This is a genomic window from Pseudarthrobacter phenanthrenivorans, from assembly GCF_000813845.1.
In the GTDB taxonomy this organism is placed as follows: domain Bacteria; phylum Actinomycetota; class Actinomycetes; order Actinomycetales; family Micrococcaceae; genus Arthrobacter; species Arthrobacter phenanthrenivorans_B.
Genome location: NZ_JWTB01000020.1, coordinates 1 through 56,746 on the forward strand (window position 1 = coordinate 1; position 56,746 = coordinate 56,746).

Consider the following 56,746-nt stretch of genomic DNA (forward strand, 5'->3'; position numbering starts at 1 on the left):
ACCGGACCTTGGCCCGGAACCGGGAGGGCACGAGCTCGCCGGGTGCGGCGCCGCGGGCCGGGGTGGGCGCGGCAGGGTCGAAGAAGTGCGCCACCAACCCTGCGGCCCCGGCCGGGGTGAGGCCTTCGGTTTCGTCCGCCACAATGCGGGCGTGCTGCCAGGACATCTCACCGGCGGCCAGGGCGTCCAGGACCGGCGGCAGGGAGCAGACCCGGCGGGACTGCTCCACCAAACCACCTGCCGCGGCGGAGCTGATGGTCAGGACCCCGGCGATCTCCTCCACGGCCGACATCGCCGCAAAGGTGCGCTCCTGCACCGGCGGGTCCGGGGCCAGCATCGCCTGCTGGAACTCAACAGCGTCGGCAACATCGCGCGCTTTCACCGCGGCGAGCCGGCCCTCCAGCCGCTTCACCACCTCCAGCCGTTCCAGCCGGAGCTCATACCGCCGCTGCAACACATCCAGATCACTGCCAGCATCAGCGCCGGAAGCCAAAGCAGCATCCTCCCGGTCCAGCGCGCGAAGAGCGGCAACAGAGGCAGAAACACCCTCCGTCACAACCCCAACACCGCTGCCGACTCCCATACCCACATCATCCAACGAGGGTCCGACATTGAGCACTGAAACCAGGGTGCAGGGCCGCCATGGGCCCGGAAGCCCGGCACTGTCAGGCCACCATTTCTGTGTCCGGCGCCGGCGCAGGCACCCTTGAAGCCTTGGCGCGCAGGGCAAACATCAAAACGGCGCCGAGCAGCGCCGGCGCCGCAAACGCCATCGCGGCAACCGGCACCCCGCCACCAAAGCCAACCAGCAGCGCACCGTAGGAAGGCCCGGCGATGGCACCCAGCCTGCCGACGGCAAGGGCCCAGCCAAGGCCGGTGGCCCGGGTGGCCGCCGGGTAGAACTGGGCGATGTAGTCGTTGATCATGTTCTGCGTTCCCAGCCCGCCAAAGCCGGCGACGGCGGCCAGGACAGTCATGAGCGCGGCCGGCGGATTGAAGGCCATCAGCAGCAGGGCCGCCGCGGCGCTGACGAATCCGGTAACTACCAGCGGCCTCGGGCCCACCTTCTGGCTGGCGACGGATGCCAACACGGTGCCGACGACGGCCCCCACGGAGTAGGCGAGCAGGAAAGACACAGAGGATCCGACGCCGAAGCCTGCCGTGCGCATGATCTGCGGCAACCAGGTGCTCACACCAAAGATGGTCAGCAGGCTCAGGACGGTGACCGCCCAGAGCAACACGGTGGTGCGGGTTGTCCCGTTGGCGAACAGTGCGCGGGTGGGGGAGGTGCGGAGGGCCGACGCCGGGGCATCGGTGGTGCGGGGCAGGCCGTAGGCGTCCTCGATCCTGTCCGCCTCGGCAGTGCGGCGCTGCGTCCGAAGGAACGACGGCGACTCCGGCAGCAGGACCCAGGCGAAGGGAGTGATGAGGAGCCCAGCGGCACCAATGGCGTAGACCGGACGGAAGCCGCTGGATTCCAGCAATGTCAGTGAACTCAGGGATGCGATCACCGTTCCGACGGCGGGTCCCGTGAGGACTGCGCCCAGCACCAGGGACTTCCGGCCGGGTGGGGCGAACTCGTTGGTGAGTGCCACCGCCGTCGGAAGCAGTCCGCCCACGCCGAAGCAGGCGATAAAGCGGAACGCTGCGAACAGCTCCCACGTCGGGGCCACGGAGCAGGCCAGCATGGCAAGCGAAAACAGTGCCAGCGCGCTGACGAAAATCCTGCGCCGGCCAAGCCGGTCCGTCAGCGTACCGACGATCAGGGAGCCGAGCAGCATCCCCACCAGGGCGATTGAACCCACGGCGCCGGCTGCGGCAGGTGTGGCGTTATACGGTGGGCGTCCTATCAGTCCGGGCAGCGTGGCGCCGTAGACGTAAAGGTCATAGCCATCGGCGAGGAGACCCAGCCAGCACAGCACGAAGATAGCGGCCAGGGACTTCCTTGGGGCATTGGAGTTCATCGTTGATTCCAATCGGATAGTGGCGCCGGTTGGCTCCGGCTGTTGTCCAACAGCCTGCCCGCCGCCAAACCGCGCAGAAATCGTGCTTTTCACTGAGTGAAACTGCAGTTTGTGGTGCAGAGCACAGAAGCCAGGCTGGAAGGAAGGGAACCGAAGGGAGATGCGGTGGCGGGAGCAGGACGTGCTGCCAGGGAAGGCCGGGACCTTGTGGGCCAGCCGGTGGTGGTGCGGGCCCTCAGCCTGCTGGCACAGTTCACCGAACAGCGCCGCGCCCTGAACCTGTCTGAGCTGTCCCGCCTGGCCGGCCTCGCTCCCGCCACCGCCTTAAGGCTGGTCCGGCACTTGACGGAGTGGGGCGCGCTGGAACGCCTTGAGGACGGCCGTTATGTGGTGGGGGTGCGCCTGTGGGAGATTGCCTCGCTCTCGCCCCGGGGCCATGGGGTGCGTCAGATCGCTCTGCCTTACCTGGAGGACCTGTACGAAGTGACGCGGCACCATGTCCTGCTCTCCGTTCTCGAAGGACGGGACGCGGTCCTGATCGACAGGCTCTCCTCCCGGACGGCGACTGAGGTGGCCTACCGTGTGGGAGGCCGAATGCCCCTGCGGACCACCGCCGTCGGCCAGGTCCTTCTTGCCAACGCCGGACCGGAGCTGCTGCAGGAACTGCTGGAGGATCCCGCGGTGCCCGAATTAGGGCTGGGCACCCTTGCCGCCGGGCGGCTCCGCGCTGTCCTTGCGGAGGTAAAGCAGTCCGGCGTCGCCGTCGTTCGAAGAAAGCATCCCTCCCGCACGGTCTCGGTGGCGGCGCCCATCCACGGGGCGGACGGCGGTGTGGCGGCCGCGTTGTCCATCGTGGTGCCCGATGCTGAGACGCCTGCGCACGAATTGGTCCCGCTCGTCCGGGCAGCCGCCCGGGCTATCTCCCGGAGCCTTGGCCACCAGATGAAAGCCAGCGGGGCCTGGCGGCATCCACAAGTGCAGGATGTTCGACGCCGGGGCGGGTGAACAGCGTCTCTGCCGCAAAGATTCCGATCGGGTATTTTCGTCACCTGCCCTCACCCTTTACAGTGGAAACACTAAGCATGCTGTCTATTTTGGGAGGGTGAACCTGATGCGGAAAGTATCTGCGCTTGGAGTGGTGACTGCGGCAATGCTGGCACTGGCCGGCTGCTCGGGAGGCGGCAGCGGTACTGCCAGTCCGTCAGGAACGACGTCGGCCTCGGCCTCCGCCAGCCCGTCGGCGAGTGCGAAGGTGTATTCGGAGGATGAGCTCCGCAATCTCATTTCAGGCATGAAGGACGCCGACGGCAATGAACTGAAGCTCTACTCGAAGGAGCAGGTTGACCAGGGCGGGAACATCGCCAACCTGCTGATGAGCACCGCAACCATTGATCCCAAGGACTGCAAGGACATCGCCACTGCCGGTTTGCTGGACAAGGTGGAAAGCGGTGACGTTGCCGTGGCGCTGTCCGAGGGCAACCAGCCCCGCACCTTGTCCGCCCAGTCCGGCAGCGAAGGCCCTGACGCCGTCAAGACGCTCAATGACATCAGCGGCAAGATGGACCAGTGTGCCAAGTTCTCGGTCTCCGCGCTGGGGCAGAAGTACGAAGTATCCAGCCAGGAACTCCAGGCGGACACGGACGCGGACAAGACCTTCGCCACCGTCAGCACCCGCAGCGGTGACAACCAGCAGGAGCTGATGCAGGTTTCGGCCGCGCAGGGACGTCTCCTGGTGGTTGCCACCAAGAGCGGAACCGATCTGGGGGACAAGGACAAGAAGGAGCTTGAGGACCTGATCAACGACGTGCTGAAGAAGGCTGAAAGCGGCTCGACGTCCAGCGCTTCAGCAACCAGATCATCCGGCTCGTCGGGCATGTCCTCTCCGAGCAGTTCGGCGTCGTCAACCGCGTCGCCAACCGCATCGTCCACCTCTTCGGCGACGATGTCCTCGGGCAGCGGCGCCTCGTCGTCGGCCTCGCCGAGCGCCTCGCGCTGAGGGCGCCTGCCCTGCCGGCACCCTGGCATGGAAGCGAAAGGGGTGGGCCGGGACTGTTCAGTCCCGGCCCACCCCTTGGCGTGTGCGCGCAGCAGGCTGCCTACTTGGCCTTGCTGCCCAGCCCGGCCCGGGCGGCGTTGTCGGCGGGAAGTTCTGCAACTACCTCCCGGGTGGGGGCGCCGCTGAACTTGGGAGAGGGGTCCTGGCCCTCGGAAAGCCGCTTCAATTCCTGGCCTTCGAAATCCTCCTCTTTGCCGAGCAGGATCGCGGAGTCGTGGTTGGTGATCTCACCGTTGAAGGCGCGCAGCATGACACTGCGGTCGAACTGTCCCTCCCATTTGGAGACGATGAACGTGGCCACGCAGTTGCCCAGCAGGTTGACCACCACGCGCATCGAGTCCATGAGCCGGTCTGCGCCCAGGAGGAGCGCGACGCCGGCCACCGGGAAGATGCCGAGCGCTGCGGCGGTTGCCGAGAGGGCAAGGAAGGATGAACCGGGCACGCCGGCCATGCCCTTGGATGTCAGCAGGAGCACCCCGAGGGCGGCCAGTTGCTGGCCAAGGTCAAGGTTGTGGCCAAAGGCCTGGGCCAGGAAGAGCAGGGAGATGGACAGGTAGATTGCCGCGCCGTCCAGGTTGAAGGAGTAGCCCGTGGGGACCACCAGCCCAGTGGTGGCGCGCGAGCAGCCCGCGTTGGTCAGCTTGGTCATGATCCGGGGCATCACTGCCTCGGTTGACGCCGTACCCAGCGCCAGGAGGAATTCTTCCCGGGTGTACTTCAGGAACTGCCAGAGCGGCACCCGGGCAAATCCCCAGGCCACGACAAAGAGCAGGCCGATGAAGACCAGCGCCGCGCCGTAGCAGGCGGCAATCAGGACCGCGTAGGTGCCCAGCGTGTCCAGCCCGTACTGGCCGATGATGAACGCCATGGCTCCGAACGCGCCGATGGGTGCGACCTTCATAATCCAGGCCATGATCTTGAAGATCAGTTCGAGGACGGTTTCCATGACGTTGATGACCGGCATGCACTTTTCGCGCCCGATAACCACAATCGCGGCACCGAAGAAGACCGAGAAGAAGAGGACCTGCAGGAGGCTGTTGCTGGCGAACGCCCCGATGACGCTGGCGGGAATGATGTCGAGGATGAAGGATGCGGCGTCCTTGGGGGCCGCCGAACCGGTCTTCGCGTCCAGGTCTGCCTGGGAGAGTGTTGCCGGGTCGATGTTCAGGCCGGCGCCCGGCTGGACGATGTTTCCGACGATCAATCCGAAGACCAGGGCGAACAGTGTTGCTGCCGTGAAGTAGAGCAGGGCCTTGACCCCAACCCTTCCAACCGCTTTGACGTCGCCAACGGCCGAAATTCCGGTAACGATCACCAGGAAGATCAGCGGCGCGATGATCATCTTGATGAGTTTGATGAAGCCATCTCCGAGCGGCCTCAGTTGTGCTCCGAGGTCCGGCCAGAAATGCCCGATGAGGACACCTGCCACGACGGCGATCAGAATCTGGAAGAAGAGCGACTTGTACAGCGGCTTCCTCTTCGCGGGCACCGAACTCGCCTTCAGTGCCTCAGGGTTTGGGATCTTCATTGACCTTTGCCTATCAATTGGGAACAGCCCGTTTGCGGGGCTGTTTCCAAAGTAATCCTCGTCACAGTTATTCCGCAAGAGGAAAACCAAATTCCGCAATGTGGAAGCCTAGCTGCGCTTTGTGACTGGCGTGGACGCCAGGGACACCAGCTGCTCCAGCACCTGGTCCGGCGCTGCGGAGGCGTCCACCTTGACGAATTCCACGTATTCCGTCAGGTTCCGGTATCCGGAGGCAAAGGCTTCAAGGTCTTCGAGGCTTTCCGAATCAGTCCCGCGGGCAACAATCCTGCGGTGTGCCACGTCCGGCTCGATGTCCAGGTGGCAGATGGCAGCAGGTGCCGGCAGGCGGGACAACAACCAGGGGAGGAACCGCCCGCGGGGAAGGCCTTTCGCGAGCCGCAGGGCCAGCTGGCAATGCAGGTGCCGGTCCATGACCACCACCCCGTCGAAACGGCAGGCGCGCAGGTGCGAGACGAGCACGTTGCCAACCCGAAGTACGGTTTCGACGGCGTCAGCCACCTTGGGAGGAAGCTGCACTCCCAGCCGGGCCGCCAGCACTGACATGACCCGACGGCCTGCATGGTTGTTGAGCAACAGGGCCCTGCCGCCACGGGCCCTCACGTCGGCAACCAAAGCGCGGGCCGCCGTCGACTTCCCTGATCCGTCGATACCAGTCAGGACAATGATCATCCGGCCTCCTCCCGCTGATCCGTGTCCGTTTTAACGCAGGGCAGGGGCCTAACGTCCCCCGTCCAGGCGGCGGCCGGGCGCCCACAGCAGGGCGGCCCGCCAGCAGATGCTGACGGGCCGCCCCGGGGGAAACGTTGGGTTACATGATGCCGGTGGGTACCAGCAGTGCCCAGGCCAGGGCCGGAGCCACCAGCACGACGCCGCCGGCATAGAACATCAGTTGCTTGTAGACGCGCTGCCGGTCGTCTTCGCGAGCATTGGCCACTACCAGTGCGCCGTCCGTGGAGAACGGGGAAACGTCGACGACGGTGGCCGCGATGGCCAGCGCCGCTACCGTTCCGGAGGCGCTGAGGGAGCTGGTGGCCAGCAGGGGTCCGGCCATCGGGATGAAGGCGGTCAGCAACGCGGTGGAGGAGGCGAATGCGGACCCGATGCCGATCACGTAGCAGAGGACGAGGGCGATCAGCAGCGGCGCACCCAGGGCCAGGGCCTGCTCGGCCAGGGTGTCGATGACGCCTACGTGCTGCAGCAGGGAAACGTAAGTGATCATGCCGGCAACCAGCAGGACAGTGGACCAGGAAATACCGCCGATGAAGGTCTTGTGTTCCTTGATGTTGACGAACGCGAGCAGGAGGCCGGCAGACAGTGCCACGAACCCGATGGGCATGTGGAAGCCGAGGGTGCACACCAGCATCACCGCGATCAGGGCCAGGGTCAGGACCTGCTGGCCGTGGGGGCGTCCGGTGGAGGTGTCAACATCAACGTGCTGGCCGGAAGCGCCGTCACGCAGCTTGCCGATCAGGGCGAACAGGACGATGGTCAGCACCGAGAGGATGAGGTTCAGGGCGAAGCTGGCGATGAACAGGCCGCCTTGGGAGATGAGGAAATCGTTCTTCAGTGCGATGTCATGCACCAGCACGCCGGCAACGGACAGGGGGGAGAACCCGCCGGCGTGGGCGTCGTTGATGATGAACGCGCCCATGACGACCGGATGGATGCGCGATTCGTAGGCGAATCCGATGGCTGCGGGAGCGAGCAGTGCGATGGCGGCGGGCGAGAAGGTTCCGAGCGAGGTCAGTGCGGCGGCGATCAGGAAGAACACCCACGGCAGCAGCAGCGTCTTGCCGCGGACCATCCGGACACAGCCCTTGACGATGATGTCGATGGTGCCGTTCCGCTGCGCCATGCTGAAGAAGTAGGTGACACCGATGATGGTCAGGACGATGCTGGCCGGGAACTCGTCGAGGATCTGCTTGTCCGACATCCCCAGCATGAAGTAGCCGACGCCGAAGGACGCCACCAGCCCCATCACGCCGATGTTCAGCGGCCACTTGGTGGCGACGACGAACATCACCACCAGTATTACCAGCGGGATGATCTGGACAGCAGTCATGGAGGGCTCCGGGTTCGGGGCGGCCGCCGGGTTGAGCATGCCGCCGAGAACGAGGGCAAGCGCCCCCAGGATGGCCACGCCGGCCACCGTCCACAGCAGGATACGACGCCGGGAGGAAGAGCGTGCTGGTCGCCCCTCCGGCGTTTCCACTGCGGGCGCTGCAGTGCGCTCCCCGTCAGTGCCAGGCGAGTCTTTGGTCAGGACAGTCTTGGCCATGGTGGCCTCCTTAGAGGGTAGCGCCCGCGAGGGAGGCAGCGGCGGCGCTGCCGGAAACCCCGGGGAGATGGATGATGGTGGTGGCGATGGTGCGGGCAGTGCGGTCGACGCCGACGAGCAGGCTTCCGTCCAGTTCCTCGGTCCATGTCTCGATCACCCCGGCCGGGGTGCGCAGGTGCAGCGTGGCGCCACGGGGTGCGCCGGTGATGGCATGCAGGACGGTTCCCGGCGTCCGTGCCGCCAGGGTCAGGGCGATGCTTCCCGTGATGGCCAGGGCGGGGTGCGGCTTGCCCATGGAGAGCATCATGACGTTGACATCGCACGCGGGGTCCGTTCCGGCAGGAGCCCCGACGACGGCGAGCTTGGGTATCGCCCGCGCCGCACCGGCTGCGGTGGACGCCAGGCCCATCCGCACCGCCGCCTGGCGGCGGACCTGTTCCAGGACGTCGAGCTGCTGTTCCACGCCGGACGTCCAGCTGTCGAACCGCGCCGGATCGAGGCCCAGTTCCCCGGCCCGGACCATGACTACCGGGGCTCCGGCGTCCACCATCGAAACAGTCCAGTTCTTTCCTCCGGCGCTGATGGTGTCCACTGCTGCACCGGTGGGCAGGAGCGCTCCGGTGGTCTTGCCCGCAGGGTCGTGGAAACCCAGGCCCACCAGGTGTCCGGGGAAGGGAACGCCGGGCATGTTTGCAGCCGGGACCTCCGGCAGCGAACCGTCCGGAGTGGCAACCCGCTGCACGATGATCTGGCCTGTGTTGGTGTTCCGGGTGACGACGCGCGTCATGTCGCCGTCGGGGACCACCCAGCCTTTCTCGATGGCATAAAGACCAACTACTGCCGAGCAGTTGCCGCAGTTGCTGCCCCAGTCGACGGCCGCTTCTTCGATGCCCACCTGTGCGAAGGTGAACTCGATGTCCACCCCGTCCCCGGCCGGCCGGTGCAGGATCACGGCCTTACTGGTGGTGGAAGTGGCCCCGCCCACGCCGTCGATCTGCCGGGAATCGGGACTGCCGAACAGCCGCGGCAGCAGCTCGTCCAGGCCGGCGCCGCCTTCCTGAAGGTGTTCGGCCTCGAATACCCAGCACTTGCTGGTGCCCCCGCGCATCCATTCCGCTTCAAACCTCATTGTTGTCCCACATCTCCTTGTGCCTGGTTTCCGGTCGGCGCCTGTTTCGAGAATGAGCCAGGTCACAAATTAAGACAATGTTCAATAATTGAAGAGGCATGTAGCATTGCTTCAATCACTGCCCTAGAGCGGAGAGGTGGACGCCCGAATCCGGCGTTGAGCCGCCTGTAAGCCCGCCTGGTACCGCGAACCGCCGCAAATCTTCAGGCAATGAACCACATCGAGGGAAGGATGAAGAGTTGCTTCACGATGATGAGGAGTATTTGTTCGATATCCGGCGGCTTGCGCTGCTGCTGGAGGTGGTGGAGCAGGGATCCATTACCGCGGCGGCCGAGTTGAAGATGTACAGCCCCTCGGCCGTCTCGCAGCAACTCAGGAAACTGGAACAGGAAGTGGGCCAGCCGCTGCTGAACCGCCGTTCCCGGGGCGTGGTGCCCACGGAGGCCGGACAAATGCTTGCGGGCCACGCGCGCAAGATCGTGCGGCAAATGCACGCCGCGCAGTCGGACCTGAACCAGCTGGCGGGACTCAACCGTGGCTCGCTGACGGTGGGGACCTTTCCCACCCTGGCAGGGTCATTCCTGCCCATCGTGATCCGTGCCTTCAAGAAGCGGTACCCGTCGATAGGCCTGTCCCTGCGCAGCGCCCGCTTCGACGAACTCGTGGCGGACCTCGAATCAGGGGTTACCGGCTTGTGCCTGCTGTGGGACTACCCCTGGAATCCGTTCCACGATGATGCCATCCGCGTCACGGAGGTATTCCGTGAGAGCACTGTGGTCCTGGTGGCCCGCGGGCACCGGCTGGAAGGCCGGAAGCAGGTCAGCATGGAGGACCTCCGGAACGAATCATGGATCGTGCGGGCGGAGGCCCATCCTGTGGTGGAGGTGTTGCAGAGGTCCGCCCACGACGCCGGGTTTGAACCGGCCATTGCGTTCCAGGCCAACGACTACCAGGAAGCGCAGGCCATGGTCAGCGTGGGCATGGGAGTGGCGATGGTTCCCAAGACGGCAGTGGCACTCCAGCATCCTGACGTGCGGGTACTCAGCCTCGGTGAGGCAGCGCCGCTTCGCCGGGTATTACTGGCACAGCGCCAGGACAAGGTCTACGCTCCGGCCGAGGTGGCCTTCCACTCAACCCTGCTGGAAATAGCGCGGGAACGGGCCGGCGACTATCTCTAGACCGTAGGCTGGAAGCCGGCGGGGTCCTATTCCGGCCGCGCACAGCAGTTCCCAGGTGAAAGGCAGGACTATGACCGTTTCCAGTGACGACCCCCAGAACGCAGCAGACCTCCGGGGGCCCGGCGACCCCGATGAGGCCGCGGACCAGGCCGCCAAGGCGCCCCAGTCCGGCCAGCACCCGGAACAGCACGGCGCAGCAAATATCCGTGAGGAACAGCAGGCCCATGCCGCCGGGATGGTGCCGGCCTCGTACGTGGGAGGCGAAGACGGTGCCCCGGAGCACAAGCCGGAAGAGGCGCTGGGGGAGCCCGGTACCTGGGACGACGAAGTCTGAGCATGATCACACGGGACGACGTCGACCAGGCGGCACGCAGGACCGCAGGGCTGATCCGCCGGACCCCGGTTTTGGCGGCAGATGCCAATGGCGTCCAGGGCGAAGTGTGGTTCAAATGCGAATTCATGCAGCACACCGGCACGTTCAAGGCCAGGGGTGCCCTTAACCGCATCATGGCCAGCAAGGAGCGCGGGGAACTCCGCGCCGATGTGGGGGTGGTGGTGGCATCAGGTGGAAACGCCGGGCTGGCCAACGCCTATGCTGCCGCCCAGCTGGGGGTGCCGGCCACGGTCTTCGTTCCTGAGGCCGCCCCCGCCGTCAAGGTCGCCAAGCTGAAGGCCATCGGGGCCACGGTGGTCCAGGGCGGAGCCGAGTACGCCGCGGCCTACCAGGCCGCCGTGGCCCGCGCGGAAGAAACCGGCGCGGTCTACTGCCACGCCTATGACCAGCCGGAAATCGCCGCCGGGGCAGGAACAGTTGGAACAGAGCTGCTCGAACAGGTGCCGGACGTAGACACCATCCTGGTGGCCGTGGGCGGTGGCGGGCTGATGGCCGGAGTGGCCGCCGCCGTCGAAGGCTCCGCCAAAGTCGTGGCAGTGGAACCGGCAACCGCGCCCACCCTGCATGCCGCTTTGGCGGCGGGGGAACCGGTGGACGTCGCCGTTTCCGGCGTCGCGGCGGACTCCCTGGGTGCCCGCCGCATAGGCGACATCGGATTCTCGGTGGCGCTCCGCTGCGGCGTCGAAAGCGTCCTGGTGACGGACGAACAGATCGTAGCCGCGCGCTCCGCGCTGTGGAACGACTACCGGATCGTGGTGGAGCACGGCGCTGCGGCCGCCTACGCTGCCCTGGCCTCGGGTGCGTACGTGCCCCGGGAGGATGAACGCGTCGCCGTCATTCTGTGCGGCGCCAACACCGACCCGGCCACGCTCTAGGCCAAAAGGAGGGCCGGCCGCCTGTCCCGCAGGCGGCCGGCCGATTCGCAGGGTTGTTTAGCCGCCGGCCTGGCCGCAGAACTTGCTGTAGGTGCTGCCGGCTTCCTGGTAACCGGACTGCAGGTCAGCGAGCTTGTCCTTGTCCGGGTTTTCCTTGGCCTGCTCGTCCGTGTAGGCGAGGATCGAAGCGAGAGCGGGCTTGAGGTCGTTCGAGGCCACCGCGTGGATGGGCCGGATCTGGTTGGCGAGGTTGTTCATGCCCGTCTTGCCGGCGTTGTTGGCGGGGTTCGACACAACGGCCTGGATCCGCTCGCAGGTTTCGGCGGTGGACAGTTGGTGCGTGGCGGAGCAGGCCGTGGCGGAAGCTACGAGGCCGGCGGCAAACAGGGCTGTGGCGAATTTCTTCATGGGTCCCTCGGTAGTGGTCAGAGGTTTCGATTGTAAGCAGATTGGGTACCCCCTTGCCTTCGCAAGCGTCCCACCTGCGCTTAAACTGGCAGCACCAATCGTGCGGAGCTTCCGCAGATGGCCCCGCGCGCAGCAACCAGACTAAGGAACCAGCATGCGCCAAACAGTGTGCCGCCGTGCCGCGGCAGGGCTTGCGGCCTCTTTCTCCCTGCTTCTCCCCACGGCCCTTCCGGCCGGAGCCGCGCCGCCTTCAGGGGAGATAGTGCTCGACGGCGCCACCTCCGCCGAGGGCATCGCGGCAGGGGAGGGCAAGACGTTCTATGCAGGTGAACTCACCACGGGCGATATTTTCCGCGGCGACATCCGGAAGGACACTGCGACCCGCTTCATCGACGCACCGGCCGGCCGTGCCGCCGCCGGAATGAAGGCCGATACCTGCCATCACCTGCTGTTTGTGGCGGGAGCCGCCACCGGCAAGGCGTTCGTCTACAACACCGACACCGGGGAACCGGTGGCCGACGTCGACCTTGCCGGAGGATTCATCAATGACGTCACCCTCACCAGTGACGGGGCCTGGTTCACCAACTCGGCCGCCGCGGAACTCTACTTCCTGCCGGTAGGCGAACACGGCGAACTGGGCAAGGTGAAGACCCTCAAGCTCCACGGTCCGGCCGCCGACCTTAAGGAAGGGTTCAACCTCAACGGGATTGCCGCGTCCGCTGACGGCAAGGTCCTCATTGTGGCCCACTCCGTCAACGGTGCCCTGTACACCGTGAATCCAAAGAACGGCAAGAGCGCAGAAATCAGGGGCGCCAAGGTTCCGTTTGTGGACGGCATCCTGGTGCGGGGCGACAACGTCTGGGCGGTCCAGAACCAGCTGAACCAAATAACGCGCCTTGATCTTTCCGCCGACCTGTCCTCCGCCGTGGTCAGGAACACCATCAGGAGTGACGACTTCAATATCCCCACTACCGTGGCGCTGTTCGGGGAGGACACCCTCGCAGCGGTCAATGCACAGTTCAACCAGCCGCCCAGCCCGTACGAAGTGGTGCTGGTACCGGCCTGGAAATAGGGCGGACACCAAACCGGCCGGCAGGGTTTCCTGCCGGCCGGCTTCCTGCGGCTGGCCAGGTTGGGAGTGGCAGGCCGGCTGGATGGTCCCGCCTGGATGGTCCGGCTAGATGGTCCGCGGCGCCTTGGCCAGGTTGTCCTTCAGTTCGGCGGCCGTTTGCCGGGCCACGTAGGCCGGGCGGTCCCGCTCCACGCGCCAGCTCTCCGAGAGCGGCCCCACGTTGACGGTGTCAAAACCGAATTCGTCGTACAGGCGGGTGACCAGTTCGGCGGCTTCCGGGTAGTCGCTGGCGGTGGCCAGCGCGCGGCGGTCCTGGGTGCCGGCGGGAGTCCCGTCCGTGGTGATGTCCTTCGCCATGATGTGGTTGAAGCCCTTGGCCACCTTGGACTGGGGGAGGTGTTCCTGCAGCAGGCCCGAAGTGGTGGCCTGCCCCTGGTCCAGGGCGGGAACCCGGCCGTCCCGTTCCCAGTAGTAGTTGTTGGTGTCGATCACAATCTTGCCGGCCAGCGGCTCCACCGGGATGTCCTTGTAGTTCTTCAGCGGAACGGTAACCACGGCGAAGTCACCGGCCGCTGCCGCTTCGGCTGCCGTGGCTGCCCGCGCCTTGGGGCCCAGCTCCGCCACCAGGTCCTGGAGGGTTTCCGGTCCCCGCGAGTTGCTGATGACCACGTCGTAGCCCAGCTCCACGGCCTTCCGTGCAACCTGGCTTCCAATATGTCCTGCACCGATGATTCCGATTGTTGTCATATGGGCGGCAACAGCAGCCGGTGCCAGGATATTTCGGATCCGCCAAAAGGCGGCTTCAGTCCTGTTCGCTGCGGGGGTTTTGTTGGCCGGGGGAACGCCGTGCTGCGCGGTCCACGATTTCCTGGGCAATCGCGTAGACCTTCTTGTTGAGTGCCTGGCTCTGTTGACTGATCAGTTCATAGGCCTCATCAGCCGTTGCTCCCGTGCGGCCCATCAGGATGCCCTTGGCCTGTTCGATGATGGCGCGGTTGCGGGCAGATGCGGCTACGGCTTCCGTTGCCAGCTGGTGGCGGTCCGTATGGATGGACTGGGTCAGGTCCACCACCACCCCCCATACCCCGACGGGCTCGCCTCCTTCGTAGATGAAGTCGGCGGAATACATCAGCTTGTGCTGCCGGTCCTTCCGGTCGCGGATGGACACGTACACAGATGACGGGCCGCCGGACTCGGAGACGCGGTCCCAGAAGGCCAGTACCGCTGCCCGGTCGGCTGGTTCGATGTGGGCAAGGGCCATGTCCATGGACGGGACCACATCGCCGCGCTCGTACCCGTAGATGCGGTACAGGTCGTCCGACCAGCGGAAGACGCCGTCCGCGAAGAAGTACTCAACCAGGCCGGTGGGGCAGTTGAGGTAGAAATCGTTGACAGTCTCCGCCGAGGGTGGGGCGGAGGAGGTGCTGTGGGAAACCGCGATGCTGTTTGGGGTCGCAGTGCTGTTGGAGGTCATGGGCGGGCCGTTCGACGTGCTGTGTCCGGACCGCCCCCTGGCCCGGTTTCAAAGGAACAGAATATAACAACGTCCGGCTTCTCGTGCCGGTTCCCCAAGCGGAATACGGTTACGCCCCCAGGTACCGGCCGGGCCGGTGGTTCAGCGCCAGCACGAGGTTCAGGAGGGTGGCGCCGGCCGCGGACAGCAAGACCAGCAGTGGCGGAACGAGGGCCAGTGAGGAGAGCACGATGGCCACGTCCAGCACCATCTGCACGTACCCGGCGCGCCATCCCAGTTTTTCCTGCAGCAGCAGGGCCATGATGTTGAAGCCGCCCAGGCTCGATTGGTGCCGGAACAGGATCAGGAGCCCGACGCCGGCGAGCAGGTTTCCGCCGAGCACGCCGTAGACGGGGTCAATGTCCAGCGTTCCCAGCGCTGCAGGATGAAGGCTCGCCATCAGCGAGACCAAGGCAATCGCGGCTCCGGTGCGAAGCGCGAAATTCCAGCCCTTCTTCCACACGGCCAAGGCGAAAAACGGCAGATTCACGGCAAAGAAGATGACGCCGAACGGCAGTGCCACCGAATAGCTGACCAGCAGCGCCAGCCCGGCCGTGCCGCCCGTGACGGCCCCGCTCGACTTGAGCAGGAACAGCCCCAGCGAGGCCGCGAAGGTACCGGTCAGAATGCCCAGGACGTCCTCAAGCACGGAATGACGGACGGCCGACGGCGGCACGGAACCTCCCGCCGTCGGCTCCCCCACGTGCCCTCCCGGGGAAGCGGGCGCCGTCGCAACGGAAGCGTCCACGGCGGTTCTCACTTGGCCGCCTGCGGAGCTTCAGCGTCCGTAACATCCGCGTCCGGGAGGAAACGCCCGCGGTCGGCCAGGACGGCAAGGACGCGGTCGTTGGTCCGCGCATCGGCCAGGGTGATGCGGACTCCGTCCAGCGCATAACCGCGGGCCAGGATATCGGCGCCGGCCAGGGCCTCAAGCAGCTGGGTGCGAAGCGCGTCGGAGGCCCGGATCCAGTAGAAGTTGGCCTGGCTGTCAGGAACGGTCCAGCCGCAGCGGCGGAGGGCCTCGATCACGCGGGTCCGCTCGCGGGCCACCTCCCCGGTGCGCTCGAGGATTTCGTCCCCCGCGGCGAGCGAGGCTACCGCGGCCGCCTGCGCCATCCTGTTGACGCCAAAGGGAACGGCAGTGCGTCGCAGGCCCTCGGCGATATTGGGGCGGGCGATGGCGTAACCGATGCGCAGGCCGGCCAGTCCGTACGCTTTGGAGAAGGTCCGCAGGATGCAGAGGTTGGGGTGGCGGCGGTAGACATCGAGCGAATCAATGCCGGCGCCGCGCTGGAATTCGATGTAGGCCTCGTCCAGGACCACCAGCACCCGCCGTGGAACCGCCCCGAGGAATCGTTCCAGGGCCTCCCGGGTGATCGACACCCCGGTGGGGTTGTTCGGCGAGCAGAGGATCACCACGCTGGTGCGTTCGGTGATGGCAGCGGCCATGGCGTCCAGGTCGTGGTGCTCGTTGGGGAGCAGCGGCACGGGGACCGGGACGGCGCCGGCCACCGCCACCAGGATGGGGTAGGCCTCGAAGGACCGCCATGCGTACACCACTTCGTCGCCGTGGCCGCAGACGGCGGAAATGATCTGCTGCAGCACGCCGGAGCTCCCGGGGCCGGCGGCAACTTCGTCGGGGCTGACGCCGAAGTGGCGGGCGATGGCGTCCCGTGCCTCCACCGCGCCCATGCTGGGGTACCGGTGGATCCGGTCCGCTTCGGCTGATATCGCCTTGACCACGGAGGGCAGTGGGGCGAAGTGGCTTTCGTTCGAAGCCAGCGCGGCTGTCAGCCCAGACGCTGCGCTCTTGCCGGCCACGTAGGCGGGGAGTTGGGCGACGGCGGCGCGGACCTCGGGCGCCGCAGTTTCGGAAAAGGTGCTGGTCATGGACAGCATCGTGCGGCAGGACAGGACACCTGCGCAACAGAGCAGATTTTGATAGGACAGATCCCGGCGCCAGGACCTTTCATAGTGGCAAAATGCTCAGTATGCACCTCATTGATGCCCTCGACGCAGAGATCCTCCTCACACTCGACCGGGACCCGCAGGCCACCGTCCTGTCCCTCTCCCGCGCGCTGGGAGTGGCGCGCAATACCGTGCATGCCCGGCTCCGCCGGTTGGCGGGGGACGGGAGCCTGGCCCCGTTCAGCCAGCGGGTCCGGACCGAAGCTCTGGGCCTGCCGCTCATCGCCTTCATCTCCATCTCCATCAGCCAGTCCGCCAGCGACCAAGCCGTTGCCGCGCTGCATGACATCCCGGAAATCATCGAGATGCATGCCACCACCGGTGATGCCGACCTGCTCGCGAAGGTGGCCGCGAGGGACCCGGCCGACCTGCACCGGGTCACCAACGCAATGCTGGCGATTGACGGCGTCGTGCGTACCAGCACAGCCATGTCACTGGTGGAAGTGATGCCCACGCGCACCCTGCCGCTGCTCCGGGCGGCGGCTCAGAAGTAGGATTCGGGCCTACGAGAACGGCCCGAGAAGCACCATCCGCAAACGCAACAGAACAATTTCTCCCAATCACTTTCGGTCAAACCCTTGACCGGATTTGTCAGGCGCTGATAAACCTAAAGGGCAGAAAGCGCTTTCCTCCCCGCTCGCATCCCCTCCGAAATCACTCGCGGAACGATGCTGTGCGCGGAATGAAACGTTCCAAACTGTCGTGCGGCAGATCAGGCTGCCGCCGCATCAAAGGAGATGTTCTCTTGGCAAACCCCTCAATGTGTTCCCCCAAACGCCGGACGGGCAGGGCGTGGAAGACCGCACCCGCCGCCACCCTCACCGCGGCCGCGCTCGCCTTGACGGGAGTGCCGCTGGCGCTGGCTGATCCCGGCCCAGCCGCACCCGCAGGTCCGGCGGCACCAACAGGTCAAGGCCCCGCCCGCCAGGTGGAGAACCTGGACCGTGCCCCGGTAGCTGTCCTGACCGACCAGGGTGTCACGCTGGGCTGGCGGATGCTCGGCCTGGACAAGGACAGCGTAGGCTTCCACGTCATCCGCGATGGAGTCCAGATCACCGACGAGCCCATCCGCAACACCACCACCTACGTGGACGCGGCCGGAACGGCGGATTCGAAATACGTCATCAAGACCGTCGGCAACGGCAATGGACAGGACAAGCTCACCGCGGAGTTCACTCCGCTGGCCCAGAACTACCTGCCCATCAAGCTGGACAAGCCGGCCGACGGCGTCAGCAAGGACGGCAAGCCCTACACCTACAGCGCCAACGACTCCAGCGTGGCAGACCTGGACGGTGACGGCACGTACGAGATCATCCAGCTCTGGAACCCCTCCAACGCCCAGGACAACTCCAAGTCGGGCTACACCGGCAACGTCTACGTCGACGCCTACAGGATGGACGGCACCAAACTGTGGCGCATCGACCTGGGCCGCAACATCCGGGCAGGCGCCCACTACACGCAGATGCTTGCCTACGATTTCGATGGTGACGGCAAGGCGGAAGTTGCCTTCAAGACCGCTGACGGCACCACGGATGCCGCCGGTACCGTCATTGGCGACCCCGCCGCGGATTACCGCAACAGCGCCGGCTATGTGCTGGCCGGACCGGAGTTCCTCACTGTCTTCAACGGCGCCAGCGGGACCATCATGGACACCGTCCCCTACGATCCGCCCCGCGGCACGGTGTCCGCCTGGGGAGACAGCTATGGCAACCGGGTGGACCGCTTCCTGGCGGGTGTGGCCTACCTGGACGGGGAGCACCCCTCCATGATGTTCAGCCGCGGCTACTACACCCGCACCGTCCTGGTCACCTATGACCTGGTGAACGGCAAGCTGGCCAAGAGGTGGAAGTTCGATTCCGACGTTGCGGGCGCCGAATACAAGGGGCAGGGCAACCACAACCTGTCCGTGGCGGACGTGGACCAGGACGGCAAGGACGAGTTTGTCTTCGGTTCCATGACCATCGACGACGACGGCACCCCGCTGTACAACACCAAGCTGGGCCACGGCGATGCCATCCACACTGGCGACCTTGACCCCTCCCGCCCGGGGCTGGAGACGTTTGCCGTCCATGAGAGCATGTCTGCCAGCGGCAACCGTGGTGCCACGTTCCGGGATTCCGCCACCGGCGAGGTGTTGTGGAGCATCCCTGCCACCAAGGACACCGGCCGCGGCGCCACGGGGGACATCGACCCCCGCTTCCCGGGTTCGGAAAGCTGGGCCGTGGGCGGCGACGCGGCCTGGAACTCACCGGTCGGCTTCCTCATGTCCGCCAAGGGGGAGCGGATTTCGGACAAGATCCCGGCGGCGAACTTCATGGCGTGGTGGGACGGTGACCTGCTGCGCGAAATTGTCGACCACGACTTCAATGCCGAGGCCGGCATGGGGGTGCCCACCATCTCCAAGTGGAACTGGGAAACCGAATCCACCGACCGCTTGCTGACCGCCACCGGCGCCCGCACCAACAACCACACCAAGGGCAATCCGTCCCTGCAGGCGGACCTGCTGGGTGACTGGCGTGAGGAACTGGTGTTCCCGTCCACGGACAGCACCGAACTCCGGATCTACACCACCACCTCACCCACTGAGGTCCGGCTGCGCACGCTGATGCACGATCCCATGTACCGGACGGCAGTGGCCCGTGAAACCGTGGGCTACAACCAGCCTCCGCACCCCAGCTTCTTCATCGGCGAGGGGATGCAGACGCCTGCCATGCCGGCTGTCTTCTACGCAGGCAAGACTAAGTAGGAGGCAGACAGCAAAGTGCCGCCCGCCTTGGGGGAAGGCGGGCGGCACTTTGCTTGGGTGCAGGGTGGGTCAGTGGCCGCCGAGGTTGCCGCCGACGGGCGGCAGCCCGCCGTCGTCGCGGCGGTCGTCCGCACGCCGTTCACCGGCGCTCAGGTTTTCACCCTCAAGGGTGTCGTCCGACTCGCCCGTGGTGTCCACCAGGCCGTTGGTCTGGTCGAACGGGTGCCCGATCCTGCCGTCATCCAGGTCCGCAACGGAACCGGAGGACCCGGCGCTCGACGTCGTGCCCGACGTCGTTCCCGCTGCATGGATTCCAGTCCCAGCCTCCGCCGAGCCGGCGGTGGAACCCGTGGTGAGGGGCTCCGCAGGAACAACCGGCTCCGCCGGGACCGCGTGGGCCGTGTCGATGACCGTTGCGTCCTTGTCTTTGTTGGCGCCGGCAGCCATCGCCGCCGCGGCGCCCGCGGCGGCTGCAATGCCGACGCCGGCCGCAACCTTGCCGGAGACGCCGGCCTTGCCGGAGTCGCCGCGGGAAGCGCCCGCATGCTCAACGCCGGGGGTACCCACGGCAGCGCCCGTGTTGACGGAACCCCGCCATGCGCCGCTGGCATAGCCTTCGTCCTCGATGAATTCCTTGAACCGCTGCAGGTCGGCCTCGGCCTGCCGGTCCACCACGTTCAGTTTGTCCCCCACCTTCTCGACGATGCCCTCGGGCTCGTATTCCAGGGTCAGCCGGATGGAGGTCTGGCCGCCTCCAACGTCCTCGAACTCAACCGCCCCGGCATTCGTGGCCCCCTCGGTGGCCGCCCAGGCAACCTTACGGTCAGGGACCTGTTCAAGGATCCGGGCCTCCCACTGGCGGCGGACCCCGCCGATTTCAGCCACCCACTCCAGCCGGTCGTCGCTGAGCTGCGTTACGCTCTTGACGCCGCCCATGAAGTGCGGAAACTCCTCGAACTGGGTCCACTGGTTATAAGCGGTGCTCACCGGTACGTTCACCAGAATGCGTTTTTCCACCTTCGTGCTCATAACGTCTCCTTCGCTTTGCTACCGGACGCTGATGACTCGGTAATAATCATCAGCATGCTTACCAATGTACCTTCTGGTCCGGCAGGTTTCCAGAGTTGGGTGGGGCGGGAGTCCTAGGGGAGGTGCCGGCCGACCAGGGCCAGGTTTTGGATCACCGCAAGCCCGAACTGCGCGGTGTCGTTGGTGGAGACCGTGGGCGCTTCATCCACCGCGAGCAGCACAAACGGCGGTTCGATCCTTCGGAGCGTGAATGCTGACTCGTGGTTCAGGTGTTCGCCGCCTTCGGCGAAGCTCTCCCACGCCCGGGCGGCGAGGTCCTGGTCGCCCAGCCGCGCAGCCGCGTACGCGGTGAGCCTGCTGTGGGCCTGGGTGAGGTAGATGCCCTCCAGCGGCTGGCCCACAGCCTCCACCTGCTCCTCCTTGGTGGCAAGGAACAGGCGGCAGTACTGCAGCCAGGCCCGCTCGAACCCGGGGTCGTCAACCAGATCCACCAGTTCGCTGCAGATCTCCACCAGCCCGAACACGGCGCTGAGGTGCGACACCGAGATCTGCTCCCGGCCGGTGTCGAACCGGCCCCTGTCCAGGTCATACAGCGCCTCGCCGGTGAGGAAGCCGTACTTGAGGGCGCCGATGTCCGCCATGGTGCCCAGCAGCCGGTCCCGGGACCGCGGATTGCCGGTGCGTTCCCAGTCAGTGAGCCAGGTGGCGGCGAGCGACCCCCAGTCCGTGCCCAGGCCCACGCCCAGGGCCCCGCGGTCCGGCCGGTACGTGGCGGCGTCCGGGCGGACCTTGCGGACCGGGTCCAGGCCCAGGAAGTTCTGGTCGCTGTCCACCAGCTCTGTGAGCAGGTCACCGGTGCGCTCGTCCGCCGTCAGGTAGTAGTAGAAGCGGCGGTAGGCCGGGGTGCTGATCCGCAGCTGCTTCGCGCTGCAGCCCCAGTGCTGCACGTTGTGCCGGGAGCCCAGGCCCTTCCAGGGCCCCAAGTGGTACACGTCCACCTCGCCCGTGTGCCGGGTCATGGCCTCGGCGAAGCGGAAGATGTCCGCGCGGCCGGAACGCAGGTAGGAGTACCAGAGCCACAGGTCCGGGGAGAGCTCGGAGTTGTCCCACGCGTAGCCGCCCACGTCGTAGCGCCACACGTGCCGGTCGAAATCGTACGTATGCATGACGTCGCCGTAGTTCCAGAATCCATACCATCGGCGCTGCTCCACCTGGCCGGCGTAGAAGTCGAACAGGAAGTCCAGCCGGTCCTCCAGCCGTGCCCGTTCCGGAGTGCTGCGGTCCACGGGGGCCCAGTCACCGAAAACACCCACGGAATGCAGGTAGTCCGGGGTAGCCTGCAGCAAGGCCGGGGTGGAGGCCGAGGCTGCATCGGCGGCGAGGCTTTCCGTGGACGGCGTGGCGTCATAGGCGAACAGGGTCAGCTCATGGGTGCGGGCAATTCCGGTGGGATTGCCGAATCCGGGTTCATAGTCCTCGTACGTGATCTCCAGTCCCTCAAGCTGCTCCTCGAAGGTGTCCTGGCCCAGGCCGTCATGGTAGAACCGCAGATCCATCGGCTGGGCCTCGGGGGAGTACAGCCATGCCGTAAGGGATGCTTCGGCGCCGGCGGCGCCGCGGATGTCCAGCTGCCCCGGATGGGACTGCCAGAAGTCCTTGATTCCCACACCCAGGCCACCCCGCGGACCGCTCAGTGAGCAGAAGCCGGCCGACCGCGTGCCGCCGGAAATGCCCACCCAGCCGTGGCCGGGGGCTGTCCGCTTCCGCAGGTCAAAGCCGTCGGCGCTGAGCTGGGTGAGGGTGTAGTCACCCCATGAGGGGATGAGGTGCAGGCGCTCCGAGACCTCCGGATTCCACGTTTCGGGGGCTGGCGTGGCGCGCCCGGCCACCTGGGCTTCCCGCACCTCAGTACCCGGGTCCCGGCGGAGTCCGGTGAGCCCGCGGACTGCTTCGGTGAGGAAGCCGCCGTCGGCTCCGGCGATCCGGATATGGCGGTTGTGCAGTTCATCCTCCAACGGCACCGTGAAGCGGACGCCCAGTCCGGCCAGGAAGTCCCGTTCAGCGTCCCCGTCCCAGACGAATGTGTGCACCATGCGCACGCTGCGGGCATTGGCGTAGAAGTAGAACCGCACCACAAACGGCAGCCAGCCCTGCTGGCCGCTTCCGGGAGCGTCCGGCCGGTGCGTGCCTTCCAGCCGCACCACCGCCCGGACGGGACCGGACTGTTCCACAACGACGGCGGTCACCTCGCCGGTGTAGGCGTCCCGGCCCACGCTTCCTGCACCTTCGGGAAGGCCGTCCTGCAGCAGGCTGACCAGCCGGGCGTCGCGCGCCACCTCCCGTCCGTTCCGGGAGAGGCTGCTGAACAGGGTGGCCCCGGCGCGGTTAAGCACCATCGTCAGGGCGCCGGTATCGATGGTGAGGGTGTCGTCACCGTCGTCGACCGTGACCAAGGCGGCGCCCGACGGCGGCTGGCCGGCAACGGTGGCTGCGTCGCCGTCGGTTGTCACATGGTAGGCGTCCGACGGCTGGTCTGTTGCGGGCAGGGCGATGCCCGCCCACTTCAGGGAGCCGTCCGGCCAGGTGGCCAGGGGCCAGGCCTGGCTGGCGACGCGGGTGCCGGCAGCGTCCTGCACGCCCAGGGCGTCCGCGCCGGACACGGTGCCGCGCGGGAAGGGCATGCCCCAGGTGGTTCCGCTGCTGATTTCAGCTGGGACCTGGCCATCGATCCACCTGATGGGGGTGTTGTCCGTCATGTCATCCAATTCCACTGGTGATGGGGCGCTTCGAAGGTGCGCAGAGGTGCGGGAAAGCGCTTTCTTGATCGAATTACAACGTAGTAGACCGCTGGCGGGCGTGCAAGGGGTAATTCGAGGGCAGGCTATTCGCCGGCCGTACCGCCTGTGCCACTGCCTGGTTGTGGACCCGGCCGTCGTCGGCCGTTGCCTGGATGTCAGGACTTCCGGGCGCTCTGGCCGCCGCCGTGCTTCTGTGCTGGACTGGTGGGGCAGTGGGCACCACCCGCCGTTCCCAGCGCCCGCCGCAGGGCGCGGCGCCATTCCAGCCACAGTCAGCCGGCCGGCCGCGGCCGGCCGTTGGGAAGGATTACTCATGGCACAGTACAAGATCGGATATTTCGTAGGCAGCCTGGCCAGCGGGTCCATCAACCGGGTCCTGGCCAACGCCCTGATCAAACTCGCCCCGGAGGAACTGGAATTCGCCGAGATCCCCATCAAAGACCTCCCGCTCTACAGCTACGACTACGACGCCGACTTCCCGCCGGAGGGCCGTGCGCTCAAGGAAGCCATCGAGACCGCGGACGGGATCCTGTTCGTATCCCCCGAGTACAACCGCTCCATCCCCGGCGCCCTCAAGAACGCCATCGACTGGGGCTCCCGCCCCTGGGGCACCAACTCGTTTGCCCGCAAGCCCACGGGAATCATCGGCGCCTCCCCGGGCAGCATTGGGACGGCGGTGATGCAGTCCTCCATGCGGGCTGTCCTGAGCTTCCTGGACGCGCCGCAGCTCAACGCCCCCGAGGCCTACGTCAAGTACGACCCCGCCGTTTTCGGTGACGACGGCGAGGTCAAGGATGAGTCCACCGCCAAATTCCTGCGCCACTACATGGACGAGTATGCGGCGTTCGTCGCCAGGGTCCTGGCCGCCAACGCGCCCGGGCACATCGGCGACCTGGAGCCGGACAGCGCCAAGCTCTCCCGCTGATTTTCCGGTCCCCGGCCGGCATGCGGATGCCCGCCGTCCCAGCAACGGCGGGCATCCGGGTCTTTGGTCCGCAGCCCAATCCAGCGGCGCCCACTCCAGCGGCAGCCCAGTCCAGCGGGAGGGTCAGTCCAGCGGCAGGGTTACTGTCACGCTGGTGCCGCTGCCGGGAGTGGAGCTGATGTCCACGGCACCGCCGGCTTCCTGCACTGCCACCGCCATCAGGCGCAGCCCGTACCCGTGGTGGCGCCCGCAGGTGGCGAGGCTGCTGTCAAAGCCTGTGCCGTCGTCGGCCACCACAAGGCGGATGCCGTGGTCAACGGCTGCCAGCTGGATGTTCAACGAGGACGCGGAGGAGAACTTGAACGCGTTGCTCAAGGCCTCGCGGGCGGACTGGTAGAGGAGGGACGCGCAGTCCGCCGGGATCTCGATGCCCCAGTGCGGAGTATCCCAGTGGACCGCGGTCCCGCGCTGGCGCAGGGGAGCCGTCAACCGGTCGATGCATCCGGCCAGCCCCAACGTGTGGAAGTCCAGCGGCTGTTTGTCCGTCAGCACTCCCCCCACGGTTGTGACTTCGTTGTCCAACGCTGCTTTGCTTCCCATGACTTCCTGCTCCCCACAAGCTGGTTTTGTCTTATGGCTTCAGCGTGGACCTGGAAGTTCTAGGGATCGCAAGGTTTGACTCAAGATCCCATCAATTCCCAGCGCGCTGCCTGACGCGGGCCGTACGCCTGGCCGACCCGGACCCGGCCCGGCAGGGACCGGCTTTGTTTCAGCTCCAGCGGACGGGGGACGGAAGACATATGCCTACCTGGTTAATGTCACTTGTCTGGGGCACCGGCGCCGGTGCCGCCCTGGTCCTGGGCGCCGCCGTGTCGTGGCGCTGGTCCATTCCGTCCAAAGTCGTCTCCACGATCATGGCCTTCGGCGCGGGCGTGCTGATCTCGGCCCTTGCCTTTGAGCTGGTGGACGAGGCCGTCAAGGGCGGCGGCCTGTGGCCCACCGCCGCGGGGTTCCTGGCCGGCGCCGTGGTGTATGTGGGTGCCAACATGCTCCTGGCCCGGGCCGGAGCCAAGCACCGCAAGCGGTCGGGGGACCAGCAGCCCTCCGAAAAGGACGATCCGGGCAGCGGCACGGCCATCGCCGTCGGCGCCTTGCTGGACGGTGTGCCGGAGTCCGTGGTGCTGGGCGTCGGCCTGCTGGCCGGGGGAGCGGTAAGTCCCGCCATGCTGGCGGCGGTCTTTATTTCCAACGTGCCGGAGGGGCTGTCCGGAACGGCCGGCATGAAGAAGGCAGGCCGGAGCAGGGGCTACGTGTTTGGGCTGTGGGGCGGCATTGCGGTCCTCAGCGGGCTGGCGGCACTGCTGGGATACGTGGCGCTGGAAAATGCGCCCGAGGAGCTGGTGGCCTTCATCACCGCCGTCGCCGCCGGCGGCATCCTGGCGATGCTGGCGGACACCATGATCCCCGAGGCTTTCGAGGAGCACCACAACCTGACGGGGCTCACCGCTTCCGTGGGTTTCCTGACGGCATTCACCGTGCACCATCTGGGGTGACGGAGCCGGTGAACACCGGCAGCACGGACACGGCGTCAAAGACGACGGACCGTATCCGCAGCATGTAGCGTGCAGGGAGATCAATAGCCTGAGGGGGCAGCGCTTTGAATTTCACCTATTACGGGCAGCGACCGCCGGAACCGTTGACGTTGTTCTGGAAGCTCGTCATCACGCTGGCCGCAATCGTCGGCGTTTCCACCTGCACCATCCTCGGGCTCCTTTACGTGCACCTCTTCGTCGGGACCCCCGGGACTGTGGGAGTGCTGGAGCGGCAGTTGACCAAGCAGGATGCCATCCCCGCCATCCAGGATGAGGAAGGCGACGCGAAAATCGGCGAAGCCCGCTTCCTGGCCTCGTACGAGGACATCTCCTACTACGCCACCCCCGGCATGGAGCCCGGGGTGGCCTGTCTGGTGGGAAAGGCGCCATGGGACGACTACTGGTCCTACTGGGAAGCGTGCAGCGAGATCCGCGATGGCCGGGACGTCCTGGTGGAAGTGCAGGATCCCGACACCAGGGACATCCTTTTTGTTCCCGACCAGTTCGACCACGGCCCGCTGGAACGGGACGGCTGGGTCACCCTGCACCGCAACCTGCTGATCCAGCCCCTGTCTGAAGCCCCGCAACCTGCCGATCCCCCGCAATCTGGAGAACGCCTGACCAGCAACGCCCTTCATCTGAAGGCACCGGTACCGGCAACGGCGGAGTAGGCCCGGCACGCTCCAGGCGGACCACTGCAGCCGCCTCAAGGGGACCGCTCCCGGCCCTTGCTAAGGTGGACGCCACTGCGCCCCGCGCCCGGGATACCTTCTGCCACTGCGGATATTCGGGCCTGCGGGCCACCCCGCCTCTTGCGAATGGAGCTTCCTTGTCCTTGATTGTCGGTGCCTACCCTGCCCAGCCTGCCGAACGTCAGGAGCAGTTCCATCACGGCCTTGCCGGCATACCCTCCATCCGGGGACTGGAACTCCCGTATGGTCCGTACGGCGGTACCGGATGGCCGGCCGGGGCAGCCGATGGATGGTCGGCCATGGTCACGGCCATCCCGGGCACCATGCAGCGGCTGGACACCAACGGCACGTTCGGGCTGGCGTCCGCCGATCCTCAAGGCCGCCGGGAAGCCCTGGAATTCGTGGCCGGCGTGCGGGCTTATGCGCATCAGCTCCGGGACGAGGGACATGAGGTGGAGGCGGTGGAACTGCATTCCGCCCCGACCCGCAGCGCCTCGGCCCACTGGTTCCAGGAATCACTCAAGGAAGTCCTCGAGTGGGACTGGGGAACGGCCCGCATACTCATCGAGCACTGCGACGCCCCACGCCCCGGCAGCACCCCGGAAAAAGGTTTCCTGGCCTTCGCGGAGGAAGTGGACACCGCCGTCGCACTCCGCGGCCAGGGCTGGGAGCAGGTAGGCGTCAGCGTGAACTGGGGACGCTCCGTCATTGAGTCGGGCAACCCGGATACGGCGGTGCAGCATCTGGCGCTGGGGCGGGAGGCAGGGGTTCTTGCGGGCCTGATGTTCTCCGGCTGCTCGCCGGAGGAAACCGGATTCGGCTACCCCTGGATCGACGCGCACCTTCCGGCCGTGGAGGTTGACGGAGCGCCTCCGAGTTCCCTCCTGAACGGCCGGGAGATCGAGCGCTGCCTGGAGGCCGCGGGGCCCGTTCCCATCCTGGGCTTCAAGGTGGGGCTTGGGCCGCAGGAGATCACGCCGGCCGAACGCGTGGACCGGTTCCGGCAGATGTCGAGCCTGCTGGGCGGGTAAGGGCCCACGTTCCAGGGGCACCTGCGCTACACAAGCACCGGTGCCGCCAGCCTGCCGTCCCGCATGGTGGCCACGGCATCCGTCAGGGGTACGAACTCGGTGTCATGGGTGACCATCACGGTCGCCACCGAAAATTCGCTGGTCACCTGCCGGAGCAGGCCGATGATCGAGGCGCTGCGCTCGTGGTCCAGCGCCGCCGTCGGCTCATCCACGAGCAGCACCTTGGGGCTGCCCATGAGCGCGCGGGCAATGTTCACCCGCTGCCGCTGGCCGCCCGACAGCTGGTGCGGCAGCTTGTCCGCGCTTGCGGACAGGCCCACCACATCCAGCAGCGCAGCTGCCTTGGCGCGGGCCGCCCGCACCGGACCGCCGCGCAGGTGATCGCCGATGATGAGTTGTTCGACGGCGGTGAGCGAGGGCAGCAGGTTGGGCTGCTGGAAGATGATGCCCACCTTGCTCCGCCGCAGGGCGGTGAGCTCTTTGTCCCTGAGGCCCGTGGTGTCGGTCCCGTCGATGACGACTTGCCCGCGGGTGGGGCGGACAAGCGTGGCGGCGGCGGCCAGGAGGCTGGACTTGCCGGACCCTGAAGGCCCCACAAGGGAAACCAACTGGCCCGCGTGCGCGGTGAGGCTCACCCGGTCCAGGGCGGTGGTGGTGCCGCCTCCGTCCGGGTATTCGAGGGTGACGTCAACCAGGTTCAGGGGAGCAGGACTAGTCATGAAGGATTCCTTTCGGGAAACGGGAGGTTCAGTTGCCGCCGAGGGCCAGCAGCGGGTCGACGGCGGTGGCGCGCCGGACCGCCAGGGCGGCGCCGGCCAGGCCCAGGGCGACGATCCCGACGACGGGCACCACCGTGGTGCCCAGGTCCAGCAGGAAGGGGGCAGCCTTGGCTGCGAATGATCCGGCGGCGGCACCCACGGCTCCACCTGCGCCCGCACCCGCCACCAGGACGATCGCGGCCTGGGCCATGGCGTCCCGGAGGATGTAGGAACCGGGCGCGCCCATGGCCTTCAGGACGGCGATATCGCGGGTGCGCTGGATGGTCCAGACGGTCAGGAACGCCACGATCACCAGGGCCGAGATTCCGTACAGGAATGCCTGCATCAGGGTCAGGGAGCCGTTCTCGCTCTTAAAGGAGCCCAGCGCCTGGAAGGAACCGGTGCGGGACTGGCTGACGGTGCCCGCCGCAGCATCCGCCGCGACCTCGTCCACCGCCGCCCCGTCCGCGTAGGTGACGGCGACGACGGTGGCCACCTGGCCGCCGTCGGACGCGTGCGCGGCCTTGGCCCACGAGGGGAGCGCCGTCCACACCACGCTGGTGTGCGCGTACCACTGGTCAGGGACCACGCCGGCGACGGAGAGGTCCACGCCGCCCACGGAAATCGTGTCCCCTTGGCCAACGGACAGTGCCTCCGCGGTCGAGTTGCCCACCACGGCGGTGCCGGCGGTGACCCCTGCCGGCGCCAATGGACTCCCTGGCGCGACGCCGAAGACTGCCACGTTCGCGGTGCCCGCACCGCTGGCCGTTTGCGCCCGGGTCTGGGTGATGCCGAGCGGCTCGGCGGACTGGACGCCGGGCTGGTTCCGCCAGCGGTCAACCTGGGCTGCGGTCACGGAGCTGTCCGTGTAGGACGCTTTGGGTTCGGCCTGCCGCGGCGCCCCGAAGGCGATGGTGTCCACCGGCCGGGCGGTGGCGGCTCCCAGCTTGTCGATGGCCGAGGTGGACTGCTCGGCGAGCCCTGCCGTCAGGCCGGACAGCATGACCAGCAGCAGGGTGATCAGGGCTACGACGCCGCCCATCATGGCGAACCGGCCTTTGGCGAAGCGGATGTCGCGGATTGCCAGGAACACGTTGTTTCTTCTCTCAGCAGGGGTGGATTCTTCTGTCCTTCCACTCTTCCGGCGGCAGGCCGGGGCCGCATCGCGGGGACGGTTGATCCGCGGGCATGGAATGGTTGAACGCGGAGTCAACCTTTCGGTTGATCCGGCGCCGGCATCCGCGGCATAAGCTGATGAAATGCCTGCCACGCCCCTGCTCCCATCACCCGCGGAGCCTGCCGGCATCCCGGCGAAGGGGCCGCTGAATGCCCTGGAAAACGCGTCGTCTGCGGCCATCCTCAGGGTCCTGCGCGTCACCCTCCACACGGGTTTCGCCGTCCTGCTGGCCGTGGCCCTGGTCCGGATGCTGGTGGCCGGCGGTCCGCTGCGCTGGCTCTGGGCGGCCGCCGCCGTCGTCCTGGCTGCCGTGTACCTGGCCGGGACCGTCCTCGAAAAGCGCCATGCCGAGGCCCGGACCGGGTTCAACCCGCGCCGCTACGGCTTGCTGTGGCTGGGACTGGTGACAGCCCTGTGGGCGTTCCTGCTGGCCGGCAGCGCCGACTTCGCGTGGCTTGCCTTCCCGATCTTCTTCCTGCACCTGCACCTGCTGCCCCGCCGCGCCGCCCTGCCGGCGATCGCACTCATGACCATGGCGGTGATCGCCTCCCAGTGGGCTGCGAGCGGTGCCCCGGTCCCGCACGCTGCCGCCGTCGTCGGGCCCGTGCTGGGGGCTGCTTTCTCCGTGATCACCGGCCTTGCCTACGCCGCCCTGTACCGGGAAGCCGAGAACCAGCGGCGCGCGGCGGACGAGCTTCGCCGCACCCGGGAGGAGCTGGCCAGGTCGCAGCATGAGGCGGGCATGCTGGCGGAGCGCGAGCGGCTGGCCCGGGAAGTCCACGACACCCTGGCGCAGGGCCTGTCCAGCATCGTGCTCCTTGGACGGGCCGCCGGGCAGTCGCTGGTAGAGGGTGATGCGGCCACGGCTTCGGCCCGGCTGGCCCTGGTGCAGCAGACTGCGGCGGACAACCTTGCCGAGGCGCGCAGCTTTGTCCGCGGCCTGGCGTCACCGCAGCTGGAGGGGGCCACACTGGTGGAAGCCCTGCAGCGGCTGTGCGATCGGACGGAGACTGACGCTGCAGCGTCCGGAATGGCACTGCGCTGCCGCCTGGAGGTGGACGGTGAGCCGCGGGACCTGCCCCAGCCGGTGCGCGTGACCCTGCTGCGGGCGGCGCAGGCGAGCCTCGCGAACGTCCGGGAACACGCCCGGGCCGCGACCGCCGTCGTCAGCCTGGCCTTCCTGGGCAGCGAGGTGACCATGGACATTTACGACGACGGCACGGGCTTTGACCCGTCAGCTGCGGCAGCTGCCACGGGCGCCGCCGACGGCAGCGGGTTCGGGCTGCGCTCGCTGGCGGAGCGCGTCAAGGCGCTGAACGGCTCGGTGGCAGTGGAGTCAGCACCGGGCGAGGGCACCGTGGTGGGCATCCGGCTGCCGCTGGAGGGTGGAATCGATGGGTGAGGTGCGCGTTCTGCTGGTGGATGACCACCCTGTGGTCCGGGCCGGGCTCAGGGCGATGCTCACCGGTTTCGACGGGATTTCGATCGCCGCGGAAGCCGCCGACGGCAGGGCCGCGCTGCATGAGCTGGCGCGGCTGACGGCGCTGGGTGAGGCACCGGACGTTGTCCTCATGGACCTGCAGATGGGGGAGGGGATGGATGGCGTTACGGCCACCGCTGAAATCCGGAAGCTCCACGGCGCGCCGCCGGTCCTCATCCTCACCACGTACGACACGGACGCGGACATCCTCGCCGCGGTGGAGGCCGGGGCCGGCGGCTACATGCTGAAAGACGCGCCGCCGGAACAGCTGCGCCAGGCGGTCCTGCAGGCGGCGGCGGGCGGGACGGTCCTGGCGCCGCGGGCGGCGGCGCTGCTGATGGACCGGATCAGCAACCCCGGCACCGCGCTTACCCCGCGGGAAGTGCAGCTGCTGGAACTGCTGGCCACCGGCCTCTCCAACCGGGCCATCGCCAAGCAGGTCTTCATCTCGGAGGCCACGGTGAAGACGCATCTGGTCCACATCTACGGCAAGCTCGGCGTGGACAACCGGACTGCCGCCATCGCCGTGGCCACGCAGCGGCGGATCATCCGGCCGCCGGGCGGCAAGGGCTGACGTCAGCGGGAGCATGGCGGCCCTACCGTGCAGTAGGTTTATTCCACTGACCCCAGGCCATGCTGTTCAAAGGAGAATGAATGTCCCGTCCGGTTCCAGCCGTTGATGCCCTGCTTGCCACCTACGGCGCGGCCGACGCATGCGCCGCCGACCTGCTGTGTGACAACCACGATCCCGATGCCGTTGCATTCACCGTGGTCGCAGCCGACCTCTCCGCGGAGGACATCACCTACGGCGAACTGCGGGAGCGCTCGGAACGGGGAGCCGCCGCCCTGGCAGAACTGGGGGTCGGCCCCGGGGACGCGGTGGCCACCCTGATGGGGAAATCGGCCGACCTCGTGGTCATGCTCCTGGCCATCTGGCGGCGCGGCGCCGTCCACGTGCCACTGTTCACGGCGTTCGCGTGGCCGGCCATCGAGCTTCGGCTCACCGCTTCCCGCGCAAAGGCTGTGATCACCGACGCCGACCAGCGGGTGAAGATCAAGGACACCGGAGCCGCCGTCGTGGTTGCCGGTGCAGAAGCCGCCCACCCCGACCTGGCGCTCGCGCCGCTCCTGGCCCGGCAGCAGCCGGGGATCCCGTCCGAAGCCGTGGGCGGCGACGCCGCCCTGGTGCTGATCTTCACGTCCGGAACCACCGGCGCCCCCAAGGGGGTGCCGGTCCCCGTCCGGGCGCTGGCCGCCTTCCGCCAGTACGTGGAACTGGGCCTGGACGTCAGTGAAGAGGACGTGTTCTGGAACGCCGCAGACCCGGGCTGGGCCTATGGCCTGTACTACGGGATCCTCGGCCCCATGGCGGCGGGACGGCGGAACCTCCTGCTTCGCCCCGGCTTCTCCCCGGAACTCAGCTTCAAAGTGCTGGATGCCTTCTCCGTCACCAACTTTGCCGCCGCTCCCACGGTTTACCGCACCATGCGCGCGAAGACCGGCGCCGGAACCGGGCCCTTCCACCTTCGGCGCGCCTCATCCGCCGGTGAGCCGCTGACGCCGGAGGTGATCAGCTGGGCGCGGGAGGTGCTGGGTGTTCCCGTGCGGGACCACTACGGGCAGACCGAACACGGAATGATGATTATCAACGCCTGGCATGACGACGTGAGGACGGAGCTTCGGCCAGGTTCCATGGGCCGGCCCCTGCCGGGATGGAGCTGTGCGGTCCTCAAGGACAACGCCGACGAGCCGGCCGCCCCGGGTGAGCTGGGCCGCGTTGCCGTCAACGTGGCTAACAGCCCGATGATGTGGTTCAAGGGGTACCAGGATGCGCCGGAGAAGACGGCCGAACGGTTCAGCGCGGACGCCCAGTGGTACCTGACCGGCGACGCGGGCATGGTGGATGAGGACGGCTACTACTTCTTCTCCTCCCGCGATGACGACGTGATCATCATGGCCGGCTACCGGATTGGGCCCTTTGATGTGGAGAGCGTCCTGTCCACCCATCCGGCCGTCCTGGAAAGCGCCGTGGTGGGCGCCCCCGACGAACTGCGCGGCGAAGTCCTCGAGGCGTACGTTGTCCTGGCAGAGGGGACAACCGGCAGCGATGCGCTGGTGGCTGAACTGCAGGCCATGGTCAAGACGCAGTTCGCGGCCCACGCCTATCCGCGCCGCATCCACTTCGTGGAGGAGCTGCCCAAAACGCCGTCCGGGAAGCTGCAGCGCTACATCCTGAGGCAGCAGCGGGCGGCGGAACTCGGCCGGTAGCAGGGCCGGAACGGACGACGGCGGGGCGCGGGCACCAGGGTTCCATGCCTGGGTGCCGCACGCCGCCGTCGTGGTTCTTTTAGTGCCTCGCGTCAGGCCGACCCGCCCACCAGCCGCTGGCCGGTCATGAACGGCGCATGCGTGGCCGGCGCCACGTTTTCCGCCTGGCTTCCCGCCAAATGTGTTGGCCCTAACAGGTTTCCTCAGGAACTCAACGCGGAAACGTCCCGAATTTCCCTTTTTGCGCGGTCTTCTTGACCCAACTTTGTAGCTTTGTTGCCACTTCTCTGCCGCTCGTTTGAGGTCCGCTTGGAACACTCAAAAAGAAACTGATGCAGCGGATATTGGGGTGGATGAAGTGAAGTGCCATGCGTGGAATTCGACACGCAAAACCGTCGCCGGGATTTCCCGGCGGGCGGCAATTTAGTGATCACCGTCATAATTCCGGCCCACAATGAAGAATCGGGAATTGGCGAAACCCTCAGGTCCCTCAGGAACCAGACAGTTGTTCCGCACAGGGTAATTGTCGTTGCAGACAACTGCACCGACGCCACCGAGGAAATTTCCCTGGCCGCAGGGGCCGAGGTTGTGAGGACCGAAGGCAACACGGACAAGAAAGCCGGGGCGTTGAACTTCGTCCTGGCTGGCCTGCTGCCCGGTTCCGCGCCGGAGGACCTGATCCTGGTGCAGGACGCGGACTCGCAGCTGAGCCCGGACTTTATCGAGCGCTCAGTGGGCTACCTGGCCGCGGATCCACGACTGGGTGCAGTGGGAGGCGTCTTCAGCGGCGGCCGCGGCGGCGGTTTTGTGGGGCACCTGCAGCGCAACGAGTATGCGCGCTATGCCCGGGACGTGCGCCGCCTGAACGGCAAGTGCCTGGTGGTCACGGGCACGGCCGCCCTGTTCCGGGCCCGGACCCTCCGGGACGTGGTGGAGGCCCGCCTGGCCGGTGTCCTGCCACCGGGAAACGGCAGCGGCGGCGTCTATGACACTTCGGTGCTCACGGAGGACAACGAACTGTCCTTCGCGCTGCTGACCCTCAAGTACCGCATCCGCTCCCCGGCCGACTGCACGCTGGTCACGGAGGTCATGCCCACCTGGCGCGAATTATGGGCCCAACGGCTGCGGTGGAAGCGCGGCGCGGTGGAGAACTGCGTCCAGTACGGGTGGACCCGGGTTACCCGTCCCTACTGGGGCCGGCAGTTCCTTTCGGTGGTTGGCGTAGTGGTTACCCTTGCCTACCTCAGTACGGTGGCGGTTGCACTGGCCACGGGCGCGGGAATGCATATCCAGCCTTTCTGGCTCGCCGTGACCGGTGTCTTCGTGATCGAACGTGTAGTGACTGTACGCCTGAGGGGGTGGCGGTACATGCTTGCCGCCCTCACGATGTATGAGCTGGTCATCGACCTGTTCCTGCAGGCAGTCCACGCGAAGGCCTATGCAGATGCAGTATTCAACAAGAAGAAAGCGTGGTAACCCATGTACAACAATCCAGCAATTCCCGCGGCAGCCGGGGCCGGGTCGGGCACCCTGGCCATGACCGGTGCGGGCGATATCTTCTGGTTCGCCCTAGCAGCCTTCGCGCTCCTGGCGCTCGGCATTGCCATCAAGAGGATCGTCCCGGTCCGCAGCTCCAAGTAGCGCGCGCTGCCAGGGACGGCATGGAAAATGCGGCTTACCGGAGCGGTAGCCGCATTTTCCATGTGTGGACTGCGGGCTAGGTGGTCACGGTGACCGGATTGGAACACGCCGAGGCATCGCAGATTTTGTAGGTGGTGGTGCTGCCGCCCTTGGCGCTGGTGGTGAAGCTCCCGGTGTTGGGAACGGACTTCTGCGTGTTGTTGGCCCACAGCGTGACGTCGGTGCCGGTGGCCCCGCTCCATGTCAGCGCGGTGGACCTGATGGACTTGGACTTGGTGGTCGAGGCACTGAGCTTGATGGCTGACACCTGCCCTGAAGGTGCCGGCGCTGCGGCGGCCGTGAAGGAAAAGTCCCGGACCACCACGCTCTCGGGTTTCACGTGGGCAGGATCGCCGCCTCCTCCGCCCGTTACCCAAAGGTCGAAGTGGACCTGTTCCTTGGCCGGCACCGGAACGGTGGAGCCTTCGAGGACCGTCCGCTTGAGAAGCGTGCCGTTGTAGCCTTCGCCGGCGAAGGTCTCGAAGGTGATCCGTCCCGGCTCCCACACCATCCGGTGGGTGGTGATGGGGCTGTTCGTAACGTCGAAGGTCACCGTGTTATTGCCCTGGCCCGGCGGCTTGGTGGCATCGAACCAGTAGCCGTGCCCCTGGCTGACGGGCCAAGACTGGCCGTACGCGGCCCCTCCGCCCCAGGCCGACGCCTCACAGAGGTCGATTTCGTTGTAGCCAGGCGCGGCGAGGGGGTCGTACGTGAAGAGGCAGCCCCACACGACTTCCTTTTGAAGCATGCTGAGGTCCTTTTCAACGGTTGTGCTGTAGGTGCCGTAGCCGAACCCGTGCCGGGTGGACTGGAACTCCGCGCCCACGGGTGCATCCCCGGTGGGATTGGTGAGGTTCAATGTGACGTAGCCGTTGGCGTCCGGGTTGCCAACATTGGCGGCGGCAAACAGCCGGTTGTACTGCGGCGCGCCGCCCCAGGAACGCTTCTCCCAGTTGAAGCCCTTCCAGGCGAAGCTGCCGGCCGGCCCGGGATTTGGATCAAGGGGAGTTGTGTCGGCGGACTGTGCGGCAGGCATACCTGCCAGCGTAGCCACGGCAACGGCTGCCAGGATTGGCCAGGCCTTCCGGCGGCGTGCGGGACGGTAGGAGGAAAAGCGAAAACAAGCCATGCAAACGCCCCTTATCAACTGCTCCCAGCGAGCAAAGTTGCGCCCCTGTTGAGCACAGGTTGATCATCAGCCACCCGCCGGGAAAAAGGCAATAGATAATTCACGCTTTCAGGATTTTGAAGCTGCCTCAAGGAACGCGCATTTATCAATCAAGCTCAAGGCTGGCGCACAGTAACCGAAAGAATGGTTTTTCAAGCAGCCAACTGGGTAATGTCCTAAGGACGCAACGGCGCGATTCGCCGGCCATCCAACCACCATTTGACTTCGAATTCCTTTCAGGCAGTTTGTTGTCCCGGTCAGGGAAGCCATGGGCTGCTGCCCATGCAAGGACCAAAAGGTCCCACGGGCAGTGCCGCATTCTGAAGGTGGCCGGCAATCACAACTTTTTAAATGGGGGCATGGATGGTTGAGCGCGGCGTTGCCGTGGTGGTGGAAGACGACGACGATGTGCGCACCGTTTTGACGGACGTCCTGCTGCAGTCGGGCTTCGCTGTCAAGACCGCTTCCACGGGCAAGGACGGGGTGGAAGCTGTGCGCAGCCGCCACCCTGACATTGTCCTGATGGACGTGGGCCTGCCTGACTTTGACGGCTTTGAGGCCTCGCGGCGGATCCGCACATTCAGTGACGCCTACCTGATCATCATCACCGGCCGGGTGGATGAGGCGGATGCCTTGATGGGCTTCGAGGCCGGCGCGGACGACTACCTGCATAAGCCGTTCCGGCCCAGGGAACTCCGGGCCAGGATCGGGGCCATGCTTCGCCGGCCCAGGACCCAGGGTCCACATCGGCCGGAAAGCCTTGCGCCCGAACTCCGCCCGCCGGCCCGGCCGACGGACCCTGCGCTTGCGATGCCCGCAGCTGAGGGGTTGGCAGAAGCAGGCAAGGCCGCGAACCGCGGCTACGACTTTGCCCACAAAGGCCTTACCCTGCACGAGGACTCCCGGCAGGCGGCCATCAACAGCGTTCCGGTGGAGCTGACCCGCACCCAGTTCGACCTGCTGTTGGTGCTGATGGAAAACGGCCGGACGGTGCAAACCAAGGCCGACCTTGTGCGCAGGCTGCGCAATGAACCGTACAACACCGGCTCATTCGTCAGCTCGGGAGAAGAACGGGCGGTGGAAGTTCATCTTGGCAACCTTCGGCGCCGGCTGGGTGACAGTTCCCGCCGGCCCCGGTGGGTCGAAACCGTCCGTGGGGTGGGGTACCGCCTGACCCAGTGACGGGGAAAAGTCTCGCCGAAGTCCGGCGCCTTTTGCCGTGGCGGCTGTTAGCGTGGAGGCCCAGCCACTGAAGGAGGAGCGATGTCCATCAATTCACCTGATTCACTGCCCGAAGAAGATCCGCAGGAGGGTTCGGCGGCGGATGCCGCCGGGAACGGGTCCGGCAAGGGCAAGGCCGACGGCGGGATCCCTGGCGGTAAGGACGGCGTCGGTATTTCCGATGGTGCCGAGCCCAACACCTTCGAGCCCGAGGAGGACCCGGACGCCGCCGCAGGCGCGGCGGACGACTGACCCCCGCCGGCACCGATGGACCAGGCAGCCGCTCAAGGTTGGCTCAAGATTGACCGAAGGTGCTGTTTTTGGTGCAGCTGCCTGCCTACTGGCCGGTAATTTTAAAGCGCTTCCGGTCAGTTCCCCGGCAGGAAGCATTGGAAGCCCCTGCGCTGGAGCCTGACTCGCGCGGGGGCTTCCCCCCAACACCAGGGCTGCCTCAGCGGGCGGCAGGGGCCACGTCCTCGAAGTGCTCAACGACCGGAAACGGCTCATAGAAGTGGTGCAGCAGCGCCCGCCATTGCTGATACTCCGGGGATCCACGAAAACCCACCGTATGGTCCTCCAGGGTCTCCCACGTGACCAGCAGCAAATAGGTACCGGGGGATTCGATGGAGCGGGACAGCGACAGCGAGACGAAGCCCGGCATGGAAGCGATAATCGGCCGGGCCAGTTCAAAAGCAGCCTCGAATTCCACGTCCCGGCCCGGAAGGACGGGGAGCAGCGCATGTTCGGTGATCACCGCCCTATTTTCGCAGGTCAACTGTGGGATCCGGGCCGGCGCATTCCCGGGATGCTGTGGCAGGGCTGTACGATCTCCGGGGACCCTTTTGTGGTCGGAAAGGGGGACGGGAATTTGGCGGGCACTCATTCCACTGGGACTGCTCTCAGGGACGCGGCGAACCGTGACGAACTGCTGCAGGAATATGGCCTGGCGTCCTCCGCCTCAGAGGCATCCCGGTACCCCGCTGTGGAACTTTCCCTGGAACCCCTCCAGAACCTGGTCGAGTTGGCCGCCAAGCTCTGTGGTGTCCCTTTCGGCGTCATCAACGTGGTCACATCGGATGAGCAACGCCAGGTGGCCGCCGTCGGCTTTGAAGCAGCCGTATGCGCGCGGGAGGACTCGATGTGTGCGCAGGTCTTCCTCTCGGGGAGGACAACCGTTGTTCCCGACGCTTCCCAGGACCCCCGGCTTGTATCGAACCCCTTCGTGACCGGGGAGATCGCTGCCGTGCGGTTTTATGCCTCGGTGCCGCTGGAGACGGCGTCGGGGTTCGTGCTCGGATCGCTGTGCGTCTTCTCCAATACGGCCGGCACGCCGGAGCAGGACCAGCTGGACATGCTGGAGATCCTGGCCCGCCAGGCGGTACAGCTCCTGGAACTTCAGAGGCGCACCCTGCAGCTGAACACCGCGCTGGAGGAGGTGCGGGAAAGCAACGCCAAGCTGGCAGAGTTCGCCGGCCGCGTCAGCCATGACCTCCGCGGACCGCTGACCACCATGCTGGGCTATGTGGAGATGGGCGAGGACGACCCCGAGGTGGGCAGCGACCACCCGGCGGCCGAGTATTTCCAGCTGATTGGCTCCAGTGGGCACCGGATGCTCCGCATGCTTGAGGATGTCCTGACCTATTCCCGGATGGGCGGAGGCATCCAGCGCCAGCGCACGTCACTCCGGGCTGTGGCGACCGAGGTGGCCAGGGACCTGGGGTTGCCGTTTGGCCCCGACGCTGTCCTGGACAGCGGGGACATGACGCTCCAGGTGGACCGCGGCCAGCTGCGGACCCTGCTGCAAAACCTGGTGGCAAATGCGGTGAACTACCAGAGCCCGGAGCGGGACTTGGCGGTGCGGATCAGCGGCACTTCGAACTATCACGGATCAACGGTGGTAGTGGCCGACAACGGCAAGGGGATAGCGCCGGAGGACCGGCAGCGCGTGCTGGAGCCGCTGGTCCGGCTGCACCGGGAGGGTGACGGGCAGGGCTCGGGGCTGGGCCTGGCCATCTGCCGCCGGATCGCGGAAGCGCACGGAGGGGAGCTGAGCCTCAAGGAGACTCCCGGCGGAGGAACCACGGCCGTGATCAGCTTCCCCGACGACGCTTAGACGCTTAACGGCCACACGGAGGCGGGGCCGGCTGCAGTGGCAGCCGGCCCCGTCCCTGTTCAGTTCTTAGCTGGGATCAGTTCAGGTCGAACCGGTCCAGCTCCATGACCTTGGTCCAGGCGGCCACGAAGTCGTTGACGAACTTCTCCTTGGCGTCGTCGCTGGCGTAGACCTCGGCGAGGGCCCGCAGCTGCGAGTTGGAGCCGAAGACCAGGTCCACCGGCGTGGCCGTCCACTTCAGTTCGCCGCTGGCAACGTCGGTGATCTCGTAGATGTTTTCGCCGGACTCGGACGCCTTCCACTTGGTGCCGGGCGAGAGCAAATTGACGAAGAAGTCGTTCGTCAGGACCTGCGGCTTGTCCGTCAGCACGCCGTGGCTGGAACCGCCCACATTGGTGCCCAGGGCACGCATGCCGCCCACCAGCGCCGTCATTTCCGGGGCAGTAAGGTCCAGCATGTAGGCCTTGTCCAGCAGCAGCGTTTCCGGCTGAAGCTTCTGCCCGGGGCGCAGGTAGTTGCGGAACCCGTCGGCCCGCGGCTGCAGGTACTGGAAGGATTCGACGTCGGTCTGGTCCTGCGAGGCGTCCGTACGTCCGGGGCGGAACGGCACCGTGACGGGGAACCCGGCGTCGGCTGCTGCCTTTTCGACGGCGGCCGCGCCGCCCAGGACGATCAGGTCCGCCAGTGAGACCTTCTTGCCGCCGGCCTGGGCCGAGTTGAACTCCTCCTGCACCTTTTCGAGCACCGGAAGAACGGTTGCCAGCTCTTCCGGTTCGGAGGCTTCCCAACTGCGCTGCGGTTCCAGCCGGATCCGGGCGCCGTTGGCGCCGCCCCGCCGGTCCGTCTTGCGGTAGGTGGCGGCCGACGCCCAGGCCGTGCCGGCCAGCTGCGGGATGGTCAGGCCGGAATCCAGCAGCTTGGCCTTCAGCGAGGCGATGTCCTGGTCATCGACCAGTTCATGGTCGACGGCGGGAACGGGATCCTGCCACAGCTGGGCTTCCGGAACCCAGGGGCCCAGCATGTGCGGGCCCACGGGACCCATGTCACGGTGCAGCAGCTTGTACCAGGCCTTGGCGAATGCCAGGGCGAACTCGTCCGGGTTCTTCAGGAAGCGGCGGCCTATTTCCTCGTAGACGGGGTCGAAGCGCAGCGACAGGTCGGTGGTGAGCATCGTGGGGCGGTGCTTCTTGTTGGGGTCGTGGGCGTCCGGAATGATTTCCGGGGCGTCCTTGGCCACCCACTGGTGTGCGCCGCCGGGGCTCTTGACCAGTTCCCACTCGTACTCGAAGAGGATTTCGAGGAACCGGTTGCTCCACTGGGTCGGCTTGTCCGTCCAGGTGACCTCCAGGCCCGAGGTGATGGTGTCCGCGCCCTTGCCGGAGCCATAGGTGCTGAGCCAGCCCAGTCCCTGCGCCTCCAGGTTGGCGCCTTCCGGTTCGGGGCCCACGTGCGCGTCGGCGGGCCCGGCGCCGTGGGTCTTGCCGAACGTGTGGCCGCCGGCGATCAGGGCGAAGGTCTCTTCATCGTTCATCGCCATCCGCTTGAACGTCTCGCGGATAAAGGCCGCCGCCGCCACCGGATCCGGATTGCCCATGGGGCCTTCGGGGTTGACATAGATCAGGCCCATTTCGGTGGAGCCGACGTCCTCCGCCATCTGGCCTTCGCCGATGTAGCGTTCGTCGCCCAGCCAGGCGTCTTCGGGGCCCCAGAAGATCTCTTCCGGCTCCCACACGTCCTCACGGCCGAAGGCGAAGCCGAACGTCGTGAAACCCATGGACTCCAAGGCCACGTTGCCGGCCAGGACCAGGAGGTCGGCCCAGGAGACTTTCTGGCCGTACTTCTGCTTGACCGGCCAGAGGAGCCGCCGGGCCTTGTCCAGGTTGGCGTTGTCCGGCCAGCTGTTCAGCGGCGCGAACCGCTGGCCGCCGTCGCCCGCTCCGCCGCGGCCGTCGTGGACGCGGTAGGTGCCGGCCGCGTGCCAGCTCATGCGGATCATCAGGCCGCCGTAGTGGCCGAAGTCCGCCGGCCACCAGTCCTGGGAGGTGGTCAGGACCTCGGTGATGTCCCGCTTGAGGGCCTCGACGTCGAGCTTCTGGAATTCCTCGCGGTAGTTGAAGGAGGTGCCAAGGGGGTTGCTGGCCTGGCCGTGGGCGTGCAGCACGGAGAGGTCCAGCTGGTTGGGCCACCAATCCTGGAGGGTCCGTGGCCGGGTGCCTTTGGGCTGGGGCGAATCGATGGCAGGGTTTTCACTCTCGCTGCCCTGGGCAGTGGCACTGCCATGGGCCACCGGGCACCCGCCCTCAACCTTCTGGTCCAGGCCCTGTGCGCTCCCGGGAGTGGGGACCGGGGGATGGTCTTGGGGTTCGGTCATGTGCTTTTCTCCTTCCGTTGGGCCGAGGCCGCGGTTGGACTCGGGCAGCCGGTGCAACCCTCCCATTGGAACATAGACGGAGGTGCGGAGGAGACCCCTCTTTCAGCGCCGGCCTCCTCCGCTTGAGTTAGCGGTCCGTAACAGTTGGTCAATCGGTTGTGGGACTTCCGCCGCCTTATTTCATAATCAAAAGTGCGGATTCCGGGGGCTGGTCCGCGCGCCAACCATTCCGTCCCACCCTTGCGTGGAGACCTTCAAAATTTCAGGAAACAACTTCATGGACGGTTCAAGCCTTGTTGCCCTCTTCCTTGCAAGGAGCGACGATACTGCCACCAGCGCCCTGCCGCGTGCGCCGAGGAAGGTCCGGGCAAAGAAGCCCGGCCTGTCCCGGCGGGAAGCCTTCCGGGGCCGGCTGGCAAGCGCCCTGCACCGCCTGGCGTGGGCCATTGAACCTGATGCGACGGGCACGTACTAGCGCCTTTAGTGCGTTGCGCCCAGTTCGATGAGCAGGACGCCGCCGATAATGAGGCCGAGTCCAAGCATCATGACGGCTGTGATGGTCTCCTTGAAGAAGATGCGGCTGGCCACGGCAGTCAGCGCCACGCCGGCTGCCGCCCAGATTCCGTAGGCAACCCCGAGGGCCATGCCCTGTTGCAGGGTCAGCGTCAGGAACGTGAAGGCCACGACGTAGCCGACGCCGACCTGCAGGTACCAGCGCCGCTTGCCACCGGAGGCCACGCGCAGGAACAGGGTGGCGGTGACCTCGGTCAGGATCGCTCCGGCCAGCAACAGCCACATCATCGGCTGGCCAACTCCTTCACCGGTTCGTCGGCGGCCTCTTTGCGTGGGCCGAGTTCAACGCACAGTACCCCGCCAATCACCATGGCGACACCGACCATCATCAGGGGTGTCAGTGCTTCGCCAAAGAGGACAGCGGCCAGCAACACCGTGAGGGTTACTCCCAGCGCAGACCAGAAGCCGTAGGCAACGCCAAGGCCCAGCCCCTTGCGGAGGACTCCTGCGAGCAGGGCAAAGGAGGCGGCATACCCGATAACCACCACGACGAAGAGAGCCGGATTGTCCAGGGCCGCCTTCAAGGAGAGGGATGCCGTCACCTCACTCAGAATCGCCCCGGCGAGAAAAATCCACTTCATCCATCAGTCCTTGAAAAGTTGTGGCGAGGCTGCCGCTGCTGTCCTGGATGGACAGCAGCGGCAGTCCCGCGGGTACGCCATCAGGCGTGAGCGCCGCAGATGGCCTCGTCCATGGTCGCACGACCGTCCGGAAGGCCGTTGGGAGACACAATGCACCCCGCCTTGATAACCGTTCGGGATCGGCTCTCGTCCCAGAGCACTGAGGGCTCCTCGAAGGGATTGCCGTCCAGTATCACCAAGTCCGCGCATGCCCCCTTCGCGATGCGGCCCAGGTCTTCGCGCCGGAGCAGTGCCGCGTTCGTTGAAGTCGCAGAGCGGAGTGCGTCGTGGACGCCGAGCACTTCGCACTGCAGGCGAAGCCCGGCCAGCTGTTCATCCTCGAGCTCACCCATGAGGTCGCTGCCGAAGCCAATCCGGACACCGGCGTCGCGCGCCAGTGTGACGGCGTTCTTGCCGGCGGCCAGCACTTCCTGGTTCTTGGCGGCGCCCACCTCGGTAAGTCCGATTTCCGCTCCACGGCGGCCCATCGCGTCGTACGTCACCAACGTGGGCACGAGGTAGACGTCATGTTCCGCCATGAGGCGGGCGGTTTCAGCATCCAGTAGGTTGCCGTGTTCGATGCAGCGGACTCCGTTGAGGACTGAGTGCGTGATGGCTTCTGGTGAGTAGGCGTGCGCGGTGGCGTAGCTGCCCCGCCGCGATGCCTCTTCGGTGACCACGCGGATTTCCGCCGCGCTGTACTGGGGCACACGGATCGGATCGACCGGAGAAATCACTCCTCCGGAGGTCATGAGCTTGATGGCCGTTGCGCCGGTCCGGAACCGGTGGCGCACCGCCAGCAGCAGGTCCTCGACGCCGTCCACCACCTCGCACATGTGGCCGCCATGGAAGCAGCTTCCATCGTTCGCGGCGCGGATGTCGCCGTGGCCGCCGGTCTGGCTCAGCGCCGGACCGGTAAAGAAATACCGGGGACCGGGGTACAGTCCTTCCTCGATCGCAGTTGCCAGGCCTACGTCACCCCCGGCCACATCCCGCACTGAGGTGAAGCCCCGGCCGAGCGCGGCCTCAAGCCTGCGGGCACCGGCCAGAGCTGAGTAGCTCAACGGCCCGGTTTCGTTTATCGCCGACGTCAGGCTGAGCGCATAGGCATGGAAGTGGGCATCGATGAGGCCGGGAATCACCACCCGGCCGCCCGCGTCGAGTACGATTCCGGCGCCACTGCCTTCGTCGGTGCTTTCGACGGCGGTGATCCTGCCGTCACGGACAATGATGGAGCCCTCAATGAGTGCGGGGGATTCGCCGTCGAAGATCCTGGCGTTCCGAATGGTCAGGTTTCCCTGGGAGTTGGGGATCACGTGGAGTGTTTCCTTCCTGTTGCAGGGCGCCGCTAGCTGGTGGCTGCCAGAGCGTCTTCGAGGAGCTGGACAGAGCGCCTCGCAACCTCTACGGCGGCGTCCACCGAGGACTGGTCATAGCTGCCTTCGGGCGCCAGGAAGTTCATCGAGCCGATCGTACGGCCGCCGCTCACCACCGGAACATTGACGATCGCGCCGCATCCCAGCGATTCGATGATTCCGGAGTCGAAGAAGAAAGCCCTGACCGCCTCCCTGTCAGCGCCCAGGAACGGCTGCTGGCCGATGAGGACCTGCTCCAGCCAAACGGGGTTGGTGTCGCCCTCGAGGGTCTTCTTTCCGCCAACCGGGTACACCTCGGGGTGGGTGGTGTAGATGCGCGCCATGCTGCTGCCTTCGTCGGCGATGACGGAGGCAGTGAAGAGACGGACGCCGACATTCTCCCTGGCGGAGGCGTAGACGTCGTCGAAGGATTCAAACTGGGAACTCATTGGAGTCCTTTCTGGTTAGGTGCGGATCTTTGAAAGTTTGTTTTCCTTGTGCTGTCGCCTGCAGCACGCCCAGGATCAGATGGACGGACAGCAACTCGGACGGATTGTCCAACGGGACGCCCAGCTCGCGCGCACGGGTCAGCCGGGCCTGGAGGGTGTTGCGGTGCACGTCGAGGGCGGCCGCAGCCACGCTTACTGACCCGCGGTGAGCAAGGAATGCTGCTACCGCAGCCACTATCGCGTCCCTGTCAGGGGAGGCCATCAGCCTTGGCAGGGTCAGCTCAGCCACCAGGGCCACAGCGTCCCTGTCGACGAATGTGGTGGCTGCGGCTACGCCCAGGCCGGCGAAGCCCAGGACCGTGCCTTGTCCCGCTGACAGGGCGGAGACAGCAGCCAGCCGTGCCTCCTGAATAGTGGACGGAAGCGGTGGAGCCTCCTCCGCCCAGCGGGACAGGCCGGCCACCAGGCCCAGCTCGGCCAAGGCAGGCTGGAGCCGTGCCTTGAGCCGGAGTTCAAGCTGTGCCACAACTGCCTCGTGCGCGGCCGGAACAAGTGCCAGCCAGCCGCCGTCGACCTCCGCCAGGGGACTGCGTGCAGCGACCTTCCGCCAGAGCAGCCGCAACACAGCGGTCAAGTCGTTTCCGGGCGCGTGCATGCCGCCGCTGCGGCAGAACCACACAGCGGTGTAGCGTTCGTGCCGGCGCCACCCAAGCTGTGAGAGGAGGTGCCGGTGGTCTTCCTCAAAGACCGTGCCGGAAGAACCTGGGCCTTGGTCCAGCCCGGCAAGTGCCGCGGTGGGAACGGCACGGGCAGCGCCCCTCGAATTGCCCATCAACCATGCGGCCTTCACGGAAGGGGCAGCCACTTCCAGGATCGAACGGACCAGCCGCAGGTTGAGGACGCCGGAGGCCGGTACGCGCGCGGTGAGGGCCGAAGGGGCGGCGGCGTTGGCAGTGCCCACGTCAACCTTGATGACCTCTGCCGGGTCCCGCGGGGCAATGCCGGCTGAGGCGAGGACGATGCCGTCGTATTCCAGCGAGACGCCCACACCGTCCAGTTCACCGGAGATGGTCTTGAGGACGTCACTGAGCGTAGTGTCCTTGGCCACGGCGCGGGCGAACCGGGCGAGCTCGGCATCCACCACGGACAGGGCGGCACCGATTTCAGCGGCCAAAGCCAACGCGACTCCGGCGGGGTTTCCTTCCGCCGCCAGGAGGGTGATGCCCAGCCGCTCAGCCAGGCCGATCACAGCACTGGAATAGGTGCTCCCGGCGACGACGACGGCACTGGCCCGCCGCTCCCACGCATGCCTCAGTGCGGCCGATACGAGCCATCCACCCGAGCCCATTTCTGCCGAGAGGACCACCACGGTGTTCGGCCGCACCCGCTGGATAGCCTCGAGCTGGGAGACCAGAACGACGCTTTCAATCAGAGCACTGGCGGGGGTGAGATACAGCGGGGTGGTGCCGCGCAGCGACCCGTGCGCCAGCAGGCCCGCAACATCGAGCCGGGTGTCCGTGTCCTTCCTCGACCTAGCCATGGTGCCGCCTTGGATGCTTGAGCGGAATGCCGAATGCAGCCGGTTCGGCCAGGTCCAGCCCCGCCTCCGAATACCATTGCGGCGCGGCGTTGAGTTTGAGCACATCGACGACGTTGCCTAACCTGAGGTCGTCGAGGCTGGCCACGGAGCCGTGCTCGGAGTTGAGCAGTGTCACCATGTCGGGGACGGCCGCTGCTACGGCACCGTCCACGAGCACCAGCAGAATCTCATTCTGGATCTCCAGCCGGATGATCTGCCCGGTGGTTTCATCCTCCAGCGTCACACTGGAGGGCTGGGCCGGCAGTCCCAGGTCAGTGGGGCGGGAGAAACCTTCGATGTGGCTCACCCGCGCCCGTGCAATCCGCGTCACGCCCAGGAAGTCGGCAAGTGACAGGAATTTGCTCTCCGCCGAGGTTTCGGCGTCGAGGATCTCTCCTATGCGGATCATCCGGCTGATGGAGCCGTGGACTCCATGCTCTGCCAGCTGCCGCGCAGAACATGGATACATCACGGTGGCGGCCCAGCCGCCGAGCTCGGTGACGAGAGCGCGGACCAGCGTCTCAGCGCGCTGCGGATCACCCGCCTCCACCAGCGCCCGCTCACCGGTCACTCCCATGAGCGCTATGGGGCCGATAGCCACGCCCCCGATGTTCAAGGTGGTCTGGCTGATCAGGGGGAAGACGCGCCCCATCGGATCGGAGTCGATTACAGGAAGGGAAGACTGCAGCCCCACCATCAGCGGAATGATTCCGTTGATGTTGGCGGCGGCGAGTGAATAGATGGCCCGCACCTTGCGTCCGAGCCTGGTTTCGATGGCCTCGATACAGCCGGTGAATTCGTCTCCCACGGGTGGCATGTCAGCAATGAACAGTCCTTGGGTCACCATGCCGACAGCCACCACTAGATCCTCCGGGGCGAGTTCCTCCACGGTGATGAGCTCGACGGACCGGTCCTGCATTGCCTCCTGGATCATGCCAGCGTAGACGTGGATGGCGGTGGGATCGATGGCGCAGGCCAGGAAATGGGCGCCGGTTCGGAGGTGCGCCACGTCGTCGGCCGTGAGAATGGTGCTCATGCCGTGGCCTCCACGGCATGAGCGGTCGGCGCCCGTTCCTCAGAGCCGGACCTGCCACCCGCGGCCTGAACCCGGATCCGGACGATTCCGGGGTTCCCGTATGGCATGGCGAAGACGTTTGATTCAATGATGCGGGTGTCCGTGGGACTCGCGCCCAGCTGGACTGCACCCGAGCTCGCTTCCTCCTCGGCCCGGTGCTGCACTCGCTGGAGCTCCGCCTGTCCGCTTACCCTTTCAAGCCTGTCGATCCACGCCGTCAGCGGTGTCGCGGCACAGCCTATGAGGGCCAGATCCCGGGCAACTGGAAGTGTTGGCACCAGGTTGTACTCAAGCGCGGTGTCCTGGCTGGTGCGGATGTCGGCGACCACTGACGGGATGTCGGGCCGGACTGGATGGTTGGCCGTGTATGGTTCCACGATGGCGGCGTTGGTGGCGAGGCTCGCTTCATACCCCTGCCGGATGAGGCTGCGCGCAACAGGAAGACCGCCGCGCATCTTTCCGACGCGCACACCCTGATCGGTGCAGACAACCACTTCGCCGTCACGCAGCCCGCCCAGCGTTGCGGCGCCGAGGAGTGCCATGGCAGGTTCCGGACGAAGGGCGTGCACGGGGGCTACCGCCAGCCGCGCAAGGGGTGCCCGCCCGCCGTCGTTCCTGGCATAGGAGAGGGTGGCCGAGGGGAAGTGACGCTTTCCTGCCTCTTCCAGCATTGCCGCCAGCTCTTCGCCCGATTCCATCAGGGCGCTGTTGAGGACGGCCGTGTAGTCACGGTCGCGGAACACGCTTGAGTAGAAATCACTGGAGATGCTGATCCGCATGCCGCTGTTGTTGGACAGAATGGCATCCGCGATGCGGGTTTCGTGCTCCGGGGAGGCGGTGGAACCGACGGCGGTGATGGCTACGTTCCTGACGCCTGGAGACAGGATGGAGGGCAATTCCAGCAGGAATGCTTTCAGGTCAAGCGGCGCCAGCGGCCGTCCCCGCAGGTCGTGGCCGCCGCGGACATGCATAGTCCTGATGACTGCAGGCTCGATATGTGCAGGAAGCTTGGTGTTGTGGAACTGATCAGCCGGAGGGCGGGGAGAGATGCGGATAGCGACCACGTCCCCTGGGTGCCCCGCGGCGAGTACGTTTCCTACGTCGGCCGTTATGTCTGTGATCCGGCCTCCGAACTGCTGGCGTAACGCGGACAGCACCCGGTCCAGCGCTTCAGCCAGGCTGCCGGCCTTCATATGTTCGGCCAGGGAGATGACGGAGCGTCCCTCCAGAACAAGCGCCCGGCAACTGCTGCCCTGGAGCATCAGTCCTATCCGCATTGCCGGGCCTCCTGTTCAACTTCCTGCCGGGCCCCTGGCCCGCGGTGCATCCGTGTCATATCTCTAGGGTCCACCTTGGACAGTCATCTGGTGGCTTTGCGGAAGAACAATCCGTCGGCTGCAACGGCCACCAGGATAAGGACGCCGGTCACCACCTGCTGGTAAGTGGTATCCCAATGCAGCAGGTTGAAACCGTTGCTGATGACGGTGAGGATCATGACTCCCACGAATGCCCTCCACATGGCGCCTTGTCCGCCCAGGATGCTGGTGCCACCGATAACCACAGCGGCGATGGCCGTGAGTTCGATGCCGATGGCCATGGCCGGCTGGGCCGAGCCAGCACGCGAGGCCAGGATCATCCCGGCCATTGCCGAGCAGAGGCCGCTGATAGCGAAGACGGCAATGTGGATTGAACCCGTACGGATGCCACTGAGACGTGCGGCTTCCTGGTTGCCGCCCACCGCGTAGATCCTGCGGCCGAAGGTGGTGCGCCAGAGGACAATTCCCAGCACCGTGGTCATGGCCAGCATCAATACCGAGCCGGCGGTGAGGCCGAAGAGGCTGGGCCAGGTCCAGGTCTGGAAGGAGGCGAGCTGGTCAGGCAGCGGTGCGACAATTGCGCCGCCGGTGATGACAATCGCCACCCCCCGGTAAATGATGCTTACCGCCAGCGTCCCGATGAACGAGTTGACCTTCGTGCTGACCACGATGAGCCCGGTAACCGTCCCCAGCAGGGCGCCCACCAGCAAAGCCCCGAAGAACCCTGCCGCAACACCGAAATGCTGGGTGAGCATCACGCCTGAAATGGCGGAGACCGCGAGCGTGGCGGTGGAGGAGAGGTCAAAGACCCCGCTGATGATGCATAGCGTGGCTGCCGCGGCGAGCAGCCCCACCACGGCGGCCTGGTCGAACAGATTGATGAAATTGCGGCCAGTGAGGAATGTTCCGGTGTTCAGGGCCAGGAACAGCATGATGGCGGCCAGGCCAAAAACGATACCGAAGTCTTTCAGGTTCAGATTGAACTTTTTTTCTGCCGTCGACGGCACGGCAACTGTGGTTGTGGTCATGTGGATTCACCTATTTCAGAAAAGCGGACGTCATGACTTCATCGCGGGAGGCGTTCCGGTCGAACTCGGCAACTATGCGCCCGTGCCTCATGACATGGATACGGTGTGACAGGCCGAGCACTTCCTCGAGCTCGGAGCTGACCACGATGACTGCTGTGCCCTTCGCAGCCAGTTCAACGATGATGCTGTGGATCCGGGCCTTGGCGGCGATGTCCACTCCCCGGGTTGGTTCATCCACCAGCAGCACCGCCGGAGGGTTCAGCAGCCATTTGGCAAAAAGTGCCTTCTGCTGGTTCCCGCCGGACAGGTTGGCTACAGGCTGTCCCGGGCGGGCGCCGCGCAGGTCAACGGATTTGCTGACGTCCCTGACGGCCGTCCTTTCCCACTGTGCCCTGACGAAGCCGGCCCATGATCGTGCGGGCAGGGTGGAGAGGGCGATGTTCTCGGCGGTCGAGCGGGACATGACCAAACCCTGTTCCTTCCGCGACTCGGGAATGAGCGCAATGCCAGCCTTGATGGCGTCCCTGATGGAGCTGGGGCGGATGCGGCGGCCGTTGATTTCGACGTTGCCGCCGGTGGCCCGGTCAGCACCGAAAACGGCGAGCAGGGTTTCGCTGCGGCCGCTGCCCACCAGCCCGGCGATGCCCAGGATCTCTCCGCGGCGGACCTCCAACGATATGTCCTTGACCTTGGCGCTGGTCAGTCCGGTGACCCGGACAACTGTCTCAGCATCGGAGGGAACCTGTGGAACCTCCGGGATGAGGAAGTCCACCTCCCGGCCCACCATCAGCCGCACGAGCGACTCCGGCGTATGGCCGGCGGCGTCTTCGGTGACGATATGCTGTCCGTCGCGCAGAATGGTCACCCGGTCCACCAGGTCCAGGACTTCCTCCAGGTAATGGGAGACGAGGAGGACTGTGGTTCCGGTGCGGGCCAGTCTCTTGATGACCTGCAGGAGTTTTTCCTTCTCGGCCTCGTTAAGGACCGCCGTGGGTTCGTCCATGCACAGCACCTTCGCCCCGCGGGCGAGGGCCTTCAGGATTTCCACCTGCTGCTGTTGTCCGATCGGGAGGTTCCCCACGGTTGCCCGGGGGTCCGGGTCAAAACCGGTCTCTTCCAACAGCCGGGCAAATTGCTCGCCGTCCCGGTTCGGGTGGAGGAGGCTTCCCCTGTTCGACCAGCGGCCCAGGAAGACATTCTCCAGCACCGACAGGTTGGGGATCAGTGCCAGTTCCTGGGAGATGAGCGAAATCCCGTGGGCGATGGCATCCCGGGGCGTTGTGATCCTGACCGGATGTCCGTCCAATTCCATGCTGCCGGAGTCCGCCATGATGGCACCACCCAGGATTTTCAGCAGTGTGCTCTTTCCTGCGCCGTTTTCCCCCATGATGCCGTGGATTTCCCCGGGGGTTACCGACAGCGTGACGTCCTTCAGGACCGTGGTGGCACCGTAACGTTTACCGATTCCGGAGACGGTGATCTCCGGGGCGGTCCTCCGGCCGGCATGCTCGCGGTTTTCCAATTGTTGTATAGCCATGTTGACCTCTGGAAATGGAAGGGACTTTAGGGTCAGGGTCCCCTGGGGCCGAAGCGGTCAGGCTCCGGCCCCGGGGTTGCCCGCGGGAGGGGGACTAGTCGGAGTACTTTGAGACGTAGTTCAAGGCATCAAGTGCCTCTTTGGTGCCCTTGCCGTTGTTGGGGGAGAGGCTGGCTTCGTCGATGGCAGTTTCCACCTGATTGCCCCGCGCCTTGGCGAGCCCCAGTTCGGCAGCCTTGGCGCCGTTGGCAACGACGTCACTGACGTAGATGGAGAACCATTTGCCGGACCGGACCGCTTCCACGTTGGAAACGGATGCGCCGTTGCCGATGAACTTGATGCCACTATTCCCGGCGGCTGCGGCGGCCCCGGTGATGGCCTGGGATGCGCCGATCACCACGTCAACGTCAGGGTTCGCCTGCGAGACGTTCTGGAATGCCTGGCGGCCGCCGTCCTGCGTGTAGCCACCCTCCACGCTGGCCACGAGCTTGATCTTCGGATCGGTGGCCAGTTCCGCCTTCACTGCATCGGTCCGGGCATTGTCCAGGGGCAGGGACTTGAAGCCTTCAAGGTAGGCCACCTTGCACGTGTCGCCCGGCACCGTGGCACAGGCTTCCTTGCCCATCTCGCCGAGCACCTTGCCGTTGCGGGTGGGCAGGTCGACGATGCTGATGGCACCAGGGATCTGCGGCTGGATGGTGTCGAACTTTGGCCCGATGACCGAGAACTCAACGACCACCGTGATGCCCGCCTGTACGGCCTGGGTCAAAGGTGCGATGAGGGCCTGGTTGTCATTTGCCTGGACGACGATCACCTCGAATTGCTTGGAGGTGACCGCATCCTGGATTTGTTGGACCTGCGTCTGGGCACTGAAATTGGAGTCCACGAAGGTGGCGCTGGCGTTGTTGGCTTTGGCCGCCTGCTCCACGCCGAGGTACGTGCCCTGGGCAAAGCCGTTGGATTTGGCAAAACCGAAGAATCCAACGTTGAGTTTCTGGTCTGCACGGGCAGCCGCTGCTTCTGTGGTGCTGCTTTGGGCGGGCGGGGCGCATGCTGAGGTCAGCAGGGCGAGGCTCATGAGGGCCATCGCTGCGGCTGGACGCTTGGTGATTTTCACGGTCTGTCCTTTCTATGCGGCGTTTAGTAGCCGTAGTGGGTCTTGGCGAAGTCCTCGGTGATGAAACCGTTGACAATGTCGTACTCAATGTCTTCGCGGCTACGTTTGGAGACATCTCCGAAACCGCCACCGCCCCCAACGGCCAGGCGGACGACGTCGCCGGCCTTGACCTTCCGTGCGTTGGCCTTCAGCGTCCGGGCCTCATCGTGGCGGCCAGGATTGATCACCACTTCCGGGCCCTGGGCGTCAGACCCGCCGAAGAGACCCCAGGCCGGCGTCTTGGACCGTTCGAACCAGAGGCCCACCACGCAGTCGGCCAGGAACTCGTATTCACGGATCACTCCGTTGCCGCCGCGCCACTGCCCGGGGCCACCGGAGTTCGGCCGGATGGAGTATTCGTTGATCCGCAGCGGGTAACGGGTTTCCATCATTTCGATGGGCAGGTCCTTGAGCGAGCCGTTGACGTTGTTGATCATGGCGGATTCGCCGTCCGTGCCCTGCCAGGCGCCCCAGCCGCCCAGGGTGGCTTCCATGCTGACAAAGTTCCGGCCGAAGCGGGGATCGAAGCCGGCGGCGGTGATGATCATTGAGTCGCCGTGGCTGGCGCTGGCTACGCGTTCAGGCATGGCGGGTGCCATTGCCTTGGAGACCAGGTCGATCAGTAGTCCCAGATGGGAGAAGTACCACTGGCAGGGTGCGGGTGCCACGGCGCCGAGCACCGAGCCGGAACGCACTTGGGTGGTCAGCGGGCGGAAGGATCCGCCGTTGGAGTTGGAGTCCGGGCTGACCAGGAGCTTGTATCCCACACGCAGGGCCGAAACGGCTTGGGCTGCGCCGCAGTTGACCGGGCCCATGGTCTGGTCGGCGGAGCCGGTAACGTCGAAGTCGACCGTGTCGCCGGCGACCGTGATCTTCAGCCTGATGGGGATGGGGGTGTCCAGGTTGATGCCGTCGTTGTCCAGCACACCTTCGGCTTCGTAGACGCCGTCCGGGATGTTGCGGACCGTTTCGCGTTCGATCTCCTCAGTCTGGCGGAAGATTTCATCGCGGGCAGCATCGAGCTGTTCCATGCCGTACCTGCCCACCAGCTCCTTCATCCGGGTGGTTCCCATCCGGAGTGCGGCGATCATCGCGTGCATGTCGCCGATGGTCTGGTAGGGGAAGCGCACGTTGGTACGAATCAGGTCCACCACGGAGGTTTCAATGCCGGCTTCCATGAGCTTGACCGGCCCCATGCGGAAGCCTTCCTGGAAGATGTCCGTGGCATCCATCGAGCCGCCCACATCCTTGGACCCCATGTCCATCCAGTGCGCACGCGTGGCGGCGAAGCCAACCACCGAGCCGTTATCAAAAATCGGCGCGAAAATGGTGACATCGTTCAGGTGGGTTCCGCCGAGGTAGGAGTCGTTAAGGATCCACACGTCCCCTTCCTGCCAGACCTCACGGCCGTACAGCTCCTCCACGGCGATGGAGCACGTTTCCAGGTTGCCGAGGAACAGGGGGAGCCCGGCGGACTGTCCGAGGACGCGGTGTTCGGTGTCCAGCAGCGCCACCACGCAGTCACCGCCCTCGTAGAGGATGGGTGAGTAGGCGGAGCGGATCAGGGTGGCGTTCATATCGTCCGCGGCGCTGGTTAGCGCGTTGCGGATGATTTCCACGGTTACGGGATCCAGGGTTTTGACTGCAGCGATTGTCATTAGTGGTACCTCAATTTCCTTCTGCGTCTTCAGTGCGGATGACCAGGGAGCCGAACTCGTCGACCGTGACGTTGAACCCGGGGGGCACCACGGTGGTGGCGGTCTGTTCCACGATGACGGCGGGGCCTTCGAAGGCGTGCCCGGCGGCCAGGTCGTCGCGGCGCACCACGGTGGTCTCGTGTTCTTCGTGGTCAAAGACCACCCGGCGCATTTCGTGCTTGAACTGCGGGCTCTGTGCGGCGGCGAAGAGCGGTGCCTCCAGCCGGCCCAGGTCACCAACGGCCTGCGTCCGCAGTGCCACGATTTCGATGGGGGCGCCCAGGTTGGAGTGCCCGTAGCGCTCGTGGTACATCGCGGAGAAGCGGGCAGCCAGGTCGGCGACGAAGCCGTCTGACTCGGGTTCGTCGGCCGAGGTCAGCGGAACGTTCAGCGAAAATTCCTGCGACTGGTAGCGCACGTCCACGGAGGCGGTGGTGCGGCGGCTTTCCTCGGGGACGCCCTCGGAGACCAGGGACTTCAGGCCCTCCACTTCCATCCTTCGCAGGACACCGGCCATGTCAGCCACGTCGATGTCCTCGTCGAGGAAGAAGTACGGTTCGGAGAAGTCCTTGCGGATGTTCGTCTGCAGCATGCCCCATGCCGAGAACGCACCGGGGAAACGGGGAACCACGGTTTCCGGGATCCCCAGCTCCTTGGCGAGGAAGACTGCGTGCATGGGCCCTGCGCCGCCGAATGCGACGAGGGCAAAGTCGCGCGGTTCGATGCCACGGGAGATGGTGATGGTCCTGATGGCCTGCGCCATCTGGGAGTTTGCGACGTCGCAGATGCCTTCGGCCATGGCGATCGGGTCCATGCCGAGTTCGTCTCCGACTGTTTTGAGTGCCGTGATGGCCGCTTCCCGGTCCAGGGCAACCTGTCCGCCTGCGAACCAGTCGGGATCGACCCGACCGAGCACCAGGTTGGCGTCGGTGACGGTGGGTTCGGTGCCGCCGCGGCCGTAGCAGGCCGGGCCGGGGGTGGCCCCCGCCGAACGTGGGCCCACTCGGAGGCCGCCGGCTTCGAGCCACGCCACAGAGCCGCCGCCGGCCCCCACGGTGTGGATGTTGACGACGCTCATGAGCATCGGCAGGCCTTCGAGGTGGGCTTCGGTGGACACGTCGGGTTTCCCGTCGACCACCAGGGAGACGTCGAAGGAGGTGCCACCCATGTCAACACCGATGAGGTTGCGGTTGCCTGACACGCCGGCCAGCTCGACGTCGCCCATTGCGCCGCCGACCGGCCCGGACAGCAGCGTCTGAAGGGGACGCTTGCGGGCGGACTCGGCGGTGAGCACACCGCCGGAGGACTGCATAATGTGCAGGGGAGCCTCCACGCCGCGGTCGGCAAGCTTCTCCTCCAGGTCCAGTAGGTAGTTGCGGACCACGGGGCCCGTGTATGCCTCGACGACGGCGGACGAGGTGCGCTCGTATTCGCGCCATTCCTTGGCTGCTTCATGCGAAAGGGAGATGGTGAAGTCTTCGCCCAGTTCTTCGAGCAGGATTTCGCGGGCACGAAGTTCATGGGCCGGGTTCTTGTAGCTGAAGAGGAAGGCTACGGCCACGGCGCCGTATCCTTCGTCCAGAGCCCGGCGGGCTGCTTGGCGGACCGCCACTTCGTCGAGTGGCCGGATCTCGTGGCCCTGACCGTCGAAGCGGCCGCCGACGCCGATGACGTCCTTCCGCTCGACCAGGGGAGCCGGCTTGCGGTATTGGGCGTTGTAGAGCTCCAGGCGGGGGCCGCGGGCGATGTGGTAAGAGTCCTCGACGCCGGCCGTGGCCAGCAGCAGTACGGGAACGCCGCGGCGCTCGAGGAAAGCGTTCAGGCCCTGGGTGGTGCCGTGCACCAGGAATTCGATATCGGAAAGGTCGGTAACAATCGATTCGAGTCCGGCGATGACTCCGGCACTCAGGTTGCCCGGTGTGGTTGATGCTTTTGTCGCTTCATAGGTTCCTGCAGCCTGGTCGTACGCCACGATGTCCGTGAACGTTCCGCCGATATCCATCGACACCCTGTAGTTCGGCATCTTTATCTCCTCATGGTTCTGGGGGTGGAACTTGGTGTGTGGAAGATCACGTTAGGCGTGAGGGGTTCCGGGACCGGGTGCGTCGTGCACAATTCTGGAGAAGGAGAAAGTGCATGCGGCCTAAAGAGGCGCTGGGAAGGCCGGTTTGGAAGGGAGTTTTTGCAACGCAAAAAGCGGGGATGGCATTTCAAGCCTGGTGCTTGACGCATTCAAACTGGTGTGTCGCCCTGTCCTCCCGTACGCAGGCGGTGGACCTGCAAATCTGGCGGTGCTGGCTTCGCAGGGGACGGATACGCTGTGGGAGAACCCGCCCAACTTCCTCCACCAACGCCCGGTTAAGTCCCAGTTTCCGGACGTACACTGACCTCGCACCACGTTTTGTGGACACACCGTCAGGTTGGAGCCCGCCTTGCTCTGGAAGTTGCTTGTCGAATACCTGCGGCCGCACCGGCCGCTGCTGGCCGCCGTCGTGGTGTTCCAGCTGGCGCAGTCCATTGCGTCGCTGTACCTGCCCACGCTGAACGCGGACATCATTGACCAGGGGGTGGCCCGGGGCGATACCGGCTACATCCTCTCCACCGGCAGCTTCATGCTGCTCATAACCCTGGCGCAGATCGTGTGCGCTGTAGTGGCCGTGTACTTCGGCGCCAAAGCCGCCATGGGACTGGGCCGGGACCTGCGCGGCGCCATCTTTGAACGCGTGGGCGAGTTCTCCGAACAGGAAGTCACGCGCTTCGGCGCACCCAGCCTGATCACCCGGTCCACCAACGACGTCCAGCAGGTCCAGCAGCTTGTCCTGATGTCCGCGACGCTCATGGTGGCGGCCCCCATGCTGAGTATCGGCGGGGTGATCATGGCCATCCGGCAGGACGCCCAGCTGTCCTGGCTCATCGCCGTGTGCGTCC

The 56,746-nt window shown here is 66.0% G+C and carries 52 protein-coding genes and 1 pseudogene (1 of these 53 cut by a window edge); 22 read left to right on the forward strand and 31 right to left on the reverse strand.

Going from position 1 to position 56,746, the window contains the following annotated elements; all coding sequences use genetic code 11:
• Together RM50_RS10920 and RM50_RS10925 are read right to left on the reverse strand one after the other, a co-directional pair.
• A pseudogene (locus RM50_RS10920) lies at positions 1–583 on the reverse strand (HNH endonuclease signature motif containing protein); the annotation flags it as partial.
• 82 nt (positions 584–665) lie between these two features.
• Positions 666–1,964, reverse strand: a complete 1,299-nt coding sequence (locus tag RM50_RS10925) for an MFS transporter (protein WP_043452533.1) — start codon at positions 1,962–1,964, stop codon at positions 666–668.
• Between the two features lie 165 nt (positions 1,965–2,129).
• Here RM50_RS10925 and RM50_RS10930 point away from each other — a divergent pair, with 165 nt between their 5' ends.
• Both RM50_RS10930 and RM50_RS10935 read left to right on the forward strand, forming a co-directional pair.
• Positions 2,130–2,969, forward strand: coding sequence for an IclR family transcriptional regulator (locus RM50_RS10930; RefSeq protein ID WP_082007054.1), 840 nt, complete (start codon positions 2,130–2,132; stop codon positions 2,967–2,969).
• A gap of 106 nt (positions 2,970–3,075) precedes the next feature.
• Positions 3,076–3,960 (forward strand): hypothetical protein, encoded by an 885-nt coding sequence (locus RM50_RS10935; protein WP_240471942.1) that lies wholly within the window; start codon positions 3,076–3,078, stop codon positions 3,958–3,960.
• 100 nt (positions 3,961–4,060) lie between these two features.
• On the opposite strand, the gene RM50_RS10940 is transcribed toward RM50_RS10935, so the two are convergent.
• From RM50_RS10940 to RM50_RS10955, 4 genes are all read right to left on the reverse strand, one after another.
• The gene (locus RM50_RS10940; protein WP_043452535.1) at positions 4,061–5,548 is read right to left on the reverse strand and encodes a cation:dicarboxylate symporter family transporter; all 1,488 of its coding nucleotides are present in this window, start codon (positions 5,546–5,548) and stop codon (positions 4,061–4,063) included.
• 108 nt (positions 5,549–5,656) lie between these two features.
• Positions 5,657–6,238 carry an AAA family ATPase gene (locus RM50_RS10945; RefSeq protein WP_043452536.1) on the reverse strand — a complete coding sequence of 194 codons (582 nt, stop codon included), beginning with the start codon at positions 6,236–6,238 and terminating at the stop codon, positions 5,657–5,659.
• Positions 6,239–6,377: 139 nt separating this feature from the next.
• Complete coding sequence (locus tag RM50_RS10950; RefSeq protein WP_240471943.1) at positions 6,378–7,847, reverse strand: SLC13 family permease; 1,470 nt, start codon at positions 7,845–7,847, stop codon at positions 6,378–6,380.
• Between the two features lie 10 nt (positions 7,848–7,857).
• The gene (locus tag RM50_RS10955; RefSeq protein ID WP_043452537.1) at positions 7,858–8,976 is read right to left on the reverse strand and encodes a PrpF domain-containing protein; all 1,119 of its coding nucleotides are present in this window, start codon (positions 8,974–8,976) and stop codon (positions 7,858–7,860) included.
• Between the two features lie 239 nt (positions 8,977–9,215).
• Between RM50_RS10955 and RM50_RS10960 the strand changes: the two genes are divergently transcribed.
• The 3 genes from RM50_RS10960 to RM50_RS10970 all read left to right on the forward strand — a co-directional run bounded on the left by RM50_RS10960 (position 9,216) and on the right by RM50_RS10970 (position 11,423).
• Complete coding sequence (locus RM50_RS10960; RefSeq protein WP_043452538.1) at positions 9,216–10,154, forward strand: LysR family transcriptional regulator; 939 nt, start codon at positions 9,216–9,218, stop codon at positions 10,152–10,154.
• 70 nt (positions 10,155–10,224) lie between these two features.
• Positions 10,225–10,488 carry a hypothetical protein gene (locus RM50_RS10965; protein WP_043452539.1) on the forward strand — a complete coding sequence of 88 codons (264 nt, stop codon included), beginning with the start codon at positions 10,225–10,227 and terminating at the stop codon, positions 10,486–10,488.
• Positions 10,489–10,490: 2 nt separating this feature from the next.
• Entirely contained in the window at positions 10,491–11,423 is a 933-nt protein-coding gene (locus RM50_RS10970) for a threonine/serine dehydratase (RefSeq protein WP_043452540.1), read from the forward strand.
• A gap of 57 nt (positions 11,424–11,480) precedes the next feature.
• On the opposite strand, the gene RM50_RS10975 is transcribed toward RM50_RS10970, so the two are convergent.
• Entirely contained in the window at positions 11,481–11,831 is a 351-nt protein-coding gene (locus tag RM50_RS10975; RefSeq protein ID WP_043452541.1) for a hypothetical protein, read from the reverse strand.
• Positions 11,832–11,985: 154 nt separating this feature from the next.
• Between RM50_RS10975 and RM50_RS10980 the strand changes: the two genes are divergently transcribed.
• A complete protein-coding gene (locus tag RM50_RS10980) occupies positions 11,986–12,903 on the forward strand; it encodes an SMP-30/gluconolactonase/LRE family protein (protein WP_043452542.1) in 918 nt (305 codons plus the stop codon).
• A 105-nt stretch (positions 12,904–13,008) separates the two neighbouring features.
• Here RM50_RS10980 and RM50_RS10985 read toward each other — a convergent pair whose 3' ends face one another.
• From RM50_RS10985 to hisC, 4 genes are all read right to left on the reverse strand, one after another.
• Complete coding sequence (locus RM50_RS10985; protein ID WP_043452543.1) at positions 13,009–13,650, reverse strand: NADPH-dependent F420 reductase; 642 nt, start codon at positions 13,648–13,650, stop codon at positions 13,009–13,011.
• Between the two features lie 55 nt (positions 13,651–13,705).
• On the reverse strand, positions 13,706–14,377 hold the full coding sequence (locus tag RM50_RS10990; protein ID WP_052260158.1) for a PAS and ANTAR domain-containing protein: 672 nt from the start codon (positions 14,375–14,377) through the stop codon (positions 13,706–13,708).
• A 109-nt stretch (positions 14,378–14,486) separates the two neighbouring features.
• Entirely contained in the window at positions 14,487–15,119 is a 633-nt protein-coding gene (locus RM50_RS10995; protein WP_043452544.1) for a YitT family protein, read from the reverse strand.
• A 53-nt stretch (positions 15,120–15,172) separates the two neighbouring features.
• The gene (gene hisC, locus RM50_RS11000; RefSeq protein WP_156133865.1) at positions 15,173–16,315 is read right to left on the reverse strand and encodes a histidinol-phosphate transaminase; all 1,143 of its coding nucleotides are present in this window, start codon (positions 16,313–16,315) and stop codon (positions 15,173–15,175) included.
• An 83-nt stretch (positions 16,316–16,398) separates the two neighbouring features.
• Here hisC and RM50_RS11005 point away from each other — a divergent pair, with 83 nt between their 5' ends.
• The gene (locus tag RM50_RS11005) at positions 16,399–16,878 is read left to right on the forward strand and encodes an Lrp/AsnC family transcriptional regulator (protein ID WP_043452545.1); all 480 of its coding nucleotides are present in this window, start codon (positions 16,399–16,401) and stop codon (positions 16,876–16,878) included.
• Between the two features lie 266 nt (positions 16,879–17,144).
• Positions 17,145–19,130 carry a rhamnogalacturonan lyase gene (locus RM50_RS11010; protein WP_043452547.1) on the forward strand — a complete coding sequence of 662 codons (1,986 nt, stop codon included), beginning with the start codon at positions 17,145–17,147 and terminating at the stop codon, positions 19,128–19,130.
• A gap of 69 nt (positions 19,131–19,199) precedes the next feature.
• Here the strand turns inward: RM50_RS11010 and RM50_RS11015 are convergent, their stop codons facing one another.
• Both RM50_RS11015 and RM50_RS11020 read right to left on the reverse strand, forming a co-directional pair.
• On the reverse strand, positions 19,200–20,159 hold the full coding sequence (locus RM50_RS11015; protein WP_043452548.1) for an SRPBCC family protein: 960 nt from the start codon (positions 20,157–20,159) through the stop codon (positions 19,200–19,202).
• A gap of 113 nt (positions 20,160–20,272) precedes the next feature.
• A complete protein-coding gene (locus tag RM50_RS11020; protein WP_043452549.1) occupies positions 20,273–22,915 on the reverse strand; it encodes a hypothetical protein in 2,643 nt (880 codons plus the stop codon).
• A gap of 355 nt (positions 22,916–23,270) precedes the next feature.
• On the opposite strand from RM50_RS11020, the gene RM50_RS11025 reads away from it, so the two are divergent.
• Positions 23,271–23,882, forward strand: a complete 612-nt coding sequence (locus RM50_RS11025) for an NADPH-dependent FMN reductase (protein WP_043452550.1) — start codon at positions 23,271–23,273, stop codon at positions 23,880–23,882.
• 123 nt (positions 23,883–24,005) lie between these two features.
• Here RM50_RS11025 and RM50_RS11030 read toward each other — a convergent pair whose 3' ends face one another.
• The gene (locus RM50_RS11030; protein WP_043452551.1) at positions 24,006–24,482 is read right to left on the reverse strand and encodes a sensor histidine kinase; all 477 of its coding nucleotides are present in this window, start codon (positions 24,480–24,482) and stop codon (positions 24,006–24,008) included.
• A 200-nt stretch (positions 24,483–24,682) separates the two neighbouring features.
• On the opposite strand from RM50_RS11030, the gene RM50_RS11035 reads away from it, so the two are divergent.
• From RM50_RS11035 to RM50_RS11045, 3 genes are all read left to right on the forward strand, one after another.
• Positions 24,683–25,435, forward strand: a complete 753-nt coding sequence (locus RM50_RS11035; RefSeq protein ID WP_043452552.1) for a ZIP family metal transporter — start codon at positions 24,683–24,685, stop codon at positions 25,433–25,435.
• A 104-nt stretch (positions 25,436–25,539) separates the two neighbouring features.
• The gene (locus RM50_RS11040) at positions 25,540–26,145 is read left to right on the forward strand and encodes a hypothetical protein (protein WP_052260160.1); all 606 of its coding nucleotides are present in this window, start codon (positions 25,540–25,542) and stop codon (positions 26,143–26,145) included.
• A gap of 158 nt (positions 26,146–26,303) precedes the next feature.
• A complete protein-coding gene (locus RM50_RS11045; RefSeq protein ID WP_043452554.1) occupies positions 26,304–27,197 on the forward strand; it encodes a DUF4862 family protein in 894 nt (297 codons plus the stop codon).
• A 26-nt stretch (positions 27,198–27,223) separates the two neighbouring features.
• On the opposite strand, the gene RM50_RS11050 is transcribed toward RM50_RS11045, so the two are convergent.
• Entirely contained in the window at positions 27,224–27,916 is a 693-nt protein-coding gene (locus RM50_RS11050) for an ABC transporter ATP-binding protein (RefSeq protein WP_043452555.1), read from the reverse strand.
• Between the two features lie 28 nt (positions 27,917–27,944).
• Positions 27,945–29,048 carry an ABC transporter permease gene (locus RM50_RS11055; protein ID WP_043452556.1) on the reverse strand — a complete coding sequence of 368 codons (1,104 nt, stop codon included), beginning with the start codon at positions 29,046–29,048 and terminating at the stop codon, positions 27,945–27,947.
• A 166-nt stretch (positions 29,049–29,214) separates the two neighbouring features.
• On the opposite strand from RM50_RS11055, the gene RM50_RS11060 reads away from it, so the two are divergent.
• The 5 genes from RM50_RS11060 to RM50_RS20870 all read left to right on the forward strand — a co-directional run bounded on the left by RM50_RS11060 (position 29,215) and on the right by RM50_RS20870 (position 34,521).
• The gene (locus tag RM50_RS11060; RefSeq protein WP_082007046.1) at positions 29,215–30,534 is read left to right on the forward strand and encodes a sensor histidine kinase; all 1,320 of its coding nucleotides are present in this window, start codon (positions 29,215–29,217) and stop codon (positions 30,532–30,534) included.
• Positions 30,527–31,186: a response regulator gene (locus tag RM50_RS11065; protein WP_043452557.1), complete on the forward strand. Its 660-nt coding sequence runs from the start codon at positions 30,527–30,529 to the stop codon at positions 31,184–31,186. Before RM50_RS11060 ends, RM50_RS11065 begins: the two co-directional genes overlap by 8 nt.
• Positions 31,187–31,266: 80 nt before the next feature.
• Positions 31,267–32,880, forward strand: a complete 1,614-nt coding sequence (locus tag RM50_RS11070; RefSeq protein ID WP_043452558.1) for an AMP-binding protein — start codon at positions 31,267–31,269, stop codon at positions 32,878–32,880.
• Positions 32,881–33,306: 426 nt separating this feature from the next.
• Positions 33,307–34,356, forward strand: a complete 1,050-nt coding sequence (locus RM50_RS11075; RefSeq protein WP_205622253.1) for a glycosyltransferase — start codon at positions 33,307–33,309, stop codon at positions 34,354–34,356.
• A 3-nt stretch (positions 34,357–34,359) separates the two neighbouring features.
• The gene (locus RM50_RS20870) at positions 34,360–34,521 is read left to right on the forward strand and encodes a hypothetical protein (protein WP_167562163.1); all 162 of its coding nucleotides are present in this window, start codon (positions 34,360–34,362) and stop codon (positions 34,519–34,521) included.
• 76 nt (positions 34,522–34,597) lie between these two features.
• Here RM50_RS20870 and RM50_RS11080 read toward each other — a convergent pair whose 3' ends face one another.
• Positions 34,598–35,596: a hypothetical protein gene (locus RM50_RS11080; protein ID WP_240471944.1), complete on the reverse strand. Its 999-nt coding sequence runs from the start codon at positions 35,594–35,596 to the stop codon at positions 34,598–34,600.
• 495 nt (positions 35,597–36,091) lie between these two features.
• On the opposite strand from RM50_RS11080, the gene RM50_RS11085 reads away from it, so the two are divergent.
• Positions 36,092–36,910: a response regulator transcription factor gene (locus RM50_RS11085; RefSeq protein ID WP_043452560.1), complete on the forward strand. Its 819-nt coding sequence runs from the start codon at positions 36,092–36,094 to the stop codon at positions 36,908–36,910.
• 81 nt (positions 36,911–36,991) lie between these two features.
• Positions 36,992–37,201, forward strand: coding sequence for a hypothetical protein (locus RM50_RS11090; protein ID WP_043452562.1), 210 nt, complete (start codon positions 36,992–36,994; stop codon positions 37,199–37,201).
• Positions 37,202–37,400: 199 nt separating this feature from the next.
• Here RM50_RS11090 and RM50_RS11095 read toward each other — a convergent pair whose 3' ends face one another.
• A complete protein-coding gene (locus tag RM50_RS11095) occupies positions 37,401–37,703 on the reverse strand; it encodes an antibiotic biosynthesis monooxygenase family protein (RefSeq protein ID WP_043452563.1) in 303 nt (100 codons plus the stop codon).
• Between the two features lie 114 nt (positions 37,704–37,817).
• On the opposite strand from RM50_RS11095, the gene RM50_RS11100 reads away from it, so the two are divergent.
• Positions 37,818–39,062: a GAF domain-containing sensor histidine kinase gene (locus RM50_RS11100; protein WP_043452642.1), complete on the forward strand. Its 1,245-nt coding sequence runs from the start codon at positions 37,818–37,820 to the stop codon at positions 39,060–39,062.
• Positions 39,063–39,138: 76 nt separating this feature from the next.
• On the opposite strand, the gene katG is transcribed toward RM50_RS11100, so the two are convergent.
• Positions 39,139–41,433, reverse strand: a complete 2,295-nt coding sequence (gene katG, locus RM50_RS11105; RefSeq protein WP_043452564.1) for a catalase/peroxidase HPI — start codon at positions 41,431–41,433, stop codon at positions 39,139–39,141.
• Between the two features lie 277 nt (positions 41,434–41,710).
• Between katG and RM50_RS11110 the strand changes: the two genes are divergently transcribed.
• Positions 41,711–41,908, forward strand: a complete 198-nt coding sequence (locus RM50_RS11110; RefSeq protein WP_043452644.1) for a hypothetical protein — start codon at positions 41,711–41,713, stop codon at positions 41,906–41,908.
• 5 nt (positions 41,909–41,913) lie between these two features.
• Here RM50_RS11110 and RM50_RS11115 read toward each other — a convergent pair whose 3' ends face one another.
• From RM50_RS11115 to RM50_RS11170, 12 genes are all read right to left on the reverse strand, one after another.
• Entirely contained in the window at positions 41,914–42,234 is a 321-nt protein-coding gene (locus RM50_RS11115) for a DMT family transporter (RefSeq protein WP_043452566.1), read from the reverse strand.
• Positions 42,231–42,587, reverse strand: a complete 357-nt coding sequence (locus RM50_RS11120; RefSeq protein WP_043452567.1) for a DMT family transporter — start codon at positions 42,585–42,587, stop codon at positions 42,231–42,233. Before RM50_RS11120 ends, RM50_RS11115 begins: the two co-directional genes overlap by 4 nt.
• An 80-nt stretch (positions 42,588–42,667) precedes the next feature.
• On the reverse strand, positions 42,668–43,942 hold the full coding sequence (locus RM50_RS11125; protein WP_043452569.1) for a metal-dependent hydrolase family protein: 1,275 nt from the start codon (positions 43,940–43,942) through the stop codon (positions 42,668–42,670).
• Between the two features lie 32 nt (positions 43,943–43,974).
• A complete protein-coding gene (locus tag RM50_RS11130; protein WP_043452570.1) occupies positions 43,975–44,430 on the reverse strand; it encodes a hypothetical protein in 456 nt (151 codons plus the stop codon).
• Positions 44,414–45,970, reverse strand: a complete 1,557-nt coding sequence (locus RM50_RS11135) for a helix-turn-helix domain-containing protein (protein ID WP_043452571.1) — start codon at positions 45,968–45,970, stop codon at positions 44,414–44,416. Before RM50_RS11135 ends, RM50_RS11130 begins: the two co-directional genes overlap by 17 nt.
• Positions 45,963–47,045, reverse strand: coding sequence for a DUF917 domain-containing protein (locus RM50_RS11140; RefSeq protein ID WP_043452572.1), 1,083 nt, complete (start codon positions 47,043–47,045; stop codon positions 45,963–45,965). The genes RM50_RS11135 and RM50_RS11140 overlap by 8 nt, the downstream gene beginning before the upstream one ends.
• A complete protein-coding gene (locus RM50_RS11145) occupies positions 47,042–48,361 on the reverse strand; it encodes a hydantoinase/oxoprolinase N-terminal domain-containing protein (RefSeq protein WP_043452573.1) in 1,320 nt (439 codons plus the stop codon). Before RM50_RS11145 ends, RM50_RS11140 begins: the two co-directional genes overlap by 4 nt.
• Positions 48,362–48,444: 83 nt before the next feature.
• Complete coding sequence (locus RM50_RS11150) at positions 48,445–49,428, reverse strand: ABC transporter permease (RefSeq protein ID WP_052260161.1); 984 nt, start codon at positions 49,426–49,428, stop codon at positions 48,445–48,447.
• Between the two features lie 10 nt (positions 49,429–49,438).
• On the reverse strand, positions 49,439–50,965 hold the full coding sequence (locus RM50_RS11155) for a sugar ABC transporter ATP-binding protein (RefSeq protein WP_052260162.1): 1,527 nt from the start codon (positions 50,963–50,965) through the stop codon (positions 49,439–49,441).
• Between the two features lie 94 nt (positions 50,966–51,059).
• A complete protein-coding gene (locus RM50_RS11160; RefSeq protein WP_052260163.1) occupies positions 51,060–52,082 on the reverse strand; it encodes a sugar ABC transporter substrate-binding protein in 1,023 nt (340 codons plus the stop codon).
• A gap of 23 nt (positions 52,083–52,105) precedes the next feature.
• A complete protein-coding gene (locus RM50_RS11165) occupies positions 52,106–53,779 on the reverse strand; it encodes a hydantoinase B/oxoprolinase family protein (RefSeq protein ID WP_043452574.1) in 1,674 nt (557 codons plus the stop codon).
• 10 nt (positions 53,780–53,789) lie between these two features.
• A complete protein-coding gene (locus RM50_RS11170; RefSeq protein ID WP_043452576.1) occupies positions 53,790–55,841 on the reverse strand; it encodes a hydantoinase/oxoprolinase family protein in 2,052 nt (683 codons plus the stop codon).
• 409 nt (positions 55,842–56,250) lie between these two features.
• Here RM50_RS11170 and RM50_RS11175 point away from each other — a divergent pair, with 409 nt between their 5' ends.
• Positions 56,251–56,746: the beginning of an ABC transporter ATP-binding protein gene (locus RM50_RS11175; RefSeq protein ID WP_043452578.1), read on the forward strand. 1,238 nt of this gene lie beyond the right edge of the window; only the first 496 of its 1,734 coding nucleotides appear in the window; its start codon is at positions 56,251–56,253; the stop codon falls past the right edge of the window.

What these genes read in the sequence shown, in the direction of transcription:
- RM50_RS11115 (WP_043452566.1), bottom strand. Translation starts at nt 42,234, where the DNA reads ATGATGTGGCTGTTGCTGGCCGGAGCGATCCTGACCGAGGTCACCGCC.
- RM50_RS10950 (WP_240471943.1), bottom strand. Translation starts at nt 7,847, where the DNA reads ATGGCCAAGACTGTCCTGACCAAAGACTCGCCTGGCACTGACGGGGAG.
- RM50_RS11165 (WP_043452574.1), bottom strand. Translation starts at nt 53,779, where the DNA reads ATGACAATCGCTGCAGTCAAAACCCTGGATCCCGTAACCGTGGAAATC.
- RM50_RS11135 (WP_043452571.1), bottom strand. Translation starts at nt 45,970, where the DNA reads ATGGCTAGGTCGAGGAAGGACACGGACACCCGGCTCGATGTTGCGGGC.
- RM50_RS11060 (WP_082007046.1), top strand. Translation starts at nt 29,215, where the DNA reads ATGCCTGCCACGCCCCTGCTCCCATCACCCGCGGAGCCTGCCGGCATC.
- RM50_RS11145 (WP_043452573.1), bottom strand. Translation starts at nt 48,361, where the DNA reads ATGCGGATAGGACTGATGCTCCAGGGCAGCAGTTGCCGGGCGCTTGTT.
- RM50_RS11150 (WP_052260161.1), bottom strand. Translation starts at nt 49,428, where the DNA reads ATGACCACAACCACAGTTGCCGTGCCGTCGACGGCAGAAAAAAAGTTC.
- RM50_RS11090 (WP_043452562.1), top strand. Translation starts at nt 36,992, where the DNA reads ATGTCCATCAATTCACCTGATTCACTGCCCGAAGAAGATCCGCAGGAG.
- RM50_RS11070 (WP_043452558.1), top strand. Translation starts at nt 31,267, where the DNA reads ATGTCCCGTCCGGTTCCAGCCGTTGATGCCCTGCTTGCCACCTACGGC.
- RM50_RS10955 (WP_043452537.1), bottom strand. Translation starts at nt 8,976, where the DNA reads ATGAGGTTTGAAGCGGAATGGATGCGCGGGGGCACCAGCAAGTGCTGG.
- RM50_RS11080 (WP_240471944.1), bottom strand. Translation starts at nt 35,596, where the DNA reads ATGCCTGCCGCACAGTCCGCCGACACAACTCCCCTTGATCCAAATCCC.
- hisC (WP_156133865.1), bottom strand. Translation starts at nt 16,315, where the DNA reads ATGCTGTCCATGACCAGCACCTTTTCCGAAACTGCGGCGCCCGAGGTC.
- RM50_RS11155 (WP_052260162.1), bottom strand. Translation starts at nt 50,965, where the DNA reads ATGGCTATACAACAATTGGAAAACCGCGAGCATGCCGGCCGGAGGACC.
- RM50_RS11035 (WP_043452552.1), top strand. Translation starts at nt 24,683, where the DNA reads ATGCCTACCTGGTTAATGTCACTTGTCTGGGGCACCGGCGCCGGTGCC.
- RM50_RS10990 (WP_052260158.1), bottom strand. Translation starts at nt 14,377, where the DNA reads ATGACCTCCAACAGCACTGCGACCCCAAACAGCATCGCGGTTTCCCAC.
- RM50_RS10965 (WP_043452539.1), top strand. Translation starts at nt 10,225, where the DNA reads ATGACCGTTTCCAGTGACGACCCCCAGAACGCAGCAGACCTCCGGGGG.
- RM50_RS11170 (WP_043452576.1), bottom strand. Translation starts at nt 55,841, where the DNA reads ATGCCGAACTACAGGGTGTCGATGGATATCGGCGGAACGTTCACGGAC.
- RM50_RS11030 (WP_043452551.1), bottom strand. Translation starts at nt 24,482, where the DNA reads ATGGGAAGCAAAGCAGCGTTGGACAACGAAGTCACAACCGTGGGGGGA.
- RM50_RS11110 (WP_043452644.1), top strand. Translation starts at nt 41,711, where the DNA reads ATGGACGGTTCAAGCCTTGTTGCCCTCTTCCTTGCAAGGAGCGACGAT.
- RM50_RS10970 (WP_043452540.1), top strand. Translation starts at nt 10,491, where the DNA reads ATGATCACACGGGACGACGTCGACCAGGCGGCACGCAGGACCGCAGGG.
- RM50_RS10985 (WP_043452543.1), bottom strand. Translation starts at nt 13,650, where the DNA reads ATGACAACAATCGGAATCATCGGTGCAGGACATATTGGAAGCCAGGTT.
- RM50_RS10925 (WP_043452533.1), bottom strand. Translation starts at nt 1,964, where the DNA reads ATGAACTCCAATGCCCCAAGGAAGTCCCTGGCCGCTATCTTCGTGCTG.
- RM50_RS11020 (WP_043452549.1), bottom strand. Translation starts at nt 22,915, where the DNA reads ATGACGGACAACACCCCCATCAGGTGGATCGATGGCCAGGTCCCAGCT.
- RM50_RS11015 (WP_043452548.1), bottom strand. Translation starts at nt 20,159, where the DNA reads ATGAGCACGAAGGTGGAAAAACGCATTCTGGTGAACGTACCGGTGAGC.
- RM50_RS11085 (WP_043452560.1), top strand. Translation starts at nt 36,092, where the DNA reads ATGGTTGAGCGCGGCGTTGCCGTGGTGGTGGAAGACGACGACGATGTG.
- RM50_RS11120 (WP_043452567.1), bottom strand. Translation starts at nt 42,587, where the DNA reads ATGAAGTGGATTTTTCTCGCCGGGGCGATTCTGAGTGAGGTGACGGCA.
- RM50_RS10945 (WP_043452536.1), bottom strand. Translation starts at nt 6,238, where the DNA reads ATGATCATTGTCCTGACTGGTATCGACGGATCAGGGAAGTCGACGGCG.
- RM50_RS10980 (WP_043452542.1), top strand. Translation starts at nt 11,986, where the DNA reads ATGCGCCAAACAGTGTGCCGCCGTGCCGCGGCAGGGCTTGCGGCCTCT.
- RM50_RS11010 (WP_043452547.1), top strand. Translation starts at nt 17,145, where the DNA reads ATGTGTTCCCCCAAACGCCGGACGGGCAGGGCGTGGAAGACCGCACCC.
- RM50_RS10940 (WP_043452535.1), bottom strand. Translation starts at nt 5,548, where the DNA reads ATGAAGATCCCAAACCCTGAGGCACTGAAGGCGAGTTCGGTGCCCGCG.
- RM50_RS11130 (WP_043452570.1), bottom strand. Translation starts at nt 44,430, where the DNA reads ATGAGTTCCCAGTTTGAATCCTTCGACGACGTCTACGCCTCCGCCAGG.
- RM50_RS11025 (WP_043452550.1), top strand. Translation starts at nt 23,271, where the DNA reads ATGGCACAGTACAAGATCGGATATTTCGTAGGCAGCCTGGCCAGCGGG.
- RM50_RS10975 (WP_043452541.1), bottom strand. Translation starts at nt 11,831, where the DNA reads ATGAAGAAATTCGCCACAGCCCTGTTTGCCGCCGGCCTCGTAGCTTCC.
- RM50_RS20870 (WP_167562163.1), top strand. Translation starts at nt 34,360, where the DNA reads ATGTACAACAATCCAGCAATTCCCGCGGCAGCCGGGGCCGGGTCGGGC.
- RM50_RS11050 (WP_043452555.1), bottom strand. Translation starts at nt 27,916, where the DNA reads ATGACTAGTCCTGCTCCCCTGAACCTGGTTGACGTCACCCTCGAATAC.
- RM50_RS11065 (WP_043452557.1), top strand. Translation starts at nt 30,527, where the DNA reads ATGGGTGAGGTGCGCGTTCTGCTGGTGGATGACCACCCTGTGGTCCGG.
- RM50_RS10935 (WP_240471942.1), top strand. Translation starts at nt 3,076, where the DNA reads ATGCGGAAAGTATCTGCGCTTGGAGTGGTGACTGCGGCAATGCTGGCA.
- RM50_RS11005 (WP_043452545.1), top strand. Translation starts at nt 16,399, where the DNA reads ATGCTCAGTATGCACCTCATTGATGCCCTCGACGCAGAGATCCTCCTC.
- katG (WP_043452564.1), bottom strand. Translation starts at nt 41,433, where the DNA reads ATGACCGAACCCCAAGACCATCCCCCGGTCCCCACTCCCGGGAGCGCA.
- RM50_RS11140 (WP_043452572.1), bottom strand. Translation starts at nt 47,045, where the DNA reads ATGAGCACCATTCTCACGGCCGACGACGTGGCGCACCTCCGAACCGGC.